At 32.5% G+C, this 57,671-nt stretch carries 53 protein-coding genes and 2 tRNA genes (1 of these 55 running past the window's edge); 25 read left to right on the forward strand and 30 right to left on the reverse strand.

Annotated elements, in window-relative coordinates; translation table 11 throughout:
• Nucleotides 1-760: 760 nt before the first annotated feature.
• Both GCQ56_RS15690 and dnaG read right to left on the reverse strand, forming a co-directional pair.
• Nucleotides 761-1,285: a pyridoxamine 5'-phosphate oxidase family protein gene (locus tag GCQ56_RS15690; RefSeq protein ID WP_152735483.1), complete on the reverse strand. Its 525-nt coding sequence runs from the start codon at nucleotides 1,283-1,285 to the stop codon at nucleotides 761-763.
• Nucleotides 1,286-1,317: 32 nt separating this feature from the next.
• Complete coding sequence (gene dnaG / locus GCQ56_RS15695; RefSeq protein ID WP_152735484.1) at nucleotides 1,318-3,246, reverse strand: DNA primase; 1,929 nt, start codon at nucleotides 3,244-3,246, stop codon at nucleotides 1,318-1,320.
• Between the two features lie 185 nt (nucleotides 3,247-3,431).
• Here dnaG and GCQ56_RS15700 point away from each other — a divergent pair, with 185 nt between their 5' ends.
• The 3 genes from GCQ56_RS15700 to GCQ56_RS15710 are packed head-to-tail and all read left to right on the forward strand — an operon-like array spanning nucleotide 3,432 to nucleotide 5,525.
• Complete coding sequence (locus GCQ56_RS15700) at nucleotides 3,432-4,307, forward strand: hypothetical protein (RefSeq protein ID WP_152735485.1); 876 nt, start codon at nucleotides 3,432-3,434, stop codon at nucleotides 4,305-4,307.
• Between the two features lie 5 nt (nucleotides 4,308-4,312).
• Nucleotides 4,313-5,002, forward strand: a complete 690-nt coding sequence (locus GCQ56_RS15705) for an NAD-dependent deacylase (protein WP_152735486.1) — start codon at nucleotides 4,313-4,315, stop codon at nucleotides 5,000-5,002.
• 4 nt (nucleotides 5,003-5,006) lie between these two features.
• Complete coding sequence (locus tag GCQ56_RS15710) at nucleotides 5,007-5,525, forward strand: hypothetical protein (RefSeq protein ID WP_152735487.1); 519 nt, start codon at nucleotides 5,007-5,009, stop codon at nucleotides 5,523-5,525.
• A gap of 76 nt (nucleotides 5,526-5,601) precedes the next feature.
• On the opposite strand, the gene GCQ56_RS15715 is transcribed toward GCQ56_RS15710, so the two are convergent.
• Nucleotides 5,602-7,899 carry an inorganic phosphate transporter gene (locus GCQ56_RS15715; protein WP_152735488.1) on the reverse strand — a complete coding sequence of 766 codons (2,298 nt, stop codon included), beginning with the start codon at nucleotides 7,897-7,899 and terminating at the stop codon, nucleotides 5,602-5,604.
• Nucleotides 7,900-7,995: 96 nt separating this feature from the next.
• Nucleotides 7,996-8,370: a methylglyoxal synthase gene (locus GCQ56_RS15720; RefSeq protein WP_152735489.1), complete on the reverse strand. Its 375-nt coding sequence runs from the start codon at nucleotides 8,368-8,370 to the stop codon at nucleotides 7,996-7,998.
• 291 nt (nucleotides 8,371-8,661) lie between these two features.
• On the opposite strand from GCQ56_RS15720, the gene GCQ56_RS15725 reads away from it, so the two are divergent.
• Both GCQ56_RS15725 and GCQ56_RS15730 read left to right on the forward strand, forming a co-directional pair.
• Complete coding sequence (locus GCQ56_RS15725) at nucleotides 8,662-9,084, forward strand: SPOR domain-containing protein (RefSeq protein WP_152735490.1); 423 nt, start codon at nucleotides 8,662-8,664, stop codon at nucleotides 9,082-9,084.
• 6 nt (nucleotides 9,085-9,090) lie between these two features.
• Nucleotides 9,091-9,510 (forward strand): SPOR domain-containing protein, encoded by a 420-nt coding sequence (locus GCQ56_RS15730; RefSeq protein WP_152735491.1) that lies wholly within the window; start codon nucleotides 9,091-9,093, stop codon nucleotides 9,508-9,510.
• Nucleotides 9,511-9,512: 2 nt separating this feature from the next.
• Here GCQ56_RS15730 and GCQ56_RS15735 read toward each other — a convergent pair whose 3' ends face one another.
• From GCQ56_RS15735 to asnS, 3 genes are all read right to left on the reverse strand, one after another.
• Complete coding sequence (locus GCQ56_RS15735) at nucleotides 9,513-10,115, reverse strand: hypothetical protein (RefSeq protein ID WP_152735492.1); 603 nt, start codon at nucleotides 10,113-10,115, stop codon at nucleotides 9,513-9,515.
• Nucleotides 10,116-10,238: 123 nt separating this feature from the next.
• Nucleotides 10,239-11,693: an RNA polymerase factor sigma-54 gene (rpoN, locus tag GCQ56_RS15740; protein ID WP_152735493.1), complete on the reverse strand. Its 1,455-nt coding sequence runs from the start codon at nucleotides 11,691-11,693 to the stop codon at nucleotides 10,239-10,241.
• A gap of 231 nt (nucleotides 11,694-11,924) precedes the next feature.
• A complete protein-coding gene (gene asnS / locus GCQ56_RS15745) occupies nucleotides 11,925-13,370 on the reverse strand; it encodes an asparagine--tRNA ligase (protein ID WP_152735494.1) in 1,446 nt (481 codons plus the stop codon).
• Between the two features lie 306 nt (nucleotides 13,371-13,676).
• On the opposite strand from asnS, the gene GCQ56_RS15750 reads away from it, so the two are divergent.
• Nucleotides 13,677-15,335 carry an AMP-binding protein gene (locus GCQ56_RS15750; RefSeq protein WP_152735495.1) on the forward strand — a complete coding sequence of 553 codons (1,659 nt, stop codon included), beginning with the start codon at nucleotides 13,677-13,679 and terminating at the stop codon, nucleotides 15,333-15,335.
• A 28-nt stretch (nucleotides 15,336-15,363) separates the two neighbouring features.
• Here GCQ56_RS15750 and GCQ56_RS15755 read toward each other — a convergent pair whose 3' ends face one another.
• Nucleotides 15,364-16,224 (reverse strand): hypothetical protein, encoded by an 861-nt coding sequence (locus tag GCQ56_RS15755; protein WP_152735496.1) that lies wholly within the window; start codon nucleotides 16,222-16,224, stop codon nucleotides 15,364-15,366.
• A gap of 264 nt (nucleotides 16,225-16,488) precedes the next feature.
• On the opposite strand from GCQ56_RS15755, the gene GCQ56_RS15760 reads away from it, so the two are divergent.
• From GCQ56_RS15760 to GCQ56_RS15780, 5 genes are all read left to right on the forward strand, one after another.
• A complete protein-coding gene (locus GCQ56_RS15760; protein WP_152735497.1) occupies nucleotides 16,489-17,112 on the forward strand; it encodes a TetR/AcrR family transcriptional regulator in 624 nt (207 codons plus the stop codon).
• A gap of 10 nt (nucleotides 17,113-17,122) precedes the next feature.
• Nucleotides 17,123-18,490: a TolC family protein gene (locus GCQ56_RS15765; protein WP_152735498.1), complete on the forward strand. Its 1,368-nt coding sequence runs from the start codon at nucleotides 17,123-17,125 to the stop codon at nucleotides 18,488-18,490.
• 27 nt (nucleotides 18,491-18,517) lie between these two features.
• Nucleotides 18,518-19,639 carry an efflux RND transporter periplasmic adaptor subunit gene (locus GCQ56_RS15770; protein ID WP_152735499.1) on the forward strand — a complete coding sequence of 374 codons (1,122 nt, stop codon included), beginning with the start codon at nucleotides 18,518-18,520 and terminating at the stop codon, nucleotides 19,637-19,639.
• 12 nt (nucleotides 19,640-19,651) lie between these two features.
• The gene (locus tag GCQ56_RS15775; protein ID WP_152735500.1) at nucleotides 19,652-23,089 is read left to right on the forward strand and encodes an efflux RND transporter permease subunit; all 3,438 of its coding nucleotides are present in this window, start codon (nucleotides 19,652-19,654) and stop codon (nucleotides 23,087-23,089) included.
• Nucleotides 23,090-23,473: 384 nt separating this feature from the next.
• Nucleotides 23,474-24,067: a hypothetical protein gene (locus GCQ56_RS15780; RefSeq protein WP_152735501.1), complete on the forward strand. Its 594-nt coding sequence runs from the start codon at nucleotides 23,474-23,476 to the stop codon at nucleotides 24,065-24,067.
• Between the two features lie 24 nt (nucleotides 24,068-24,091).
• Here GCQ56_RS15780 and GCQ56_RS15785 read toward each other — a convergent pair whose 3' ends face one another.
• The 4 genes from GCQ56_RS15785 to GCQ56_RS15800 form a co-directional block, all read right to left on the reverse strand.
• A complete protein-coding gene (locus GCQ56_RS15785) occupies nucleotides 24,092-25,501 on the reverse strand; it encodes a family 16 glycosylhydrolase (protein ID WP_152735502.1) in 1,410 nt (469 codons plus the stop codon).
• Between the two features lie 100 nt (nucleotides 25,502-25,601).
• Nucleotides 25,602-26,426: an energy transducer TonB gene (locus tag GCQ56_RS15790; RefSeq protein WP_152735503.1), complete on the reverse strand. Its 825-nt coding sequence runs from the start codon at nucleotides 26,424-26,426 to the stop codon at nucleotides 25,602-25,604.
• A 161-nt stretch (nucleotides 26,427-26,587) separates the two neighbouring features.
• Nucleotides 26,588-27,055: a toxin-antitoxin system YwqK family antitoxin gene (locus tag GCQ56_RS15795; RefSeq protein WP_152735504.1), complete on the reverse strand. Its 468-nt coding sequence runs from the start codon at nucleotides 27,053-27,055 to the stop codon at nucleotides 26,588-26,590.
• A 10-nt stretch (nucleotides 27,056-27,065) separates the two neighbouring features.
• A complete protein-coding gene (locus GCQ56_RS15800) occupies nucleotides 27,066-27,437 on the reverse strand; it encodes a carboxypeptidase-like regulatory domain-containing protein (protein ID WP_152735505.1) in 372 nt (123 codons plus the stop codon).
• A gap of 389 nt (nucleotides 27,438-27,826) precedes the next feature.
• Between GCQ56_RS15800 and GCQ56_RS15805 the strand changes: the two genes are divergently transcribed.
• Complete coding sequence (locus GCQ56_RS15805; RefSeq protein WP_227006089.1) at nucleotides 27,827-28,378, forward strand: ComF family protein; 552 nt, start codon at nucleotides 27,827-27,829, stop codon at nucleotides 28,376-28,378.
• A gap of 5 nt (nucleotides 28,379-28,383) precedes the next feature.
• On the opposite strand, the gene GCQ56_RS15810 is transcribed toward GCQ56_RS15805, so the two are convergent.
• Nucleotides 28,384-29,088 carry a response regulator transcription factor gene (locus GCQ56_RS15810; protein WP_152735506.1) on the reverse strand — a complete coding sequence of 235 codons (705 nt, stop codon included), beginning with the start codon at nucleotides 29,086-29,088 and terminating at the stop codon, nucleotides 28,384-28,386.
• Nucleotides 29,089-29,113: 25 nt separating this feature from the next.
• A complete protein-coding gene (locus tag GCQ56_RS15815) occupies nucleotides 29,114-30,151 on the reverse strand; it encodes a cell wall metabolism sensor histidine kinase WalK (protein WP_152735507.1) in 1,038 nt (345 codons plus the stop codon).
• A gap of 576 nt (nucleotides 30,152-30,727) precedes the next feature.
• Between GCQ56_RS15815 and GCQ56_RS15820 the strand changes: the two genes are divergently transcribed.
• Together GCQ56_RS15820 and GCQ56_RS15825 are read left to right on the forward strand one after the other, a co-directional pair.
• Nucleotides 30,728-33,472 carry a TonB-dependent receptor gene (locus GCQ56_RS15820; protein WP_152735508.1) on the forward strand — a complete coding sequence of 915 codons (2,745 nt, stop codon included), beginning with the start codon at nucleotides 30,728-30,730 and terminating at the stop codon, nucleotides 33,470-33,472.
• Between the two features lie 40 nt (nucleotides 33,473-33,512).
• Nucleotides 33,513-35,465: a hypothetical protein gene (locus GCQ56_RS15825; protein ID WP_152735509.1), complete on the forward strand. Its 1,953-nt coding sequence runs from the start codon at nucleotides 33,513-33,515 to the stop codon at nucleotides 35,463-35,465.
• Nucleotides 35,466-35,667: 202 nt separating this feature from the next.
• Here the strand turns inward: GCQ56_RS15825 and GCQ56_RS15830 are convergent, their stop codons facing one another.
• The gene (locus GCQ56_RS15830) at nucleotides 35,668-36,057 is read right to left on the reverse strand and encodes a rhodanese-like domain-containing protein (protein ID WP_193323811.1); all 390 of its coding nucleotides are present in this window, start codon (nucleotides 36,055-36,057) and stop codon (nucleotides 35,668-35,670) included.
• A gap of 49 nt (nucleotides 36,058-36,106) precedes the next feature.
• The gene (gene hemW / locus GCQ56_RS15835; RefSeq protein ID WP_152735511.1) at nucleotides 36,107-37,243 is read right to left on the reverse strand and encodes a radical SAM family heme chaperone HemW; all 1,137 of its coding nucleotides are present in this window, start codon (nucleotides 37,241-37,243) and stop codon (nucleotides 36,107-36,109) included.
• Nucleotides 37,244-37,430: 187 nt separating this feature from the next.
• Here hemW and GCQ56_RS15840 point away from each other — a divergent pair, with 187 nt between their 5' ends.
• Complete coding sequence (locus GCQ56_RS15840; protein WP_152735512.1) at nucleotides 37,431-38,150, forward strand: head GIN domain-containing protein; 720 nt, start codon at nucleotides 37,431-37,433, stop codon at nucleotides 38,148-38,150.
• Nucleotides 38,151-38,203: 53 nt separating this feature from the next.
• On the opposite strand, the gene GCQ56_RS15845 is transcribed toward GCQ56_RS15840, so the two are convergent.
• Entirely contained in the window at nucleotides 38,204-42,367 is a 4,164-nt protein-coding gene (locus GCQ56_RS15845) for a phosphodiester glycosidase family protein (RefSeq protein WP_152735513.1), read from the reverse strand.
• Between the two features lie 151 nt (nucleotides 42,368-42,518).
• Here GCQ56_RS15845 and GCQ56_RS15850 point away from each other — a divergent pair, with 151 nt between their 5' ends.
• The gene (locus GCQ56_RS15850) at nucleotides 42,519-42,947 is read left to right on the forward strand and encodes a VanZ family protein (protein ID WP_152735514.1); all 429 of its coding nucleotides are present in this window, start codon (nucleotides 42,519-42,521) and stop codon (nucleotides 42,945-42,947) included.
• Here GCQ56_RS15850 and GCQ56_RS15855 read toward each other — a convergent pair.
• Nucleotides 42,942-43,385: an Rrf2 family transcriptional regulator gene (locus GCQ56_RS15855; protein WP_152735515.1), complete on the reverse strand. Its 444-nt coding sequence runs from the start codon at nucleotides 43,383-43,385 to the stop codon at nucleotides 42,942-42,944. The genes GCQ56_RS15850 and GCQ56_RS15855 overlap by 6 nt on opposite strands.
• Before the next feature lie 134 nt (nucleotides 43,386-43,519).
• Nucleotides 43,520-43,957, reverse strand: a complete 438-nt coding sequence (rpiB, locus tag GCQ56_RS15860) for a ribose 5-phosphate isomerase B (protein ID WP_152735516.1) — start codon at nucleotides 43,955-43,957, stop codon at nucleotides 43,520-43,522.
• Nucleotides 43,958-44,708: 751 nt separating this feature from the next.
• Between rpiB and GCQ56_RS15865 the strand changes: the two genes are divergently transcribed.
• The 3 genes from GCQ56_RS15865 to GCQ56_RS15875 all read left to right on the forward strand — a co-directional run bounded on the left by GCQ56_RS15865 (nucleotide 44,709) and on the right by GCQ56_RS15875 (nucleotide 46,565).
• Nucleotides 44,709-45,092 (forward strand): response regulator, encoded by a 384-nt coding sequence (locus tag GCQ56_RS15865; protein ID WP_152735517.1) that lies wholly within the window; start codon nucleotides 44,709-44,711, stop codon nucleotides 45,090-45,092.
• Between the two features lie 115 nt (nucleotides 45,093-45,207).
• A complete protein-coding gene (ruvB, locus tag GCQ56_RS15870) occupies nucleotides 45,208-46,230 on the forward strand; it encodes a Holliday junction branch migration DNA helicase RuvB (protein WP_152735518.1) in 1,023 nt (340 codons plus the stop codon).
• Nucleotides 46,231-46,235: 5 nt separating this feature from the next.
• A complete protein-coding gene (locus GCQ56_RS15875; RefSeq protein ID WP_152735519.1) occupies nucleotides 46,236-46,565 on the forward strand; it encodes a hypothetical protein in 330 nt (109 codons plus the stop codon).
• Between the two features lie 52 nt (nucleotides 46,566-46,617).
• Here GCQ56_RS15875 and GCQ56_RS15880 read toward each other — a convergent pair whose 3' ends face one another.
• The 6 genes from GCQ56_RS15880 to GCQ56_RS15905 form a co-directional block, all read right to left on the reverse strand.
• Nucleotides 46,618-47,481 (reverse strand): sensor histidine kinase KdpD, encoded by an 864-nt coding sequence (locus tag GCQ56_RS15880; RefSeq protein WP_152735520.1) that lies wholly within the window; start codon nucleotides 47,479-47,481, stop codon nucleotides 46,618-46,620.
• A 114-nt stretch (nucleotides 47,482-47,595) separates the two neighbouring features.
• Nucleotides 47,596-47,688: a bacteriocin gene (locus GCQ56_RS15885; protein ID WP_152735521.1), complete on the reverse strand. Its 93-nt coding sequence runs from the start codon at nucleotides 47,686-47,688 to the stop codon at nucleotides 47,596-47,598.
• A gap of 59 nt (nucleotides 47,689-47,747) precedes the next feature.
• Complete coding sequence (locus tag GCQ56_RS15890) at nucleotides 47,748-47,840, reverse strand: bacteriocin (RefSeq protein WP_152735522.1); 93 nt, start codon at nucleotides 47,838-47,840, stop codon at nucleotides 47,748-47,750.
• 75 nt (nucleotides 47,841-47,915) lie between these two features.
• A complete protein-coding gene (locus GCQ56_RS15895) occupies nucleotides 47,916-48,008 on the reverse strand; it encodes a bacteriocin (protein WP_152735522.1) in 93 nt (30 codons plus the stop codon).
• Nucleotides 48,009-48,083: 75 nt separating this feature from the next.
• Nucleotides 48,084-48,176 (reverse strand): bacteriocin, encoded by a 93-nt coding sequence (locus GCQ56_RS15900; RefSeq protein WP_152735523.1) that lies wholly within the window; start codon nucleotides 48,174-48,176, stop codon nucleotides 48,084-48,086.
• A gap of 74 nt (nucleotides 48,177-48,250) precedes the next feature.
• Nucleotides 48,251-48,343 (reverse strand): bacteriocin class II family protein, encoded by a 93-nt coding sequence (locus GCQ56_RS15905; protein WP_152735524.1) that lies wholly within the window; start codon nucleotides 48,341-48,343, stop codon nucleotides 48,251-48,253.
• Nucleotides 48,344-48,535: 192 nt separating this feature from the next.
• On the opposite strand from GCQ56_RS15905, the gene GCQ56_RS15910 reads away from it, so the two are divergent.
• Nucleotides 48,536-51,370: a CHAT domain-containing tetratricopeptide repeat protein gene (locus tag GCQ56_RS15910; protein ID WP_152735525.1), complete on the forward strand. Its 2,835-nt coding sequence runs from the start codon at nucleotides 48,536-48,538 to the stop codon at nucleotides 51,368-51,370.
• A gap of 194 nt (nucleotides 51,371-51,564) precedes the next feature.
• Here GCQ56_RS15910 and GCQ56_RS15915 read toward each other — a convergent pair whose 3' ends face one another.
• The 4 genes from GCQ56_RS15915 to GCQ56_RS15930 form a co-directional block, all read right to left on the reverse strand.
• Nucleotides 51,565-52,335: a tetratricopeptide repeat protein gene (locus GCQ56_RS15915; RefSeq protein ID WP_152735526.1), complete on the reverse strand. Its 771-nt coding sequence runs from the start codon at nucleotides 52,333-52,335 to the stop codon at nucleotides 51,565-51,567.
• A complete protein-coding gene (locus tag GCQ56_RS15920; RefSeq protein WP_152735527.1) occupies nucleotides 52,307-52,873 on the reverse strand; it encodes an RNA polymerase sigma factor in 567 nt (188 codons plus the stop codon). The genes GCQ56_RS15915 and GCQ56_RS15920 overlap by 29 nt, the downstream gene beginning before the upstream one ends.
• Nucleotides 52,874-53,207: 334 nt before the next feature.
• Nucleotides 53,208-53,282, reverse strand: a tRNA-Val gene (locus tag GCQ56_RS15925).
• A gap of 27 nt (nucleotides 53,283-53,309) precedes the next feature.
• A tRNA-Val gene (locus GCQ56_RS15930) sits at nucleotides 53,310-53,384 on the reverse strand.
• A gap of 141 nt (nucleotides 53,385-53,525) precedes the next feature.
• On the opposite strand from GCQ56_RS15930, the gene GCQ56_RS15935 reads away from it, so the two are divergent.
• The 4 genes from GCQ56_RS15935 to pheS all read left to right on the forward strand — a co-directional run bounded on the left by GCQ56_RS15935 (nucleotide 53,526) and on the right by pheS (nucleotide 56,750).
• Nucleotides 53,526-53,876, forward strand: a complete 351-nt coding sequence (locus tag GCQ56_RS15935) for a hypothetical protein (RefSeq protein WP_152735528.1) — start codon at nucleotides 53,526-53,528, stop codon at nucleotides 53,874-53,876.
• Between the two features lie 18 nt (nucleotides 53,877-53,894).
• Nucleotides 53,895-54,707 (forward strand): peptidylprolyl isomerase, encoded by an 813-nt coding sequence (locus GCQ56_RS20700; RefSeq protein WP_152735529.1) that lies wholly within the window; start codon nucleotides 53,895-53,897, stop codon nucleotides 54,705-54,707.
• A gap of 103 nt (nucleotides 54,708-54,810) precedes the next feature.
• The gene (locus tag GCQ56_RS15945; protein ID WP_152735530.1) at nucleotides 54,811-55,635 is read left to right on the forward strand and encodes a peptidylprolyl isomerase; all 825 of its coding nucleotides are present in this window, start codon (nucleotides 54,811-54,813) and stop codon (nucleotides 55,633-55,635) included.
• A gap of 92 nt (nucleotides 55,636-55,727) precedes the next feature.
• Nucleotides 55,728-56,750 (forward strand): phenylalanine--tRNA ligase subunit alpha, encoded by a 1,023-nt coding sequence (gene pheS, locus GCQ56_RS15950; RefSeq protein WP_152735531.1) that lies wholly within the window; start codon nucleotides 55,728-55,730, stop codon nucleotides 56,748-56,750.
• A 134-nt stretch (nucleotides 56,751-56,884) separates the two neighbouring features.
• Here the strand turns inward: pheS and GCQ56_RS15955 are convergent, their stop codons facing one another.
• The gene (locus GCQ56_RS15955) at nucleotides 56,885-57,304 is read right to left on the reverse strand and encodes an OsmC family protein (RefSeq protein WP_152735532.1); all 420 of its coding nucleotides are present in this window, start codon (nucleotides 57,302-57,304) and stop codon (nucleotides 56,885-56,887) included.
• A 321-nt stretch (nucleotides 57,305-57,625) separates the two neighbouring features.
• Between GCQ56_RS15955 and GCQ56_RS15960 the strand changes: the two genes are divergently transcribed.
• Nucleotides 57,626-57,671 carry the beginning of a Crp/Fnr family transcriptional regulator gene (locus GCQ56_RS15960; RefSeq protein WP_152735533.1) on the forward strand. Its footprint extends 659 nt past the window's final position, so 46 of the gene's 705 nt are visible here — the first part of the coding sequence; its start codon is at nucleotides 57,626-57,628; the stop codon falls past the right edge of the window.

Here is a 57,671-nt window from a genome sequence, read left to right on the forward strand (position 1 = left end):
AAATAATTTTAAAAAAGATTTTTAAACTCAAAACCTAAATCATCACCCCAGAATTTCACTTTTTTCAAACTCCCCTCGCTAGAAGAGCGGCTGCAAAGATAAATAAAATACATCTACAATTGCAAAACTTTTTTGAACTTTTTTTTTGAGATCGAATACTTGTCAAAGCCTTACAAATACTAGTGCTCCACAAGATCTTCTCACTCTAAAAGCGGCTGCAAAGATAAAGAATTTAATTCCTCATTTCCTAATGCAAACCTGAAAAAAATTCAAAAAATTTAAAGCCGAATTTTAATTCCGTTATCGCTAACTTATTTCCTCAAAATTCAAACACTCTACCGTTGTAAAGCGGGTGCAAAGATAACGCAAGTAATTCCACTATTCCTAATCAAATAGTAAAATATTTCTTAAACTAAACCTAACACTCTGGTAACCTGATTGAAAATTTTCGGTAAAAATAAGTCCGGTCGCTATTAATAGCAAACCCGGACTTATTCAATCATTTTCTAACCTAATGAAATGAAACTATGTTCTTATGTCATTTCAAAAATAGAATATAAATGAGTTAAGCATTCTGAAAAACTGTTAATGAAATATAAAAGTAATACTGATTGCTAGCTTGCGTTAAGGATTGAAGCGGTTACCCGACACAATTAACGAAGTAATGAGGAATTGTGTTGAGTCGTAGCGAAAATCCTGACCCGATAGGGAAACGCCCTAAATAAAAAAAGCCTTCTCGAAATGAGAAAGCTTAGATATATTATAAATCTTTTTGAGATTTCTTTTTGTCACGCTCTACTTGCCAAGGGAAATTATTACCGTGAGGAGCTCCGAATTCCTTTGCCGTTAATTCCTCTGGCTTTAATCTATACACCTCAACATTCCTTACCGCTGGCGAGTTGTATGTAAATTTCTTATCGGTGTATTGTCCCATTAATATATTTAAAGCATCCACCTTTTGATCGTAATCGGTGATAAACTCAATCTTACCACGAGCAACCACACTTTTTCCTTTCATACGATAGCTGCATGCTATGTGCACATCCTGATATGCCAATTCGGGCGGAGTACAAAAGGTAATGCAGACTTCAGGCTTAGCCTTCATGCAATCTATTAATTTACCGAAATCGGCACCATGCAAATAGATATATTCATCGTAATATCCAAAATTCATAGGTACTACATAAGGTTTGTTTTCAGCATCGACAACTCCCAGGTTGCAAATATCGCAAGAACGAATTATTTCTTCTATTTGCTCTTTGCCTTCTATAAATACAGTTTTCATTTTTTTTGATATTTTGATATAAGAATTGAGATTTAGAGAATCGTACGGTTTCCCAATTCTTTGGAAATTGCATTTTTAATTTGATCGAGAACCATTTTCTGTTGCATCAGTTCCATCATTTTAGCTGAATCGCCAGTCTCCTGAGCTTTTTGCATTTCCTGAAGAACTTCTTTCATTAAGATTCTCACTTTTTTTCCTTTGTATTCGTTAACCATCTTAGGAACCAAATCCTTTAATTTCTCAAGAATAGATTCGACATAACTCCCATTTTTGGACCATATTTTACTTTCTTCGTAGGGTTCACTTAAGATATCGGCGGCTAACTGACTGACTTTTTCGTTGCTATGATCACGAAAGAACGTTTTAGCATTAAAACTCTCCTTATCCATATTAGATCCGTAAAGATCGAAAACTAATTTATACAATGGATCCACCGATTCCAGCTCATCTTTTTGCAGTTCTGAGATAATAAACGAACCAACCTTAGTAATTAACTCTTGTCCATTTTCATCGGTTTCCTTAAACAGAACCTCTGAATCGAAATTTAAGAGTAAACTTACAAGAGCTCTTTCTTCCGTATCACAAGCATTCGCGAGATCTTTAATTCGGGATTTTTCAAAACTGCCCAGCTCTTTTATTTCTGCTACAGTTCCACTTTCTCTTCTTTTCTTTTCAGTTTTATTCAATTCAGAATACAAAGTTCTTTCATCCACATTTAATATCCTACTGCACTCCTTAATGTACGGAGGTCTTGTTGGAGGAGACATCTTCTCTATAGATCTTAGAATATCAACAATTAAATTTGCTCTTTTTACAGGATCTCCTTTAGCATCATCTAAAAGTAATTTGGCTTTAAAAAGAATAAAATCGCTTTCATTTCTATCAATATAATCAATCAAATCAGAAGCTCCCATAGTTCTAGAGAAGGAATCAGGATCTTCACCTTCTGGTAATAGCAATACTTTTGCGTTCACCTCTTGTTCCAAAATCAGATCGATTCCTCGAAGAGATGCTTTTATTCCTGCAGTATCGCCATCGTATATAATGGTAACATTATTCGTAAAACGCTTTATCAATCGAATTTGATCTGGCGTTAAAGCCGTACCCGAAGAGGCAACCACATTCTCGATTCCTGCCTGATGAAAGGATAAAACATCGGTATAACCTTCAACCAAAAAGCATTTATCGTTTTGAACAATGGACTTTTTTGCCTGAAAAATTCCATAAAGAACTCTACTTTTATGGTATACTTCAGATTCTGGTGAATTTAAATATTTGGCCGCTTTCTTATCATTTTTCAGAATTCTACCACCGAAAGCCAAGACTCTTCCTGCAATTCCATGAATAGGAAAAATAACACGACCTCTAAATCGATCGAGTAAACGATTCTCCTTATCTATACTTAATCCGGTTTTAACCAGATACTCCCTTTTATATCCACTATTGGTAGCCTGTTTCGAAAAAGCTTCCCAATCTTCCAAACAAAATCCAAGTTCGAATTTTTTAATAATATCGTCACGAAATCCTCGTTCTCGCAGATAACTCATCCCAACAGCCATTCCTTGCTGATGCTGATACAGATTGTGAGAAAAAGATTTCTGAGCAAAAGAATTTACAATCATCATACTTTCGCGATCGTTCTTCTGTTTTTCTTGCTCAGGCGATAATTCTTGCTCAACTACATCGATATGATATTTTTTTGCAAGGTATTTTAAAGCTCCTACATAATCGAGATGTTCGTGCTCCATTATAAAGTTCACAGAATTCCCACCTTTTCCACAACCAAAACATTTGTATATGCCTTTAGCTGGAGAAACTGTAAAAGATGGTGTTTTTTCGTTATGGAATGGACACAATCCCAAATAGTTAACGCCGCGTTTTTTAAGAGTCACGAAATCAGATACAACATCGGATATCTCCGATGCATCGAATATTCGTGTTACTGTTGACTGATCAATCATATCAACAAAAATAGGAAACAAGATTGAAAAAGATCGAAAGAATAGTAGAATTTAAAATTTTGATTTTTTACAATATCACAAATCACAAGAAATCACTAGCTCCAAACAATGGAATGACTAACTGGAACGTTAGAATAATGAAAAATTATTGAGTAAATTTAATTAAGCATACACATAGAAAACATATGAAGTCAATTGGAGCAAAATCATACTTCCTAAAAGGAGCTGTAGCAGGAATTCTTTTCTTTTTCATTAGATATCAGGGATATTCGCAAGAATCTCTACCAACAGCCAATGATTATAAGAAGTTTTACAAAACTAAAACTCTTATTGTATTGGAAGATTCTCCTTTTTCAGACTACAATTCTAAAATAAAAAATGCGATCCAAAAGAACTGGAAATTAACGGAATATGATTTTATAAGCAATAAAGAATTTGAACAGAAAAAATTGAATCCGGAATACTCTTTTTTGGTAACTAGCATTGTTACTTTTAATAAAGACAAAACCAAAGCGGAATATAATTTTTTGAGTCTGCTAATGGGAGGAACTGCCACAGACATTACTGATATGACAGATCTATGCTCTATTCCACTTTCATATCTGGATGTTGATGAAGAAAGTTACCTATACAAAATGGAATCATTAACTCGTTTTATTCAAAATCATGTTTCGTTTATTAGCGATTATCCTTCTGTAATTTCAAAAAATATATTGAAGTTCTACAATAAAAACATGGGTGAAATCAAAAACAAAATCTTGTACATCACACAAAAAGATCTTCCTAAGGATGCAAAATCTTTATCGAAAATCAAAAAACTGTATTCGGGCAGGGTTAAGATTGTAAGTTCCGATGAAATAGAAAATGCCATAAGTAATAAAGATCGGGATGTAGTTTTTCTGCACAAAGTTGGACCAGAAAAAACTACTAAAAAGGCAAGGTGTTTTAAGGTTATTATTGGTGCAGATGATGCAAAAATTTACTATTTTGATTATCACATGATTAAAAACAAGCAAACCGATAGCTTCTTAAGCAAGGATTTTAAAAAACTTTTAAACTAGATGTAATGAAGAAACTCGTTGTGTTAAGTGGTGCAGGAATGAGTGCCGAGAGCGGAATTAAAACCTTTCGGGATATGGGAGGATTATGGAATCAGTATGATGTGATGGAAGTTGCCAGCCCAGATGCTTGGAGAAATAATCCTAATTTGGTTCACCAATTTTACAACGAAAGGCGAAAAAAATTATTTGAGAGTAAACCCAACCAGGGACATCAGCTTTTGGCTGAACTTGAAGATCACTTCGATATCCATATTATAACTCAAAATGTAGATGATTTACATGAACGAGCTGGTAGTTCGAAAATTCTTCATCTGCACGGCGAATTGAAAAAAGCCAGAAGTACTGTAGATTCAAGCTTGATATATGAATTGGATAAATGGGAATTGAGCCTAAATGATACTTGTGAAAAGGGATCTCCACTGCGCCCTCATATTGTTTGGTTTGGAGAAAGTGTTCCTGCCATTTTGGAAGCTGCTGAAATTGTCGCACAAGCTGATTTGTTCCTTATAATAGGAACCTCGATGAATGTTTATCCTGCTGCTGGATTAATTGACTATGTTCCCAGCGGAGTTCCTATATATATTATAGATCCAAATCAACCCAAAATTCAATCGAATCGCAATATTACCTTTATTAATGAAATCGCAAGTGTTGGTATGGCAGAACTATACGACATTTTGCAATTAAAATCTTAAGGATATGAAAAGACTATTGCTACCAATATTTACAATTTTCATTCTTGCTTCATGCAGTCATTACGAATCTGCCACTCCTCTTGGACTACCAGAAAAATCAGCAGTTGAAGAATCGTTTCTTGGTGAATGGATACTTTCTGATGAGAAAAAAGAAAATGAAACTTCAGGCTTTTTGAATGTTATGGCTTTTAATCATCACGAATACCTTGTGCAATTGTATGAATTTGCTGACTCATCAGAATATATTGAATCGGTATTAAATTTAAGAATGTTCTCTACACAAATAAAAAAAGACAATTATTTTAATCTTATATTTTTGGGTCCAGATGCAGAATCAAGCTATATGATATACCGATTAAAAGAAATATCAGGTAACAGATATAAATTAATGTATTTGTCGAAAGATAATTTTGAACTCAAATTTGAGAATTCTGAGAGTTTTAAAAAGTATGTTGAAACGAATCAGAAAGAATTCAATAAAGCATTTTTGCCCGAAGGAATATTGAGTAGGAAAATAGATTGAAGATCTATACTTGATGGTAAAACAAAAGCCGATACATATTAGTATCGGCTTTGCTTTTATAAGGTATGCATTAAAATTAATCTTCTGTAGAAATTTCATCATCTGAAGTTTCGTCTTCTCCACTAAACCCTGAAAAATCTCTAGATGCCTTTAATAGATTACCCGCATGCAAGGTTAAATTCTTAGTTTCATTCAGAATTCCTAAATAGAGTACAGAATTTCTAGTACCTACTTTCTCGGCTTTAATTCTACGAATTTGTTCTTTTCTGAACTTGCGAATCGATGTCAACAAGCTTTTCTGCTTAGCAAAAGCTTTCTCTATTTCAGCAACATCATAACTACTCTCTTTTAATATGCGATTGATAGTTCTGAAAAAATCATCCAGTTTAGTTTGGATTGTATTCAGTTCATTAACCTGCTCTGTTATTAAAGTTTTGTGATTATTATCAACATAGTCAAATGCTGGTCCAGCGATAAAACTCATTGAGTGAGCAATCTCACGCAAGTAGTCAATCAATTGAACGTAGAAAGGTCCAGTAGCAATGCTATCGTCGCTTAACTTTTTCATCATCAAAGGAACCTGATCTTTAATCGATTTTGCCTCCTTATCTAACTTACCAGCTTTTTTATTGCATTCTTTCAATTTTGCACGTTCTTCAAAAGCAAGTCCATTAATTATTTTTCCATACAAATTTGGAATCTTAACTGTGATACCTGAAACTGCAAAAGTCAACTGCTCAAAAATTCCACCTTTTATAATAATTGTATCATCTTCCTCGCTTACTTCTTCCTTAGCTTTAGATTTTCTCTTATGGAAAACATGCGAACGAACCACAAAGATTATAGCAAGAGTTAACAATCCAAGAATTGCAAAACCGCCTAACCAATTTATCAGATTTGCAAAAATAAATGCCGCTGTAAAGGCTGAAAAAGCTGTAAAAAACCAACCACCAATAACAGTTAATACACCTGTAATACGATATACAGCAGAATCTCTACCCCAAGCTCTATCTGATAAGGAAGTACCCATAGCCACCATAAATGTAACATAGGTTGTAGATAATGGTAATTTTAATGATGTACCTATAGAAATAAGGATACTTGCTACGGTAAGATTAACTGATGCTCGGATCATATCGAAAGCTGGTTTATCCTTAGGATCAACTCCCGGAATCACAACTTCCTCTGGTTTATTAAATCTATTCGCTATTCCTTGCTGAATAGTAGCTGGCATCATGCGCTTAAAATTGCTATTCGCTGATAATGAACGACGAACCAATAAACGAGCAAAGAATGATGATCCAAATTTTTCATCTCCCTCATTTTGGCTACTCAAGCCAATTTCAGTCTCGGTAACTGTTCTGGCTTTTTTTGAAAACCATAAAGTAACAGTCATCACAACACCTGCAATAATCAACAAGTAAGTTTCTGTTTGTACTTTTGCGCTAAGAATTCCCATGGTCATGCCATAAGGATCTGCGCCCGGATTAGCTGCAAATGCCTGGAACGATTTGAAACCTGCCAATGGCACACCAATAAAGTTAACCAAGTCGTTACCTGCAAAAGCCATAGCTAAGGCAAATGTACCAACCAATACAATTACTCTAAGTATATTTAATCGAACAAACCATACTAACAATTGTAATATCACTGTCCATCCAATAAAACACACTGCAATAATTGTAAAAGTATTCGATTTGATCCATGCAAGAGTATCTTTATCAATAAAAGAAGAACCCTTTGCACCTTTAATTAAAATGAAATACGTAATTGCAGTAATCGCAAATCCTCCAAAAATAGCACCAAAGTATTTAAATGACTTTTCATACTTATAGGTGAAAATTAGTCGGGTAACCCATTGAACAAGCGAACCTGATAAGAACGCAATTACAACACTAAGTAAAATACCCGTTATAATGGCTAGCGCCTTAGCAGAGTTAATGTAATTTCCCAAATCGAGTAAGGATTGATCTGCAGAGTTCATTATTTTAACTACGGCAACCGCAACTGCTGCACCTAACAATTCAAATACAATTGATACTGTAGTTGATGTTGGCAGACCTACGGTATTGTAAAAATCCAACAGTATAATATCTGTTAGCATTACCGCAACAAAAATAATCATGATCTCGGCAAAGTAGAATTGATCGGGATGAAAAATCCCTTTTCGGGCCACTTCCATCATACCGCTTGAAAAGGTTGCTCCAACTAAAATTCCCAAGCTGGCAATAATCATTATCACATAACGAGGGGCAGCTTTAGAACCAAAAGCAGAGTTTAGGAAGTTCACAGCGTCGTTACTAACGCCAACAATAAGATCACTTATGGCTAATGCAAATAGCACCACCACAATTAGTAAGTAAAAGTTCTCCATGTTATTAAGTTCGTAAATTCGAGACAAACATACTAACACATGGAGAAGAAAATGTTTCAGTTTTGTTACGTTTGTGTTAATTTAACGTTAACAATCCTATTTTTCTGATTTATTTAGCTTTACCAAATAATCAGCTGTTGCTACATTTAAAGCCATTGGTACGTTATTCAGAACACAAGTTCTAATCAAGGTTTGAATATCGTGTTCATGCCCATGCGGAGTTTCAGCATCAATTAAAAATATCACTTCATCTACCTTTCCTTCCAGAATTTGTGCAGCTAAAAGAATATCTCCTCCATTAGGACCGTGACCAAAAGGCTCAACTTCCAGATCCAGCACGGAATTTAAAATTTCAGATGTATTTGTAGTTCCGATCAATTTGTGCTTTTTTAATTCGTCCTTATGTCTTTTCACCCAAGCCAACATTACACTTTTCTTCTCATTATGGGCTACCAAAGCAATTGTTTTCATACTCTAAATAATTTTATCAATTAATATTCTATAGTTAATTTGATGGTTTTCGATTCTACTTATGATCTTTATCCAATTTGGAATCATTCATATCAAAAAAAAATATATTATTTACAAGAACATTAGGCCAGTAAAGTAAGAATTTAGTATTTTTCTGATAAGAATATTATCAGCTTCAATAATTACCATAGCTATTTATGTATTTTTTGAAGCTTGTAACAAATAAACAAAGTATTCTTCAAATCAGTAATAAAATTGTAAATTTGTTAATATTATATTAATGTGAAGGCTATGAGTAATCTATCTAAAATTCTTCTTTTGTGTGTTCTGATTGTATCAGTAGGGCTAAGTTCGTGTAAAGAAGAAGCTAAAACTGTAAAGAAGAAAGCGACAACCGAAAAAGTTGCAAAGAAAAAAGAAGTTAAAAAACCTGCAGCTAAGCCTGTAGCAAAAAAGAAATTAGAACCTGTTGTTGAAAAGGTGTCTAATAAATATTTTCTGATAGTTGCCAGTTTCGAAAAGCAATCAAATGCTGATAAGCTTCAAAATAAATTGAAAACAGAAGGATATGTATCAGAAGTTCACAACGCAACTAACGGATTCTATCGTGTTTCCTACAAAGGTTTCTCGAATAGAAAGTTAGCATTCGAAGAATTAAAGAATGTCCGCTCAACAGAAGAGCATAAAGATACTTGGCTTTATATCAAACGATAATTAGGTATGGCAAAATTGATTTATTTACTCATCCCGGTTTTTCTATTACTGATATCCTGTAATGATAAAAAATCGGTAACCACAGTAAACAAAGAAAATGTTGTAGCGCAAACTGCGAAACGACAAGTTCCTGAACTTACTCCACCTCCAGAAAAACCGGAGCCTAAATTAACAAATGAACAAATTGCCCAAAACAGAAAGATATTTGATTACCATATTGTAGCTGCAAGCTACAACTACAAAAAGCAAGCGGATAATTTTAAAAGTAGACTCTACCAAAAAGGATATCCTTCAATTGTTTTAGAAAAAAATGGTAAGTATAGAGTAGTTCTGCAATCTTTCAACAATAAAGAATCGGCTGTAAAAGAATTAAAGCGACTGCGTAAACTGAATAAAAAACCCGACTTGTGGTTGTTACGTCAGTAACCTTACATTAGTAAGAGAGTAGAAAAAATAATAGTAAAACCTAAAACAAAACCTGCATATACCTGAGAAGGAGTGTGCAGGTTTAATTTTAAGCGGGAATAAGCCAACAAACCAGCCATTAAAATTCCTGCAATAAAATACATGCGCAACGAACTTGAGAATAGAATTGAAAAAGCCATTATCATTCCAAGAAAACCACCTATTCCTGCCATGTGAATGCTCACTTTCCATTTTGTAGAAATACCAGCAATAACAGCAATAGAAATAATTGCAGCCAACTGTAAATGAGCTACAACTCTTGTAATTGGGAATTTCATTAGTAAATAAAATCCCAATGCATAAAAAATAATCGACAATGCAAGAGGTATTATTCTTTCTCTTTTGTTATCCAATCCATAATCAGACACTAATTTTTGAGCTTTTAGCAATGGCAATACACTTACCGGCAATAATATTGTTGATATTGCCACAATTAAATAAATTACTCTTATTAGTTGAGGTGGTGTATAATCTAAATAAGTTCCTGAATGAAATACAATAAAGATTGAATAAAGAGGCATCAACATAGGGTGTGCTACTCCAGAAATTATTCTTGAAAGATTCATATTCTTTTATTCTTGGGTCAACCTGATAATTCAGAATTAAGTATCAGTAAGGTTCATACTTATATAAAACAAAGGTGCAAAGATAATTGTCTTTGCACCAAGTTCTTTATTCTTTAACAAAATTTATAGTTCTTTTCTTAAGCGAGCCACCGGAATATTCAATTGCTCTCGGTATTTGGCTACTGTTCTACGGGCAATCTGATATGATTTCTCTTTTAATATTGCAGCCAACTTATCATCAGTTAATGGCTTTTTCTTGTCTTCATTATCAACACATTCCTGCAATATCTTCTTAATTTCTCGTGTAGAAACTTCTTCACCAGAATCGGTTTGCATACCTTCTGAGAAAAAATATTTTAGTGAGAAGATTCCAAAATGCGTTTGGATGTATTTCGAATTGGAAACTCTCGAAATGGTTGATATATCTAAACCAGTGATATCTGCAATATCTTTCAAAATCATTGGCTTTAATTTCTTTTCATCACCTTCCATAAAGTAAGCACGCTGAAAATCGATAATTGCATTCATACTAACCAGCAAAGTATTTTGTCGCTGCTTAATCGCATCGATAAACCATTTTGCAGAATCCAATTTTTGCTTGACAAACATTACCGCATCCTTCTTATCCTTCGATTGATTCTTCTTATTTCCAGAATAATCCTGCAACATTTCCGAATAGGATCGACTAATGTGAAGTTCAGGTACATTTCTAGCATTCAAACTTAAACGAAGGTCACCATCTTCCTCTTCCAGAATAAAATCCGGAATAATGGTTGGCGAAGCTTTTACCATTGGATTGTTAAAAGCCGATCCTGGTTTAGGATTCAACTTTAATATTTCATCAATGGCACATTTAAAATCTTCATCACTCGCATTTACACGCCTCTGTATTTTATCGTAATGCTTTTTCGTAAATTCTTCGAAATGTTTCTTTAAAATTAGTTGAGCCAATTTTACATCTGGGTTGTGCTTTCCTTTTCTTTGTATCTGCAACAACAAACATTCCTGTAAGTCTCGAGCACCAACGCCTGCAGGGTCAAAATCCTGAATTACTCTCAACAGTTCAACCAATTGCTCAAAAGAAGTTTCAACTCCCGTTGAAAATGCCAAATCATCAACAATATTATCGATATCTCTTCTCAAATATCCATCTTCATCGATATTCCCGATAAGATATTCGGTTAAGGCAGCATCTTCAGGAGATAAAATTCGAAGTCCCAATTGTGAAATCAATAATTCATGAAAGGTAGTTCCTCCCGAAAAAGGAATTTCTTCATGTTTATCATCTTTCGAATAATTTTGTGCAGATAATTTATAAGAAGGAACATCTTCATCATTCATGTAATCTTCCAAAGTAAACTCTTCTCTATCAGAATCTGGTTCCGCTGTATCCTCTGTTTGACTACTTTCCTGATATTCTTCTTCGTTTCCTCCTTCTTCGAGAACAGGATTTTCTTCCAACTCCTTCTTAATTCTTTCCTCGAGTTGCAAAGTAGGAAGCTCCAACAACTTTATCACCTGTATTTGTTGAGGTGATAATTTCTGTAATAATTTTTGCTGTAAACTTTGCTTTAACATACGAATTCTGTTCTTTTTTTAAGATGAAGCAAGGTACATAATCTGCGCTGAACTTACAAACATCAAGCCAAAAGTAAAAAAGGAGAAAGTGAAAATGAACAAAAAGAAAACATAAATCTAAAAGCCTTAAGTGCAAATAAAAAAACCGCATCACTTGCGTGACACGGTTTATCAAATATTATAATCATCTCAATATATTCTCATCTGAAAATTGAGATTTAGAATTTCATTTTAAAATTCAGCATTCTTAGGGGTTCTTGGGAAAGGAATTACATCACGAATATTACCCATTCCGGTAACAAATAACATCATTCTTTCAAATCCTAATCCGAAACCAGAGTGAGTAGCCGATCCAAATCTTCTAGTATCTAAATACCAATCCATTTCATCAGCAGGAACTCCCATCTCAGTCATACGAGTTACCAATTTGTCCAAATCTTCCTCACGTTGCGATCCTCCAACAATTTCACCAATTCCTGGGAACAAGATATCCATTGCGGCAACAGTTTTTCCATCATCATTCTGTTTCATATAGAACGACTTGATTTCTTTCGGATAATCAATCAGGATAACTGGTTTCTTAAATTTCTTTTCAACCAAATAACGCTCGTGTTCCGACTGAAGATCAGCTCCCCAACCTTCAATTAGGTATTGGAATTTCTTCTTCTTGTTTGGCTTAGAGTTACGAAGAATCTCAATTGCTTCTGTATAAGTCAAACGAACAAAATCGTCTTCCAATACAAACTTCAATTTCTCTATCAATTCCATTGAACGATCTTCTGCTTTCTTCCCTTTTTCCTCTTCCTGCAATCTCTTGCTTAAGAATTGAAGATCTTCCATGCAGTTATATAAAGCATATTTAATCATATACTTTAAGAATTCTTCAGCCAAATCCATGTTATCAGTAATATCATAGAAAGCCATTTCTGGTTCAATCATCCAGAACTCAGCCAAGTGACGAGTTGTATTTGAATTTTCGGCGCGAAAAGTAGGACCAAAAGTGTAAATCTCACCCAAAGCCATCGCTCCCAATTCACCTTCTAACTGTCCAGAAACCGTAAGGTTTGTCTCTTTTCCGAAGAAATCTTCTTTATAATTAATGCTACCATCTTCGTTTAAAGGTGGATTTTTAGCATCTAATGTTGAAACTCTAAACATTTCGCCTGCACCTTCGGCATCCGAACCTGTAATTAAAGGTGTGTGCATGTAAAAGAATCCTTTTTTATTGAAGAATTCGTGAACAGCATAAGCCATAGCATGACGAATACGAAATACTGCACTAAAGGTATTGGTACGAAAACGCAAGTGTGCTTTCTCTCTTAAAAACTCCAAAGAGTGTTTCTTTGGCTGTAAAGGATATTTTTCAGGGTCCGCAACACCTAAAACTTCAATATTTTTAGCTGCAATCTCAACTGATTGTCCACTACCTTGTGATTCAATCACCTCTCCATCAACAGAAATGGCTGCACCTGTAGTTATTTTTCTTAATTCCTCCTCATTAAAATTAGGAACATCAACAACAATCTGAAGATTTTGAATAGTAGAACCATCATTTAAAGCCACAAAATTAATTTGCTTGTTACCTCGCTTTGTTCTAACCCATCCTTTCACATTCACCGTACTGCCAATTTCACTTGAAACCAACAGATCTTTGATCTTAATTCTTTTCTGTTCCATTTTTATTATTACTTAATGAGATAATAATTGTTATTTGATCTTTAAATCAGACAACAAGGCTACAAAAATATAAAATTGGATTTAATTCTTTACTTATTATCCAGATATTCAGAAAAATTAGTGAACAAAAAGTCAATTTTAATCAAGTCAATTCTCAATTACTTACTTTTTTCAAGAATCTTATAAGGATATTAATTGACTGATTTTCTAGAGCTTTGCCTAATTTTAAACAAAATTGACTTTGTGTAGTTTATGTTTTCTTGTCAAGATTATTATCTTTAACGGTCGCATCAACCTAGTAAATTAATGATTCAAAACAAGTTAGTACAATCGATACAGCAAACAATACAGAAAAACCGAGAACTTCCGGCTTTTACGAATTACCAAAAAGATACAATCACTTACGCTGAAGTTGCCCAACGCATACATTGGATACATCTACTTTTTAAAGAGTTAGGAATAAAAAAAGGAGATAAAGTTGCGGTTATAGGTCGTAACATGAACAATTGGGCAGTTACTTATTTGGGAACTATCACTTATGGAGCTATAATTGTTCCCATTCTTCCTGATTTTAATTCTAGTGATATACATCATATCGTCAATCATTCGGAATCCAAACTTCTTTTTTCCACCGAAAACATCTTTAATAAGATTGATGATAGCAAAATGAAAAAGTTAAAGGGAATTCTTTCTCTTGGCGCATTTGAAGTTCTTTGTTCATCATGCGAAAAGCTGGTTAAAGCTCACAAAGTTGCTAGCGAAAAATCAGAAGCAAGTGCTATTGACATAGATAATTTAAAATATGCAGATCCTAAAGAAGATGATACTGCTGTTTTATCTTATACTTCAGGAACATCAGGTTTCTCGAAAGGTGTAATGCTTTCTTTCAGATGTTTGTATTCTAACGTACAAATAGGATTCGATTATATTGATCTTCGTCCAGAAGATAAGATCGTATCATTTTTACCATTGGCTCATGTATTTGGATGCATGTTCGAATTCTTAACTGAATTTTGTTGTGGCTGCCATGTTGTTTTCTTATCACGAGTTCCAACTCCACAATTAATTACCAAGGCATTTCAGGAGGTAAAACCCCGTTTGATTTGTTTGGTTCCATTAATTATGGAAAAAATATATAAAAAACGAATACTTCCTGTTCTTGAAAGTCGTAGAGTAAAGCTGATGCTTAAAATTCCTTTGTTAGAAAAGAAGATCTACAAAAAAATAAGAACTTCACTGATTGAAACCTTTGGTGGGAATTTTATTGAAGTAATTATTGGTGGTGCAGCACTAAGTAAGGAAGTGGAAGATTTTCTTAAAAAAATTGAATTTCCATTTACTATCGGGTATGGAATGACCGAGTGTGGTCCATTAATTAGCTACAGCCCAAGTAATCAGTTCCAATCTCACTCGTGTGGGAAGGTGGTAGATAGAATGCAGGTAAGAATAGATTCGAAAGATCCATTTAATGTTGTAGGTGAAATTCAGGTGAAAGGAGATAATGTAATGCAAGGTTATTACAAAAATTCTGATGCCACAGCTGAAGCTTTAAGCAAAGATGGTTGGTTAAAAACCGGCGATTTGGGAGTAATCGATCAGGATGATACCATCTATATAAAAGGAAGAAGCAAAAACATGCTTTTAGGTCCATCTGGACAAAATATTTATCCTGAAGAAATTGAAGCCAGATTAAATAACATGCCTTTTATTCAGGAATCAATTGTTACTGATGACAAAGATCACAAGCTAATTGCCTTAATATACCCGGATTATGAATCGTGTGATGCCGAAGGCTTAACAAGAGATGAAATTCAGGCGGCATTGGAAAAAGACAAACAAATAATTAATAAAGATTTTCCTGCCTATATGAAAATTTCAAGAATAATTTTGTTTCCTGAAGAATTTAAGAAAACTCCTAAACGAAATATTAAACGATACTTATACACAAGTTTGTACCACGAGTAAAATGGTAAGCCGGTCTTTTCAGATCGGCTTATTTTTTAAACAAACCATTTTGTAGTTTTGTTCGATGGTTGAGTTTAAAAACCAAATCGATAACAGGTGTTGCTAAAAACTGAGTTCCATAATTGCTATCTAAATAGTACATCTTGTATCCTGCCGATATAGATAAGCGACTGTTTTTATGCCAATGTATTTTCCCTTGACTCTCAACTGCCCATTCTCCATTAAAATCAATATTGTAATAATCAGCATTTATTGAAAAATTGAAATTTCGATACACATTTCCTGCCAACTCCAATCCAGCAAAATACAGTTTCTGATTCTTATAATAAGAAGCCGTTCGATGATATAAAAAGTGATAATCCACTAAAGGAAGGTTATCATCACCCGATTTTAAAGAAAAATCGAAGCCTATACGACCCGTTACTATTAAATCGGGGATGCGAACAAAGCAATCTGCCGGCTGTGGATTCAAAATATGACTTAGTATCAACTCATTTCGAAAAGTGAAGATATAAGGAACATCAGCAGATTCAGAAATCTGATCTTTAAAGCCGCTATTTTGCATCCACTTCAAGCCAAGAGTTGGATAATAAAAAGTATGCTGACTTGATAGTATGGTATTTTTACCTATCCACTGATGTTTAAAACCAATATTAGGCGCAAAAGGAAACAACAGCAATTGCGAATTGATCTCTGTTTTAGGATAGTTACCATATCTGCTTATGGCAAGTGCACTCAAGTGAACTTCGCCCATTGGAACCACTTTAGCTCCTCGTTCGGTCCAGGTACTATAATAATCAATTCTTTCTCCTCCCACTAAAGGAACCTGTCCATATATAAGTGAACATGAAAATATCAATACTAGCAATAAAACAAGTTCTTTCTTCATTTGTAACGCTTTTAATAACTAACACGAAATAAACCATTTTATTATTAGAGATAAAATAATTCTCTTCAAATATTAAAATCGAGATTTAAACGCCATTTACCGATAAAATTAAAACAGTTACCTAATTACCTGATACAATATGTTTTTATCGGTATACTTTTACTATTGGTTGAAAATTCACACTCGCACAAAACTAATGTTAACAAAATTTAACACAGAATTGGAAACTTTTAATACGGTTAAAGTTTCCAAAGTTTTTTCTTCATGTATATTTGCAATATGAATGAGCAAAAGGAAAAGATTTTAATGAACATCTGGGAAATGTTTTTCCAATATGGTATTAAAAGTGTGACGATGGATGATATTGCTTCAAAATTAGGCATATCTAAAAAAACTCTATATCAACACTTTCCAAACAAAAAAGAATTGGTTACTCAAGCATGCGAATGGGAAAGACAAAATCCTGAATTCTCTTTCAATTCAGATGAATTAAAAGAAATGAATGCACTTGATCAATATTTTGAATTCTTCAAATTTGTAAATGAGAGAATTAAGCTACGCTGTGATTCTTTAGATTACGATTTAAAGAAATACTACCCTGAAATATGGAATAATTTCAAACAGGAAAAAATAATTGGCTTTCAAAATGAATTGCTAACCAACCTAAAAAAAGGAGTTAAAGAAGGATTCTATAGATCTGAACTAAACATCGATTTTATAAGTAAAAATCTGGTTAGTTTCTATTTAAACCTATCCATAACAGAATATCAGGTGTTCAACGATGATGAAGTATTTAATGCTGATATGCATCGAGAATTAACCATGTATCATTTACATGGAATTTGTACCAAAGAAGGAATAAAATATTTTAAAAATAAATTTAAATAGATCATTACCAATGAAAAACATCCTACTAATACTGGTGATTTATTTTGGTTTTAGTAATTTGCTATTAGCACAAAACGAGACTAAAATTAATTTCACTTTAACCGAAGCACAAGCATATGCTTTGGAAAACTCATACTCGGTAAAAGGTACCGACTATGACTTACAAGTTGCAAAAAAGAAGGTTTGGGAAACCATTGCTGACGGTTTACCACAAATTGATTTTAATGCAGATTATTCTAATAATTTAAAATTGACTAAATCTCCCCTACCAATTGAATTCGCAAATGTAATTAGAGCTATGAGTGGAGAACCAACCTCTAATGAACCAATGTTCGTTTCGTTTGCTCAGCGATATAGTAGTTCTGCTGGTGTAACAGTCAATCAGAAAATATTTGATGGATCGTATATTGTTGGAACCATGGCAGCAAAAGTATATCTTCAATTATCAAAAGATCAAAAAGAAAAATCGGAGATTGAAATAAAAGATGCGGTTGCTCAAGCTTATTACACTGTGTTGGTAGCTGAAGAAAATTATAAAACCATAAAGGAAAACCTAGATATCAACAAAAAGTTATTGAAAGAAACTGATGCATACTTCCAAAATGGCTTTCGTGAAGAGTTAGATGTTGATCAGATCCGTTTGAATTTAAACAACTCTAAAACTCAATTAGCAGATGCCAAAAGAGCGATTCGTACATCCTTAATAGTTTTAAAATTTACTATGGGGGTTGATGTTGATGATAAAATTGAGTTAACAAATTCATTAAACAACTTAGTTGATCCTTTAAGAACAGAAACACCTGTAATTTCGAGTTATGATGTAAGCAATCATATCGATTATAAAATCATGACAACAAACCTAAAAGCTCAGGATTTATTGATAAAAAATGAGCAGGCTGATTATTTACCAAATATCTCAGCATTTTACACTTATAGTAAGAACGCTAGTGCCGATGATTCAAATATTTTCAAATCAAACGTTCCCTGGTTTAATTCTTCTGTTTTAGGTGTTAAGGTCAGCATGCCAATTTTTTCAGCAGGTAAAAGAAGATCAAAAGTAAAGCAACAAAAAATAGAATATATGGCTTTAGAAAATGATCTTCAGATGACAGAACAAAATCTGAAAAAAGATTTAAGTATTTCGTTTTCTAACTTACTGAATGCGCAAGAAAAATATGAAAACGATCGTGAAGGTTCCGAAATTGCGAAAAGAATTTACGACAGAACAAGAATCAAATTCAATGAAGGTATCTCTACAAGTACCGAACTTTCAGAGAATGAAAAACAATATTTGGATTCACATTCGAACTATATAAACTCAACATTACAGTTATTGAATTCGAAAATAGCATTCCAAAAAGCATTGGGTAAACTATAAATAAAACATCCTACAAAAAATACTAAAATGAAAAAGTTAATCATAGCAGGTATAATTCCACTCTTGTTTGCGTGTTCTGCAAAAGATGCGGAAAAAGATTTGAACAAAGAAGAACAACTTAAAAAATACAAAACTGAATTTGCAGTTTTAAAAAAGAAGATTTCGGCTCTTGAAACTGAAATTAAAAACGAAAGTGGTGACGAGCAAACCATAAATGTTGTAGTTGAGGAATTGAAATCTTCGAAGTTTGAGCATTACATTCAAATTACAGGTAATGTTGAAGCTGATAAAAATATCACTATTACACCAGAAACTGGAGGAAATATCATTTCTATTGATGTCGTTGAAGGACAAAAAGTAAAAAAAGGTGATGTATTAGGAAGACTGAATACTTCTCAAATTCAGCGAACAATTGACGAGGTAAAAACCAATCTTGATTTGTCTACAACTATTTTTGAAAGACAAGAAAGACTTTGGAAGCAAAAAATTGGTTCCGAGATTGAGTATTTACAAACCAAAGCAAATAAGGAATCATTAGAAAGAAACCTTGAAGCATTGCAGGCACAAAAGGATATGGCAATTATTACCGCTCCATTTAATGGTATAGTAGATGAAATTCATCAAAAGAAAGGTGAATTGGCTGGTCCATCTATTCCTTTTGCTCAATTGGTAAATATCGATAAAGTATACGTAGAAGGCGATGTTTCTGAATCTTATCTTAACTATATCAAATCTGGTGCAGTTGTGCTATTGGATTTCCCGGCAATTGGTTTCTCTACATCCGCTCCTATCTATCGTACTTCGAATGTTATTGATCCTGGAAACAGAAGTTTTAAGGTTAGAATTAACCTAAACAATTCAAATCACCAGATCAAACCAAACCTGATTTCTATCATGAAAATCAAAGATTATGAGGTTGATAATGCAATGGTGGTACCTTCAATCCTAATTAAAAAAGATTTTGAAGGAAACTACTTGTACCTGGCGAAAAAGGAAGGAAAACATTTTGTAGCTAAAAAAACCTACATCAATGTATCAAAAACCTACAACAACAAATCAATGGTTGAATCAGGTTTAAACTTAGGAGATAAAATTATTACCGAAGGTTTTGCTCAGGTTGTAAACGGAACGCTTATCAACACCAAATAATTCGAAGAAATTATGGATAATACAAAAGACAATATACTTGCCGAAAATCAGCAACGGCAGTTTAAACCAACCTTCGGAGCTTTAAAGAACAAGAATTCCATTTTTATTCTGACTTTTATTCTGATAGTATTTGGTTGGTTCTCGTACCAAAGTATGCCTAGGGAATATTTCCCTGAAGTTGTGATTCCAAATATCATGGTATCTACTCCTTATCCAGGAAACTCTCCTATTGATATCGAGAATTTGGTGACACGACCAATTGAAAAGGAATTAAAATCATTAAAAGGTGTAAAGAAATTAAGTTCTGCTTCATACGAAGACATGAGTTTAATTGTGGTTGAGTTTAATACGGATATCCCTGTAAAACAAGCTCTGCAAGACACTAAGGATAAGGTTGATAAATCCTTAAGTGAATTGCCTGATGATTTGGATACGGATCCTATAGTTGAAGATGTTGACTTTGCAGATTTCCCAATTCTTAATGTAAACCTTTCGGGTGATTTTGGATTGGATGATTTGAAGGAGTTTGCTGAAGAATTGCAAGACAAATTCGAATCTCTTCCAGAAGTTTCTGAAGCGGATATAAAAGGTATTGATGAAAGAGAAATCAAAATCAACGCCGATTTACATAAAATGGAAGCCAATGGAGTTACTTTTCATGATATCGAACTTGCCATTGGGGATGAAAATGTAACGGTAAGTGCTGGAACTTTAATTACGGATAACACACGAAGAAGTATTCGTACAAGTGCCGATTACACCAACATGCAGCAAATTGAAAATACCATTGTTAAAGTTACAAATGGTAGAGTTGTATATCTTAAAGATGTTGCGGAGGTTGAAGATGGGTATGAGGAACTTTCATCTATATCAAGATTAAACAATCATCCTGTAGTTTCTTTATCAATCACCAAAAAATCAGGTGAAAACCTTTTGGCTGCTACCGATGAAATTTACAATATTATTTCTCAGGAAAAAGAAAATGGTGCACTACCAAGAGGGTTGATAGTTACAGTTACTGATGATACTTCGGAAGATGTAAGAGGACAAGTTGCCGATTTAGAGAATTCCATTATCATGGGGATGCTATTGGTAATTATTGTATTGTACCTGTTTATGGGCTTGAGAAATGCTTTATTTTCAGGTCTAGCAATTCCGATGTCGATGTTAATTTCGTTTATCATCTTAAACCAAATTGGCTATACTGTAAATCAGATGATTCTATTCTCACTGATTTTGGCTCTTGGTATGTTGGTTGATAATGCCATTGTGGTAGTCGAAAATGTTTATCGATTGCACGAAGAAGGTTTATCAAAACTGGAAGCTACTAAAAAAGGTGTAAGTGAAATTGCCGGTCCTATTATTTCATCAACGGCAACAACTCTTGCTGCATTTTTCCCACTATTAATGTGGAGTGGAATTATGGGTGAGTTCATGAAATATCTTCCAATTACTCTGATAATTGTATTGGCATCATCACTATTTGTAGCTTTAATATTAAATCCTGTTTTTACAGCTAGTTTTGTTAAGATTGATGACGTAAATAAAAAAATGAATAAGAAAAAGTTCATCATTATTGCGTCAGCTTTCCTAATTGTTTCTTTGCCATTTTATTTAATGAAGATGTTTGGTGCATTGGAAACCTACTTAATGGCGAATCTACTAGCTACAATTGGAATAATTATACTATTGAATCTGGCAATTTTAAAACCATTTGCACGCTGGTTTCAAACCGTTTTTCTGGTGGTTATGGAAAACAGATATGAAAGAACATTGCGTTTCGCCTTAAAAGGAATTCGTCCATTCCTATTTTTTGCGGGAACATTCCTATTAATGATTGGCTCAATTTCTTTTTACTTTAAAACAAATCCTCTTTTTGTATTTTTCCCGGATAACGATCCAAAGTCGATATATGTAACCATGGAATTGCCTTTAGGAACAGATATTCATAAAACCAACGAAACAACTCAAAAAGTTGAATATATTGTGAACAAAACAATGTATCCATTTATGGGAATCATTCGTTCCATTTCAACCAATGTGGGTTCTGGTAAAGGTGGAATGTTTTCATCAGATCGTGCTGCAAATAAATCATTAACTACCATTTCATTCGTCGAATTTAAAGAACGAAATGGAGTAAGTACTTCTGAAATAATGCAGGAACTCACCAACAATTTTAATGGATTTATTGGCGCTAAAATATTTGTTGAGAAAGATGATCAGGGACCTCCTGTTGGTTATCCAATTAATGTTGAGGTGGCAGGCGATGATTTTGAAAAACTATTAATTCAAGCTAATAGAGTAAAACAAATGCTTGATGAAGATAGAATCGCAGGTGTTGAAGAACTAAAATTAGATTTGGATCAGGGTAAACCTGAAATGCTAATCAATATTGACAGAGATAAGGTTCGTCGTTTTGGTTTGTCAACAAATCAAGTTGCAAGAGCATTAAGAAATTCTCTTTACGGATTGGAAGTTTCCAAATTTAAAGATGGAGAGGATGAGTATGATATCATGTTACGTTTGAATGACAAATACAGATATGATGTTCCTGCACTAATGAATCAAAAAATTAGTGTGATGAGCCCGATAAGTAACCAAATGGTTCAAGTTCCCATTTCATCGGTTGCCAATTACAAATATGGATCGACTTACGAAAGAATCAATCGTATCGAAAATACTCGTGTTGTTACCATTTACTCTAATGTAAAAGAAGGTTTTAATGCTAATATCATCAATACACGAATTCGCGAATTGTTAGCTGATTTTGAAATGCCTAAAGGTTATTCTTACAAACTTACCGGCGAGCAGGAAGAACAGGAAGAAACGCAAGCTTTCCTTACTCAAGCACTATTAATTGCTTTGGCATTAATTACTTTAATCCTTGTATCACAATTCAACTCGGCAATTAAGCCATTAATCATCATGATAACGGTTCTTTTTAGTACCATTGGTGTTTTCCTTGGATTGGGTATTTTCCAAATGCCATTTGTAATTCTAATGACAGGTATTGGAATTATCTCATTAGCTGGAATTGTAGTAAATAACGGTATTGTATTGGTTGATTACATAGATCTTTTAAGAAAAAGAAAGATTGAAGATACAGATATGAGCGAACGTAAATATTTGAGTTCGGCAGAAGAGATTGATTGTATTGCACAAGCAGGTAAAACTCGTTTACGTCCTGTTATGCTTACTGCAATTACAACCGTATTGGGATTATTTCCTCTAGCAGTTGGTATGAATTTCGATTTTACCACCTTACTAAGTGAATTTAATCCTCATTTATCCTTCGGTAGCGATAGTACTGCATTTTGGGGACCTATGTCGTGGACAGTAATTTTTGGATTGACAGTAGCAACGTTCTTAACATTGATTATTGCTCCAGTCATGTTCCGTTTATCAACACAAATTGAGCACAGATTGTACGATTTTTTCTCAAAAAAATAGATTCGTACAAAAAATAAACATCAAAAAGCCGGTTGTAAACCGGCTTTTTCCGTTCGTAGTAATTTTAAAAAAATTGAGGTTATCAACTAAACTAAATGTTTTTGTTGAAAAAAAAATGATGCTTATTCCAAAAGCTTTTACTAAATTGAGTGATCTTTATTGACAGGCTATAATTCCCTGATTGTGCTATTATTAGAGTAATATTTATAAAAAATTAAAATGAAATTTTCGTCCTGAAAAAAGATGTGTTTATCCACAAAAAATGGAGGTAAATAAAATCAGGGATATCGATTTTGGGCAACAACATAATAATTCGTAAATTTTTAATTGTGAGTTTGTTATTTCCAATTAACCAAATTAACCATATTCACTAAACCCTTAACCATGGAAATCATCTCGATCATACTGCAAATATTAATTTTATCTGCTCTGGCATTTATTATTTCTTTTCTGATACAGGAAAAAAGAAACGCATCTGCAAGTTCGGAAGAAACAGCTACAGAATCTGAAGTGAAGGACTCAACCACGAATTCGCTTCCAGCTTCTGACGAAACGCGCGAGGAGTTTCTTCGAATCAATGCATTTTTTATGAAGATTTTGTGTGAAAAGAAAAGCAAGAGCAATTTTAAAAGACTTCAGAAAGAATTTTTGGAGTTGGGAACTCGACTTTACTATTTAGCTTCGGAACTAACCATCCGGAAATTTTTAGAATTTAAATCTCTCAGTTCATTTGTAGAAGGAACAGTACATGAGCATAAAATTGCATTACTTTGGTTCGCCGAGTTTAATGTATTGCTCAGAAAAGATTTAGGTCTTCAGACTTCTCCTGAACTGATAAAAGATTATCTGAACATTATCCTGACATACTGGGATGAAGATGAGATGGAAAAACAAGAATTAGACGATTTAAAAACGCAACTTGCCGACTCTATAGATAATTACTTTAGTGTTTTTAATGTAGGAACCTCATTAAATTAAAAAAGTGCCTTTCGGCACTTTTTTTTATTTTCGTTGGTAACATCTAACCCAATCAATTTCCATTTCTGCATTCAAATCGTTCCTGGCTTCTTTTACTGCTAAACAAAAATTTAAATACATTGGGTCTTGCGGTACTCCTTGATTTTGTTTCTTAATGGTGACATCATTTATTTTCCACTCCAGTTCATTAGCACTCCAATCAAGAGTATAAATAAAATATCCTTTATTTAAATCTACTCCCTTAATTTTGAATTGATTCTTTTGAGGAGCATCTTCACTGCCCCAAAAGTTTCCAGAGTTTAATTTTCCTCCGTTAGCTGTTTTCAGAATATCAATATGCGGAAGACTTTTATCTGCAACCATCCAAAATGAATTTTGAACTTGCGAGTGATTCTTCAACTTTATCTTAGCTTCAAATCTACCATACTTTTGTTTAAATGAGTTTCCTGTATTCAGAACCGCTGAAGTATAATCAAATTGTTCAGGAACAAAACCTAAATTTGATTTCCAGGTTAAGCCTTCCTTCTTTTCTTTACGAGCTTGTAAAGCTGCTGTGGTTCCCGAAACTTTAATATTTTCACCTTCAGTAAACACATGTAAATCATCTTCTAAAGAATATCCCTTATCTAGTAATTTATCTCCCCAATAGTAACGGGTAATCCATTTTGAAGAGTCTAAAGAACCCGAATCAAACTCTTCTGAAAAAGTAAGATCCCACTTTTTAAATTCCTCGAAAGGATTTTTAGCTTTTAATTTAAAGAACTTTACAAACTTATCACTTGATTTTAATTGCTCGTATTCTTTCAGCTTTTGAAAATCATCCGTTTTTTCAAATCGCTTTTTATCCAACAGGAAATTCTTTTCTTTTTGAAATTCTTCCGAGCTAATTTTTTCTTCAAGCTGATAATATGTTTTCAGATCAGAAGAATTATCAAGCTCATTAAAAATTCTAAAAGCTTTCGATTTTTTAAACTTAAAATACTCTTTAATACGAGCAGATGATTTCAATCTTTTATATCCCTTCCACTCTTCAGCTTGCTTCTTTTTACTAAATCCTGATGATTTAACAATCATCTCCAATTCTTCAAATCTCTGTAAGTCTTCAGATTTTTGAACCAACTCATAGGTGCTCAATTCAGAAGAATCTTTTAAACGAAAATAAATTTTGAATTTCTTAGATTTCTGGAAGCGCTTAAATTGTTTTTCATCCTGATACAATTCACTTCTTTTAAAGCTTTTGCTCTCTACACTTTTTCGATTTCTTTTGAATTCATCAGATAAAACATATATCTCTAATTCATTAAAATGCTTCAACTCTTCCGATTTCAAAAACAATTCAAATTCTTCAAAGTCATTTCTAAGTTCGTCTCTCTTTTTCTCAATAGCAACTGTATTAGATGCTCTACGAAGTTTGGATGCTAAAAAAAAGCTCATATTATTTTAATTTCAAGGATAAAAAACGAATGCCCAATTTATACATAATCGGTAAATAATCATAATCCGAATTAGTACGATATAGAGAATGGATAGACGATTATTGTTTTACAAAGTGGTAAGTGATACTTCCAGTCTGTTCAGCTGGACTCGATGTACTTACGTTAAATCTGGTTTTAAATGAGGCTCCAACTGCAGCTTCAAATAAACAGTCATCTTGTACGCCTGATTCCTTTTTTAAAACTCTGGCATCAACAACTTTTCCACTTTGATTTACACTAATTTGCACCACAATTTTACCTTCACCTTCGCATTTAAAAACCGGAATTGGTAAGTAAATCTTATGTCGCCCTTTTAAACTGTAATAAACACTACTCGGACCACTATATTCAATACTTTGCAATGAATCCAGAACTCTCTGTTTTTCTTTGGATTCAGCCAAGCTTATACTATCCAATTTATAGTCATCTGAATTACTTCTTCCATCAGGAGCTTCATCAGATCCATACTCATCCAAATTCTTACGAATTTCGTCTATCATATTCTCAACCTTCTGTTTCGGGTCAGAATTTGATTTTTTAACGTTTTGGTTTACGGCAATTGATCGAAGAAGTTCGTCTACACTCTTAGTTATTTCAAAATTTTTTTCTTCCAGAACTTTTTCAATTTTCTCTTGTTCCTCTTTAAGAATCTGTTCTGCCACTTCAAGAGGAATATCGATGAAAATTTCTGGTTCAATATATTCTCTTCTGGTATTCAATTTAAAGGAAAATAAAATGATAAGAAGTAACATATGAAATGCCAAGGTTCCCATTACACCATATTTATTTCTCTTTAAAAAACCAGAAAACTCAGATACCAAATAAGGACCAAATTCAATTATTCGTTTACCTATAATTTTTAGTATATCTGAAAGTGAGTTCATCGATTAAGCGATAATAAAATTTGATTTTGCAATAATAACGATTCTAATACAAATTTATTAAGAAATAACGGCTATCGTGCATTATCATTGCGAATACTAAAATAAAAAAGCCGCCTAAACTTAATTAAGCGACTTTTGACAACTTTTATTATCTGAATTTACTAAAACTTTCGTTCTTTTATTAAATTACCGCTGGCATCCCAAATGAACCAGGTTCCGACTTTTTTACCTTCCCTGTATTCCATTTCATAGCGCATTACGCCCTTGTCATCCCAAATGTACCATTTGCCATGCTTCTTATTCCGTCTGTAATTGGCTTCGGCAATTTTAATCGATTTATCATTCCATGTAATCCATGTTCCATCCATTAAACCAGATACATAAGATCGAATTTCCTGAGTCTGTTCATCCTCAAAAAAGAGAGTAATCTTACCATTACGCTTTCCCTCTTCCAAATTCATTTCAATCCTTTTGGCTCCACTCTCATAAAACTCGGTGTATGTACCGGTATATAAATCCCCAGATGTATTGTAATATAGTCCTTCAATCTCCTCAATTGACTGCGAGAACGAATGACATGCTACAAGGCACAGTATAAGACTAACTACTACTTTAAAATTATTAATCATTTACTCTTAATTAGTCTTTTTTAAGTACCAAACGGATTACATTATTCACTCCGCTTACATTTACATTCTTTAATTTATTGTCGGTATAAGAAATATAGCTCGACATTACATTGTAGTTACCTGGAACTATATTAGTAATCTTAAAATTTCCATCAAAATCTGTATAAACAGTTTCCTCAGATCCTTCGAAACGAATTGCAACACCAGCTAAAGCTTCACCTGTTTCTGTATCCAAAACAACACCAGTAAGGCTTGTTGTTTCAATTGCTGCAGCTTCCGCCGCCGCCAATTCTCTGTCGCCCTCAGGCGTAACTACTTTTATTGCCTGGCTCTCAAAGCCAATTGCTAGTAGTGCGATAAAAAGAAAAACAAACTTTTTCATTGTCTTAAAATTTTCGGTTTTAGTATTCTTTATCTAACTGATTTAGTATGACATCCAATCGTTTTTTTCATTAAATTAGATATCAACAATTAATTCTCTCATACTAAGAGGTTCTATTTCCTCTTGAGTACATAACAAAAGTAAGACTGTTTAATTTGATACAGATTAGGGAACGCTTATCAAAACCTTAAGTGTCAGTTAACTTTTTATTTAGATAATATTACAAATCTGATAAAGTGAATATCTCAAGAACCAGCGCAATATGGTGGAATGATTTTGTCAATCTATTTTATCCCAAGCTATGTCAGGCATGTGGAAATTACTTGTTCAAAAATGAAATTTCAATTTGCACCAAATGTTTATATGATTTACCCACCACCAATTTTCATTTGGAAAAGAATAACCCAGTTTCTATTCTTTTTTGGGGAAGAGTAAAAATAGAATACGCAGCATCATATTTTACTTTTGCCAAAGGGAGTAAATTTCAGAAACTAATCCACAAATTAAAATATCACAACCAACAAAACATTGGTATTGAATTAGGCAAGCACTTGGGAATTCAATTAAAAAAATCAGATTATTTTAAAGATATTGATTTGGTAGTGCCTGTACCCTTACATCCTAAAAAGAAAAAAATAAGAGGATTTAACCAGGCAGAAGTTGTGGCAGATGGCATTGCAATTAGTATAAAAGTTCCAGTTGAAGCAGAGAATTTATATCGCTCGGTTCATACACAATCTCAAACGAAAAAGAACAAATTGGAACGTTGGCAAAATGTAGATAATATTTTCAAACTAAAGGATATTAATCAATTTGCCAACAAGCACATTCTCCTTGTTGATGATGTTGTAACTACAGGATCAACTTTAGAAGCATGTGCCCAGGCAATTTTGCAAGCTGATAGTGCCAAAGTAAGCATTGCAACATTAGCTTATGCTTAAAATATTTACTCGGCATCAATAAATTTATAACCAACACCTTTAACAGTTTGAATAAATTTATCGCCTATTTTCTCTCTTAATTTTCGAATGTGAACATCAATAGTTCTATCTCCTACAATAATCTTTTCGCCCCAAATGGCAGCATATATTTCATCGCGAGTAAAAACTTTTTGTGGACGAGATACAAGAAGAATCAACAATTCAAATTCCTTCCTTGGCAAGGAAAATTCTTTCCCATTTTGTATGATCAAATATCTTTCTCTATCAATAGATATGTTTCCGATGGTAATTAAGCCATTGGATACACTTGAATTATCACCCGAAATACGACCGGCGCGCTTTAATAAAGCCTTAACACGGCTGATAAAAACTTTTGGTTTTATAGGCTTATTGATATAATCGTCTGCTCCAGCTTCGAAACCCGCAATTTGTGAATAATCTTCACCTCTTGCAGTTAAGAATGAAATCAATACATCCGAAAATTCCGGAAGCGATCTAATCTTTTCACAAGTTTCAATTCCATCCATTTCCGGCATCATTACATCTAGAATGATTAAATGCGGATGAAATTTTTTAGCTTTTTCAATTGCTTCTCTTCCATCAGCTGCAGTCGAAACTTGAAATCCTTCTTTTTTTAGGTTGTAACTTAAAAATTCTAGAATATCAGCTTCATCGTCTACCAATAAAATTTTATAATTGCTATTTTCCATTCGGCTTTGGTTGTTTAGTTTTTTATTATTTTGATTTATCGAGAGCGAAAGTAAAACTAGTACCTTCACCGTAGGTGCTACTTACATTTATACTTTGATTGTGAGCATCGATAATGTGTTTGACAATCGCCAAACCTAATCCCGATCCTCCCATATTTCTTGATCTGCTTTTATCAACCCTAAAAAATCTTTCAAAAATACGAGGTAAATTATCAGTTTCTATACCAATTCCATTATCCCTAATCTCAACAAGAACTTTATTGTCCATACTCATCAATTCAATAGTAGTGGTGCCATGATCTCTACCGTACTTAATTGAATTTACAATTAAATTATTGAGTACCTGAAAAATTTCCTTTTTATCAGCATACACAAATTTAGGTACTGAGCTTGCTGGATTAAATATCAGTTTAATACGATTCTTCTTAGCACGCATTTCCTGCATTTCAATCACTTCATTAATTAAATCGATAATATTAAATCTCTCATATATCAATTTCAACTCACCCGATTCAAGCTTCGAAATCACTTCCAAATCTTTTACTATCGTGATCATTCTATTGATACTTTTCTCGGTTCTTTCCAGATAACTTCTGTTTATTGATTCGTCTTCTAATCCGCCATCAAGAAGAGTTAAAATGTAACCTTGTATGTTAAAAATAGGAGTTTTTAATTCATGCGATACATTTCCAATAAATTCCTTTCTGTATTTTTCCTGCTTTTTTAATTGTGCTACTAAAGATCCTCTATTCTCACTCCACACCTGAACTTCTTTTTCTGCTTCAGCTAAAATGTCATCAGTTTTAACTCTTTCTCCCAATTCCTGATCAATAAGCTGAGTATCATGAATTGTTTTATAAAGCATCCTTACCTTAGAATACAAAAATCGGTTTAACAGATACTTACTTGTTGCATATGTTCCCCATCCTATAAAAACAGCATATAATATTATATACCAATTATTATTTTCGAAGAACAGATCGAGTAAAAAAGCCAGTAGAACCATTCCAACTACAGCCAGACTGGTGAACAAACTCACTTTTGTTGATGATATTAATTTCATATTTGTTTTAATACTTATTCAAAATGTAGAAATCATATCTGCTTAAAGCGATAGAAAACAGTGATTTTTACAATCTTTTTCCGTGCAGCAAATATTTAAATAAAAGTAGGATAATTTCTGAAATAGAAGTTAACTTTTCGTTAATCTTATTGTAATTCAATACATTAAATCTTAATATTTTCTTAACATTTAAGAAATATTTTTAAACCGAACTCACAATCGTTTTAAAATTTGAATACAAATAATTCAATCTATATTTTCAATCATTACACGAAATTTTCAAGGAAAAAATTCTAGTCATTTTTTTGTAATCTTATTGTCATTTTAAAGAAATTCACAATGTGTAAACCTTTATAAATAAAACATCCATGCAAATTTAAATCGTGTAATTCCATAACATATTAATACCTTTTTCATATTATTTTAACATTCGCTTTTACTCTTAACCTACTAGTAACATCAGCCTGTTTTTTGATAATTTTTAATTAAGACTCAATTATCGTTCTACTCACATTACATTCTTAAAATCGCATTGTAATTCGAAAGTAAATATCGTATTGACTTATTAATTAAAAAATGACAAAACAAGCTTTATTAGTTTTAGTACTAACTCTTTTCTCAATCGGTTTGTATGCGCAAAATGGAAGCATTTCGGGAAATGTTAAAGATGGAAAAACCGGAGAAGCATTAATCGGAGCTTCAGTTTATATCGACGGAACAACCATTGGAACGGTAACCGATTTTGACGGTAATTATACTATTCCCAATGTACCGATAGGAACAGTAATTGTAAAATGCTCCTTTATCTCATACGAAACATCGGCTAAAAACAACATTCAAATAAATACAGATAATAGCATGACTGTTGATTTTATAATGGGGGAATCAACCGTTGCTTTAAATGATGTAAAAGTTATTGCGAAAGCCAATAGGGAATCTGAGGTAGTTCTTTTGATTGATCAGAAAAAATCAATTGGCATAAAACAATCCATTGGAGCGCAAGAATTAGCATCTCAAGGTGTTTCGAATGCAGCTACTGCTGCTTCGAAAATATCTGGAGTTACCAAAAACGAAAGTTCAGGAGATGTATATGTAAGAGGCTTAGGAGACAGATATCTATCTACTACAATGAATGGATTACCTATTCCCTCGGATGATGTAGACAAAAAGAACATTGATTTGAAAATGTTCTCAACCGACATAATTAAGAATATTAGCATTAACAAAACCTATTCAGCTGAAAGTTACGCTGACCAAGCTTCCGGAAATGTTGATATTGTTTCTAAAACCTACAGCGATAAAATATCAATTGGTTTATCTACAAAAATCAATACTAATGTTTTAAAAAGTGGAGTGTTCGATAATTTCAAAAGCACACAAAATCATAAAAATTTAAGTCTAGGATTTTACGATCAACCTTACAATACTTTAAATGCAATCAATCTGCAAAGTTGGAATACTGAAACAAGAAATTTCCCAATAGGATATGAATTTTCCATTCTGGCGGGTAAGAAATTTATATTATTCAAGAAAGATTTATCTGTTTTTGCCACTCTTGCGCATGAAAATGAATCGGAATATTCTGATGGTATATTCAAAAAATACAGATCAAATGTTTTAGATGAATCATTTACCGATACCGAAACTTTTAAAACGAAAATCAACACAACTGGATTATTGAATTTGAATTTTGATTTTAATGCAAATCACAATATCAATTTAAATACAATTTGGGTGCATAAAACCTCCGATGAACTTTACGAACAAGGACGAAACGGTGAAGGATATGTGTTCGATCAGGATCCTCAGGAAGAAGGAGCTTTTGTAAGAGATCAAAATTTAAAAGAAACGAATTTATTAATTTCTCAACTATTGGGATCACATGCAATTAATGATCAAAACAAATTAAATTGGGCAATTGCTTATAATAAGGTAAAAGCAGAAGAACCAAACCGAATTCGCAACGAGGTAAATATTCTGGATGAGAATACCATACAATTTGCTCACGTAGGAGATTTCCAACAAAGAAAATCCCAGCAAAATATCGAAGATTCGGAAATAAACGGATACCTGAAGGATGAATTAACATTAATTGATAAAACCGATAATAAATTAAAATTAAACTTTGGTGGCAATTTCAGAATGAAGGAAAGGGATTTTAACTCTCTTTTTATTGGAATAAGAGCAAAAGGTGTTCAGGTAAATTCAGTTGACAATTTAGACCAGGCATTATTAGATCAGAGCCTTTACAATAGCAATACTTTAATTATCAGAGAAAGAAAACCTGATACTTACAATGCCAATTTAGACGTATATTCTGTCTTTTTAAATACAATTTTTCAATTGAATAAACTGTCTGGTACTATTGGTATACGATTCGAAAACAATAAGCTTGACATTGATTGGGATGTTGCCAATTACGTTGGACGAATTGGCAATCTTTCAAATGAGTATGATAACATACTGCCAGCGATCAATTTAAAATATCAGTTAACTGATAAAAGTGCATTGCGTTTTGCAGCAAGTAAAACCATAACTCTACCAGAATTTAAAGAGTTGGCACCTTTCGAATATGTATCACCAACAGGACGCGTTACTAAAGGTAATCCTGATTTAAAAAATTCTGAAAATTACAACCTGGATGTAAAGTGGGAAATGTTTCCAAGCGCAAAGCAATTGTTCTCTGTATCGGCTTTCTATAAAATAATTAACGATCCTATAAATTTGGCTTTATCAAGAGGTTCCTCAGGTAATTTTATTTACCAAAATACAGGTGATAAAGCTGATGTTTATGGTTTTGAGCTGGAAACAAGGTTTTCACTTATTAAACCAGAAAATAGCGAAAAGCCTGAATTAAGTGTGGTTTTAAATGCTACTAAAATATGGTTCAAGCAGGATCTATTGGAAGAATTTCAATACAATAAAAAAACAGAAACCGATCTGCAAGGAGCATCAGATTTTATTTTCAACGGATCCTTAAACTATACTACCAATAAAGAGAAAGAATTTTCCGCAACACTTACAGGAAACTATTCTTCTGATAAAATATTTGCTCTTGGGGCACCAGAAGATAAAACATACAGTGATACCTTCTTCAATAATGAAATTATAGAAAAAGGATTTGTGACTCTTGACCTAACACTAAGTAAAAAATTATCCAATCGATTCTCCATAAAATTTTCAGGAAAGAATTTGTTGAATCCTAAAATTGAACAAACACAAAAAATTCAACCAAGTTCTGGTGAAGCAACAAATGAAATTGTAAAATCTTATAAAAAAGGAATGAACTTAAGTTTAGGACTTAAGATCAGTTTGAATTAGTACACTAAATAACTTTTTATATTCCAAAATTGAAATTGAAATGAAAAAATTAACGATTAAAATCTTAGGGCTTGCAATCTTGGCAATGCCAATTTTCTCAAGCTGCTCAGACGATGATGATGATCCAACTCCAACACCTGTTGAAGGCGTAATTCAATTACTTGAAAGTGGAGAAATGAACGGAACATTAACTGAGAATTATACACTTAAGGCTTCAGTTCAATACGATCTGTCAGGTTCTTTTATTGTACCTGATGGAATGAAACTAAGCATTCCTGCAGGAACTGAAATTGTTGCTAATAATGGTGGAACAGGTGTTTACATTGCTGTATTAATGGGTGGACAAATAGATATCCAAGGTACAGAAAGTAATCCTGTAGTAATGTCTTCGGTAGCTGGTAATGCTGGCGATTGGGGTGGATTAACCATTTGTGGTAAAGCTACAACTACTGCTGGTGCAAATTCGGAAGCTGAAGTAGGTGGATTCATTTATGGAGGAACTGATGATACTGACAATTCTGGAACAATCAAAAACCTTGTTATTACAGGAACAGGAGCCCAAATTAACTCTGAATCTCAATACAATGGAGTTTCTTTTTATGCTGTAGGTTCAGGAACAACAGTACAAAACGTAGCAGTTATTAATGGAGCTGACGATGGTGTTGAATTTTTTGGTGGTACAGTTTCAGTAAGTAACTTATTTTTGCAAAATAACGAAGATGATGCTATTGACTGGACTGAAGGTTGGAGCGGCACAATTACAAATGCTTACGTTGAGCATACCATTCAAGATTTTTCTACAGTTGTTGAAGGTGATAAAGTAAACAACAATCCAAAAATTGTAAATCTTACGGCAGTTTCAACTACTGGCGGAACTGCTTTGCAATTCAAGAAAGAATCTGGTGCAACTATTACAGGCTTATCATTAAGTGGATATGCTAAAAGCATTGATATGAAAGATGATGGTCCGTTAACGAATGTGATTATCGAAAGTGAAAATGCAGATCCTACAAAAAGTTACAATACTGCAGCAACTGTTGATCCTTCGGGATGGACTTGGGTTGATGCTGAACTTGCTGTCGTTGAAGAATTATCGGGAAATGTAACAAGTGATATAACATTAGATGCAACTAAATCATACCGCTTAACAAGCTCGTATATTGTACAAGATGGTGCAAGTTTAACCATTCCTGCCGGCACTAAAATTCATGCAGATGCAGGTGGAACCGAAGTTTATATTGCTGTTTTAATGGGTGGTACAATTAATATAAATGGAACTTCAAGCAATCCTGTTGTGATTTCTTCGGATCAGGGACAACCAGGAGATTGGGGTGGATTAACCATTTGTGGCAAAGCAACAACTACAGCAGGTGCTAATTCGGAAGCTGAAGTCGGTGGTTTTATTTATGGAGGATCAACCAATGATGATAACTCAGGAACAATTGAATACCTTGTAATTAAAGGAACTGGAGCACAGATTAATTCTGAATCACAATACAATGGTGTTTCTCTTTATGCTGTTGGCTCAGGTACTACTATTGAAAATGTTGCCGTATTGAATGGTTCGGATGATGGTATTGAATTTTTCGGAGGAACTGTTTCTGTAAGTAATCTGTATCTTGAAAATAACGAAGATGATTCGGTAGATTGGACTGAAGGATGGAATGGAACTGTAACCAATACATACATTTCTCATACTATTGCAGGTTTCTCAACTGCTTTCGAAGGAGATAAAATTAATAACAATCCAAATTTTATGAATGTAACGGCAATTTCTACTGTTGGTGGAACTGCATTACAATTCAAAAAAGAATCTGGAGCTACTATTACAAATATCTATTTAGAAGGTTACGATAAAAATATAGACATGAAAGATGATGGTGCTTTATCGAATGTTCAAATTGATGGAGTTAATGCTGATGTAAATTCAGCGTACAATTCAGGAACAAAAGTTGATATTTCGAGCTGGACTTGGAGAGAAGCAGAATTATAATCAAAATTCACAACACTTTAAAAAGGCAGATTCTTAAGAATTTGCCTTTTTTATCAAATTGTTCATCCTAGAATAAATTGACACAAAATTGACTTATTTATAAAAATGTGAATCTTTTTCATAAATATAAAATCATATCGAACGAGAAAAAATTCAGTTTATTAGAATTAAAAATGGACTCAAATATTAGTAACAAGAACAACTATTTTTCTATGTTCATTTTTAATTCCTTCCAATAATCCAATCCATCCTCCAGAGAACATACATGAATTTTGTATTTCTCATATATAAATTTGCCGGCAGTTATGCTACGTTCTCCGTATTTACAGTAAAGTAAATAGGTCTTCTTTCCTCCCAATGAGTCGATAATCTGATATAATTTTTCTGATGTATCGGCAAGCAAAGCTCCTTGTATATGTCCTTTCTTAAAATCCTTTTCCAATCGAACATCAATAACAACAGCATTATTATTTAATTTGGCAACTCTGTTAAATTGTTTCGGACTCAAAACCTGAACTGTATCATTTTGAGAATATGAAACTTGCGTTAGGCAAATTAATAATGCAAATATCAAATATTTAAAAAAATTCATAAACCGGGTTTTATTAAGATGATTCCTAATTAAGGAATCAATTGTAATTCTATTCTTCTTCAATCCAGAAAAAATCAGACATAATATCATTTGATACGAAAACACCATCATCACAAAGAATCAGGGAGTTATTCTCTTTGCGAATATGATTGGATTGAATATATTTTTCTGCCTTCTTAACACAATGTTGGTGCAATTGTTCACCAAACAATTCCTTAACCTGATCCAAATTCATTCCCCAGTATGTTCTTAAAGAAGTAAGTACAAAATCATTAAATCTATCGTGAAAACTTAAATTTTCCTTCTCCGAAAAATCTTCCTTTTCATCAATCGCCTTCATATATTTATAATTGTGAGCAATATTCCATTCTCTTTCCTGCAGATTATAGGAATGTGCCGATGGTCCAATGCCCAAATATTGCTTTTGCTGCCAATAACTGGAATTGTGGCGGGAAATAAATCCTTCTTTAGAAAAATTAGATATTTCATAATGGATAAAACCATTCTCACGAGCAGAATCAATCAAATATTTAAATTGTTCAAAACTCTCCTCTTCATCCAATTCTGTTAACTGTCCTTTTTCAAGTTTTTTAGAAAAAACTGTATTCGGATCATACATTAAATGGTAAGAAGAAATATGTTGGATATTTAAATCGTAAACCAAATCTAAATTCTCTTTCCACTTCTCCATACTTAAGCCGGGAACACCGTATATCTGATCAACAGAGATATTATCGAAACCTAAATCCTGCGCTCTGCGAATAGCATTAAATGCCTCTTTTCCAGTATGTCTTCTGTTCATAAGAATTAAATCTTCATCATGAAAAGATTGTATTCCTACACTTAAACGATTAACTGATGACTTTGATAACTTTTCAAGGTAGGATTGATTCAAATCATCAGGATTAGCTTCCATGGTGATCTCTGCATCCGACTCTATATTCCAATATTTTGCTACTTCATCAATTAATAATTCAATTTGTTCTGGTTGATAAACCGAGGGTGTTCCTCCTCCAAAATAAATTGTAGAAACCGATTTCTGATTCAAATAATCCTTCCGCAATTTAAGTTCCTTTTTAAAACAATTCAACATTTCGTTTGTTGCCTGTAGCGATATGCTTTTATGGAACGCACAATAATGACAAAGTTGCTTGCAAAAAGGGATATGAAAATAAACTCCTGACATATTTCTATATTTTTTTGCAAGGTAGAAGCATTTCTCTTATTTTCCACAATTATCATCCTAAGAAATATAGAATGCAATCATCAGAATATTTATGATGCAACAATTAATATAGATTCTCGTCTTTAAGGCAGACAACAATATTAATCAACCAAAGTCTCGAAAAGTTACTTTGTTAAAATATTATCATATGAAAAATTTCAAAAAACTAATTACTCCTGCTCTTATTCTTTTTTTCAGTTTTATGATCTCTATTCCTGTTTATGCTGATGGGATAAAAGGGAATGGAAATGTAAAATCTGAAGATCGAGAAGTAAGTAATTTTGATGCGATAAAAATTAATGGAGCTTATACCATTTATCTTTCCCAAGATGATGATTACAGTCTTAGAATAGTAGCAGATGAAAATCTTTTAGATATAATCACCAGCAAAGTGAAAAATAATGTTTTGTATATTTCTAACGAAAAATCAATTTACAAATCAAAAGAATTGAAACTATACATCGGTTTTAAGCACTTGAGTAAAATAAAAGCCAATGGTGCTATTTCATTAAAAAGTGACCAGATTCTGCGATTTGATAAAATTGATATAGAAATAAATGGTGCGTCCTCGGCGGATCTGGAATTATCGGCTAATCGTTTATCAATAGATAACAGCGGTGCTTCTACAATTAAGCTTGCTGGTAAATGTGAAGAAGTTGATATTGATATTTCGGGTGCTGGAAGTGTAAATGCAATTGCATTAAAAGCGAAAAAAGGAACAATAGACATAAGTGGTGTTGGTAGTGGAAAAGTATTCGTTGAAGAAGAATTACGAGTAAGTATTTCGGGTATTGGTTCTGTAAAATACAAAGGTGATCCACGAGTTACCAGTGATATTTCCTTTCTGGGAAGTTTAAAAAAATACTAAAATAATATCTATAGATAGTTAGGCTGATTTCAATAAGAAATCAGCCTTTTTTATTATTCCTCTTTTTTATATCCAATAATAACATTTGAAACAGCTCTTGGCTCGGGAGGAAGAGAAAAAATATTTCTTTCGTAATTCGAATTGTATGGCGAAATATTCAATGTTTTTCCATTAACCACTATAGTTGAACTGCCTCCTGGATCAAAACCCATCGCTTTTTTAATCTTGTATTTTTCTAAAATACCAGCCATATCAAAATGAGTTGCACCTACCGATTCTCTAATTCTACCATTAACGGTTAAAACGAACAAATCTCCTTTATCATCTATTCCAACTGCAATTTTTGGTCCTCTCATATCTGTAAAATCCAAACGCGCAGCCTGTGTTTTTATCGAATTTGCTTTCTTCCAACCTTCCGTTATCATATCCAAACATTGAGTGCCATTATCTAATAACATTGGTCCTGCCTCTACTGCATGCAATACATCATCTAAACCTTTTACAAATATTTTTAAAGCATCACCTAAATTCGCAATTGGTTTTTCAATTACTGATTTTGGAATGCACAAAGTCAAGCCCACAGGAATTTGTTGAATTGAATTTTTATCTTCAATTATCTCCTTAATCGTAGTTCCAGCCAATCGGTATATAATACAATTTGTGGCAACTATTTCTTGATGATCATACATTAAATCGAAATAGGAAACTTGATTCGGATTCCAATTGTTGTAATTTTTAGCTTCAAATTGAATTAAACGATTTTCTAGTTCAACATCGATTCCTGTACTACAATTCACTCTTGAAATATCCAATTTACCTGATTTGTAAATAAGTAAAGCTGGCTTATTAAAAAGCGGCGCACTTAAAGTTTTTCCATTTGATATTAATAATCCTAGAGGAGATCCAATGTATGATTCAGGTAAGCCTAATTTTCCCACTAATTCAGGATTTAAAATGTATCCACCATTCCAGGAAATTTTAGCTTTTACACAATTTTCACTTTCAAAATCCTTTACAAAATCGGTTACTCGTTTAGTTTTTATAGAGCTTAATGCTGCAAAATTCCATGCTTTTATATCATCACTCACATTTGCCTTAGCCAAAATACCATTCCACGGAAAACCATCATTGTATTTACCTGTAACATTAGCATACTCCACATCAGATTTTATTGCATCTTTTGCTAATAGTTTATCTAAAACCTCTTTTAAAGGCGAACCATTTAATTCTGCATCCTCTTTTATTATTCTGTAAACTTCTTTCTCTCCCAATTTATCACAGAGAGATTTAAACTGATCGGAATGCAATAACAAAGAAAAATCTTTTGAAGTTTGAACTGGAGTTGGATAAGCTATTGTAGTTCGAACACCGGCAGGTACGAATTGAATGTAACCTGTATTATTCGGTATTCCCATTATATTTGCTGCCAATTCGGTTGTTACCTTACCAATATGAAAACGGTCGATATTTAAAATATCAGTCATGAAGGCAGCATTTCTTCTATTCGAAATTAAATATCCTTCCTTCTCCATTATTAAGCGTAGAATAGATAAAGGCTTCTCTCCCATTTGTGGTATATGAATTCCCACTGTTAAAGAATTTATCGACACAATTTGAAGGATATTTTCCTCATACAAAAGTTTCAATTCCTGATCGAAACCAGATTCAAAGAATTTTCTTATATCCGTTGCAGTTGTCCAATTTGTTAGAGCTTTATCGGGAGCAAAAACATAAACTTTGGCTAAGTTTTTACTTTTAATATCATTGATAGAAACAGGTTCGTGCATTTCTATACCTAACCTATTCTTTATTGAGTTTAAGATAAAATACTCCAACTCATATTTAATATATTTCCCAGGAAAATATGCCATTGGAACATTCAAATTCATTCTTTTAAACAAAAATTCTCTATCGTCGATAGAAATCACCGATGATGATGTTAGCTGAGAAAGTGCTAAATTTTTATCTAAAAAGAATCTCGAGCTTCCACTTACCTTTCTTCCAATACCTGGTGGAAGAAGTTTTGATTTTAAAAGGTTAACCATTCCAGACAATTCCTGATGTGTATAATCGTGAAATGGATAGTAATTTTTATTACGATGACGATAAGTAAATGAATGATCATGTCTGATATCAATTTCACCTTTTCGAACTGAAAATATATTATCAATAGCATTGTAAAATTCATGAATCATTTCCATACTCATTTTATCAGTATCGGGATGATCGGTAATTTGTTTTTTAGCAAAATAGAACGTTCCTCCTCTAATTTTTTGTTCTTCACTTCTAAAAAAACTTGGGTCTATTAAAGATTTTAAATAAAGCATAAATCCCAATCGACTGTAACCAGGCAAATAATGACGATTTTCAGTTTTCAAAAGTGCTTTAACATCATCATTAATGTAATTAGCTTTATCCCGATAACTTTCGAACGCATCGCTTACAAGTTTTAAACTTTTCGAATTTGGTTTTAACTGATAGTAAAGTTTCTTAACTATTCTATCTATACCTAAATTCAGCGAAGCTATACTATATCTATTTTCTAATACTCTTTTATTATGTGTCACACTTCGATGATGGATATGAGGAAAAAACACTTTTTCTATTACCTCATTCACATGTGAATCTAAAATAGTTCTTCCTCTAAACTCAATCACTTGTAGTCTATCCTTTTCTGGTAAATGCTCGCCAATTACCTCCGCATAAACATTCTCTGGTTGATATCTTCTGCAAAAAATTGGTACTCCTGCAGCTGCAGCTTCAAGAATAGGTAAACCTCTACCTTCCGTTTTCGATGGTAATAATATTAAAGAAGATATGCTGTACAGTTCTGGTATTCCTATCGGACTCTCAAATTGATTTTTAAACCTTTCTTTATCTGCTTCACTAAAAAGAAAACCCAAATACACTCTTTTTCTAAACTCTCTATCTATACTATTTAGTAATGCTTGAAAACGTTTTAATAATTTTTGAAAATATGCGTACTGTCCCAAAGGAATTGGTCCTGTTATTAAAACAGTTATTTTAAAATCAGAAGATTCTCTAATTTTATCTTTTAAACTATCAACTTTAAGCATTTTTTGAATCAAGTCGAAGCCCAATTCAATTCTCTTTCTTGATATAACACGAGTTGGCTGAAGGAAAATAATATTCTCGGATAAGAATTTATGCATTGCTTTGGTCTTATATCCAATATAAATGGGTTCTGGATTTTTTCTATCAACCAATTTGTAGTCTAAAACATCCTTTACCGAGTAACTAATGAGAGCTTCATCGTGATAACGACTAAGCATTTTTTCCATTTGATACATGGACTCAATTTGTTTTCTTTTGTTGATATTTGAATATTCCGAGCTATCTACGGCCGTTCCAATTTCAGTTACATTTGCAGGGTTGTGTCCTTTGATATTGATTAAATATTCCGATTGTTTTCTATTTATATTAACATTCATCCAGGAACGAGACTCCCATGGAAATAGAACATCTAATTGTGAAAAAAATTCTCCCAAATGAGAATTCAAAAAGAAGAAATCTCTAGGACCTTTTTTTAATCCTTTTACCTCTTTTTCAACTTCAGAATTTCCGCCTTCCCAATAAAAATCATGATTATTATTTATTACCGGAATTCCCATAAATTCCGATACAAGAACACATGCCAAAGCACTTGATACATTACCAGGATTAGAACAAACATTAATCAAATACAAAAGTCCAATATTATTATCTTCTATGTATTTTGATAGTTTACTACAAATAAGTAACACCTGATTCCAAAATTTTAGAATCAAATCATTGTATTCTTTACTGCCTCTTTCCAGTTTTGTAAAAAAGAAATCTTTATACAAATCCCAATCGTCGAAAGATTGCATTTCTTCAATGGTAAAAATATTAGCATTTGAGCCAATTATCTTTGAGGCTTCAGGATAAAACTTTCCTGCTATATAATGTATTGGTAAATGATCACCAAAATTTCCTCTAAAAGATTTGGCATACTTTTCCACCTCAATGCTCACACCATCTATCGAAAAATAGAAGGTTATAAAAGCCATTCCCTTATTTACTAAATCACTTTTAAAATTTGAAAAAGATTCAGAAAATTCAACAACTGGAATTGGTTTACTCTCTTTAAAACGATCAATAAAAAGACCTAAATCGAACCAGGTATTTATTTTTTCTTCACCTAGTAATTTCATCATCTCAGCTGCTGACATTTTCATATCTCACTTTTTTATTTAACAAAATTTCAAATACAATTTAATTTACGAAATTCTGATAAGTTGATCAAAAACGTCTCGCTGAAATCATTAACTAAAAAGAAACTTGATAACTTAAATTAGCTTTTTAACTTTGCTATAAACAAAATTTAAAATGAGATTTAAACCTTTTTGGAGAAATATAATTTGGGCAGCTATAATATTTATACTTTGTGCGGTTCCTGGCGATGAATTGCCAAAAACAAATGCAATTCAAATTCCTCATTTCGATAAAATCGTTCATTATGGAATGTTCTTTATTATGGGCATTTTTCTAATGGCTGAATTTAGAATTCAAACCAAATTAAAAAGAGTTACTATTCTGATTATCTCCATACTACTTATTGGAATTTATGGGGGTGCTATTGAATTTTTGCAACAAAATTATTTTGTAAACCGGAGTGGTGATTATATGGATTTACTTGCAGATATTCTTGGTGGTATTACTGCAATAATTTTATATCCTTGGCTTAAAAAACAAAAAGACCTGCTATTAGATAGCAAGCCTTTTAATAAAATATCTTTTCTAAAGAAAATATTATAAACTGATGTATTCATCAGAACTTTCCATTTCTGAAATTAATTGTCCTATTGTTTTACCTTTAAATAGGTCATAAATTTGCTGTCTGATACTTCCAAACTGATTATGAACCGGACAAGGAGGTTGTTTACTAGAACCTGATTTGCACGGACGCATGCCAATCAAACAATTTTCAAACATATCCAAACCATCCACAATTTCAACAATATTCATTAAGGTAATTTCCGTAGGTTCTTTCCCCATACCAAAACCACCATGAGGTCCCTTTGTTGAAGTAAGTAATTTTTGTCTAGCAAGGCTTTGTAGAATTTTGCCTAAGAAGGGAGTTGGAATCTCTAATTCTTCAGAGATCTTTTTAATTCCAATTTTTTTTCCATCCTTTGCATTTATCGACAAATAAATCACTGAACGAATTGCATATTTACAAGTATTCGATAACATCTTTAATATTTAATTTTACTCTCACATTTATCTAACAATCAGGACAAATATAGTAATTATTACTACTAATTACGCATCTTTTATTCTTTAATTCCTTATTTATTATGATTCTGTTTATAGTCTGTAACAGGCTATTATAAAGGAATTTTGTCAATTCTTTTTTGATGTCTTCCTCCTTCAAATTCTGTTTTAAGAAAGATATCTGCTATTTCCTCAGCTTCATCATATGAAATAAATCTTGCCGGAATACCACATACGTTTGCATTATTATGCGTACGAGCCAATTCAGCAATTTCAGAAGTCCAGCATAAAGCAGCTCTTACTTTTTGATGCTTATTTGCAGTCATTGTAATTCCATTACCACTTCCACAAATTGTAAACCCAAAATCAAACTCGTTATCATTAACAGCCAATGCCAACGGATGAGCCGTATCTGGATAATCCATACTTTCTTCAGAATTTGTCCCAAAATCTTTTACTTCATATCCTTTTTCAGATAGAAATTCGACTAGTTTATTCTTGTATTGAAAACCTGCATGATCACATGCTATTGCAACTTTAATCTTTTTCATTTTGTATTTTTTCGGAAACTGATTAGCATTAAATGTTTGTTATTCTACTAATATTTTGACTTACAAAACTAGTAATTTTAATTGGTGGTTGAGTAAAAATCTCTTAATGATCGATAAATTAAAACTACAATTATATTTCACTCTTATCAACGAATCTCAATAGATATGATTTGCTTATTATCAGTATATTATAATGACAATTCTAGGTTATAAACAGAATTGTTCACATTTAGTTAACATACTGTTGATTTTTCCTTATTAAATTTTCCAATCTTTTATTTGCTTAAAAGAAAAACCTATTTGTATAGGAAAATATTACAGCCTAAACAATTTTATTTTTCACCTATCAATTCTATTCTTTAAACGAGTTTTCAACAACATGTTAATATAAATTAAGGGTGTTTTTATCACAATCTCCACTTACCAACAACTTGTTAATAAGGTTTAAATTCATCTAATAATCAAACTCCCTAAATTAACAATGCTTGTTAATATCCTGTTATTAGACTCATTCTTGAATCAATTACAACTAATTTTGAAATCTCTTACCAACACTATTAACAGGATATATTAATAATCTTATTTTTTAGAAATTTAAAAAAAGGAAATAATAATAGTAGAGGTGTTAATAACAAGAATGAGAAGCCAAAATTTAATATTTACCTATTGATTGGAATAGTTAAGAAGATTACCTTTATTTTGTAATGATTTTGTTATCTTGCATGCTATTGAAAAATCCACACCTATAAACATGAGTTGGGAAACAAAAAACTATTCTATCCTTTTAGTTGAAGACAATAAGTTAAATCAAACTGTCGTAAAATTTACACTTAAACGATTTGGTTATTTAATTGATGTTGCCAATAATGGAATTGAAGCTGTAGAGAAATATAGAGAAGGTGAATACGATTTTATTTTAATGGATATCATGATGCCTGAAATGGATGGTATAGAAGCCACAAAATGTATTCGAGATTACGAGGATGGAAGAATGCATATTCCAATTATAGCTCTCACAGCCGATATAATGATCGCTAACGAAGAAAAATGTCTGGAGAGTGGTATGGATGCTCATTTATCAAAGCCTTTCGAAATAGAGAGCTTATTCAAGGTTCTTGAAAAATTAGATTTGTAAAAATCGATATAAAATTCCTAGTGTTTTAATGCTGCCGATATTTATATAATGTCGGCTTATTTATTTTTGTGTAACTTTTGATGCAAATAATAAAATTCAATTATAATTTTGCCGAATGGATGATAACCTGGATATAAGAAGTCATAGTTTTTCTGACAAGGAAAATGAATTTGATAATAAATTGAGACCTCTTCAATTTTCAGATTTTCGTGGACAAAAGAAAATTGTTGAAAATCTTAATATTTTTGTTGAAGCTGCAAAAATGAGAGAAGAAGCTCTCGATCATGTTTTGCTTCATGGACCTCCTGGTTTAGGTAAAACTACTTTGTCGAATATTTTGGCAAATGAATTAGGTGTGGGTCTTAAAATTACTTCAGGTCCTGTTTTGGATAAGCCAGGAGATCTTGCCGGCTTATTAACTAATTTGGAAGAGAACGATGTTCTGTTTATTGATGAAATTCATCGTTTAAGTCCAATTGTAGAGGAGTATTTATATTCAGCTATGGAAGACTTCAAAATTGATATAATGATTGATAAGGGACCCGCTGCGCGCTCAATTCAATTAGAGTTAAATTCGTTTACTTTGATTGGAGCTACAACCAGATCCGGATTATTGACATCACCTTTACGAGCACGTTTTGGAATTAACTGCCATTTAGAATACTACGATTTACCAGTTTTAACAAAAATTGTTGAACGAAGTGCTGGAATTTTAAATGTAGAAATAACTCATGAAGCAGCAGGAGAAATAGCTTCAAGAAGTAGAGGAACTCCTAGAATTGTTAATGCCTTATTGCGCAGAGTTCGTGACTTTGCTCAGGTAAAAGGAAATGGTTCTATCGATCTGGAAATTACCAGATTTTCCTTAGAAGCTTTGAATATTGATAAACATGGATTAGATGAAATGGATAATCGTATTTTAAATACTGTTATTGATAAATTTAATGGAGGTCCGGTTGGAATTTCTACAATTGCAACTGCAGTTGGTGAAGATAGTGGAACTATTGAAGAAGTTTATGAGCCATTTTTAATAAAAGAAGGTTTTATTAAACGAACTCCAAGAGGGAGAGAGGTAACTCCATTAGCTTATTCTCATCTTGGAAAAGATAATTTTAAAGATCCGGAATTGTTATTTTAAAAAGAATGAAGAGATTACTACCCATATTATACACACTAGCAACTGTTTTAATTATTGTTGGAGCATTGTTTATTCTTCAATCCGAAACCCATGGAATAATTCTTCTAACTGGTGGTTTAGTGTTAAATATGATTTATAGAGTTTTTGCATTAAATTGGAATAGTGTTAAAGAATTTAAGTTAAATTCACTATTAAAGATTTTAGGGATATTAATTATGGCTTTTGCCTGTGCATTAATTTTTACAGATTCCGATCAAAAGTTTAACTTTTTAATTCTTTCGGTACTATTAGATTTAGTACTTAATTTTAAAGAAATATCATTTCGTACAAAATAGAAAAAGGAGCTTGTGACCAGCAAGCTCCTTTCTAACATCCCTAGTAATTTTCCTAAATAGCAATATTCTTTCTAGTATTAGACAAAGAATATATTTCGTTTATATTTTGTTTTAAAATAGCTTCAATTTTCTCTTTTAGTACAATATTCGATTCCGAGAATTTTAATGGAATTGTGAAGTAAAAAATTGATCCTTCACCAATATTGGAATCTATATACAATTTACCTCCTAATAAGTTGATAATCTCTTTACATAAACTCAATCCTAAACCAGCTCCTGAATGGACCCTTGTGTATGAATTATCAACCTGGGTAAATTTCTTAAATATTTTGTCTTGTTGCTCTTTACTAATTCCAGGACCATTATCTTTTACGTAGAATAAGATATTGTGTCTGTCCTGTATAGCACAACCAAAATCGATTTCTCCTTTTTCTGTAAATTTCACTGCATTATCCAATAGATAGGATAAAACTTTAGTTAGTTTTTCAAAATCAGTGAATATTTTATTTTCGCGTAAATCTTCAGTAAAATTTAAAACTATATTTTTCTGAGATTGATATATTTTTTGCCCGAAAACGGAATATAATTTTAATAACATTTCATGAATCTCCAATTCGGATTCATTGTATTCCAAGGCACCACTTTCTAATTGCGAAAGTTCCAGGATTCGATTAAACAAATCCAAAAGTTCTTTACTGCTCGATGTCAGTATTCTTGTAAATTCAGTTCGCTCGTCCTTTGAAAGAGAATCGTCTCGCAATAATTCTGATGCACCTACAATGGCATTCATTGGGGTACGAATTTCATGCGACATGTTGGCAAGAAAAGCATCTTTTAATTGCTCGGATTTTTTTACCTGAGCTTGTGCCTCTTTCAACTGTTTCTGCAATTCTTTATATGTAGGACGTTTCTCCATGCAAATGAATTTAGTCTCTATAATAGAGTTTCGTTTGGCTTTTGGTCTACACTACTAAACCTTAACCATTTCATCTTAACGATGATTATAAGAAAATATGTTTATGGGAATTTTTTAAACAAGACAGTCATCTAAAATCGACTTGTCTTGCATACCACCTGTGGTATGATTTAATTCTTGAATGTTTAATTCTTCGAATGTGTTCATTTTAAATTGGATGAGAATAGTAAATATAAATAATACTTTTTACATCCACAAAAATTTAATTAAACAAGACAATCGTCAAGAATAGATTTGTCAGACATACCACCTTTAATGTTTTTTAAATCTTCTGTGCTTACTACTTCAAAATTTTTCATTGCTATTTTTTTTAGGTCAATTACTACTGGGAATTACTTTTTGGAAAATATTGGATTACTATAGGGCAAGGTCAATTAAACCAGGCAATCGTCAAGAATAGATTTATCAGACATACCACCTTTAATGTTTTTCAAATCTTCTGTGCTTACTACTTCGAAATTTTTCATTGCTATTTTTTTTAGGTCAATTACTACTAGGAATTACTTTTTGAAAAATATTGGATTACTATGGGTCACGGTCACTTAAACAAGGCAATCGTCAAGAATAGATTTATCAGACATACCACCTTTAATGTTTTTCAAATCTTCTGTGTTTACTACTTCGAAATTTTTCATTGCTATTTTTTTAGGTCAATTACTACTAGGAATTACTTATTGAAAAATATTGGATTACTATGGGTTACGGTCACTTAAACAAGGCAATCATCAAGAATAGATTTATCAGACATACCACCTTTAATGTTTTTTAAATCTTCTGTGTTTAATACTTCGAAATTTTTCATTGCTATTTGGTCTTTTTTACTTTTATTGGAAACAATTACACCCCTTTATTCCCGTTTTCGGAAAAAGGTAACCCTCGGTAAGCAACTTTTTTTAAAAAAAATTGAAAAAAACTCTATATATTTAAATCCTTTAAGGAAAAGGTGCGTATATAAAGCATTGTTTCTAAGAAGATTAAGAAAAACTACCTAAGCGTGAAAAATATTTTAAAAAAAATTCTGCTTTTTTCTCTTTTACTTGTTTTCCTGTCTGGTGAAAACTTGAATTTAGCACACAATTCAATTCTGTTTTCAGTATCTGAAGTAAAAACGAATCCGGATTCCTTGTTGGTTCAACAATTTGATAGAGCCTTTCAATTCTTGAGAAAAGGAGATTTTCAATATGCGGAGCAATCATTTCGTAATGCTACAAATACCATAGAAAATGGAATAGTAAATAATAAAATTTTGGTATACAGAACCTACGTTAATTTCGGAGTGTTATTAGGAAGAATTGGGAAGAGCCAGGAAGCTCTTAAATATTATAATCTATCAGAACAATTTACTATTGACAATTTTGGAGTAAATTCACAAAAATTAGTACCTCTATATGTGAATATGGGAAATATATTCGCTGAAGCGGAGGATTTATTTAAAGCGCAAACTTATTACGAGAAAGCCTTAAATTTGATTGGAAATGCAAAATCTAGATTTCTACCTAAAATTCATAATAATCTAGGTACCGTTTATTATAAAAAGAGGCAATATAATTTGGCCTTACAATCGTATAAAGAATCTTTACGACTAAAAGAGCTTGCTAAAACTGGAGATAAGTTTTCCTCACTAAATGGTATTGCTAATTGCTATAAGAGAAGTGGCAATTTTAATGAAGCTGAGTTGTTTTATTCGAAAAGTATATACGAAATTAAAAGAATTGGGGGTGATAACTCATATCAATTGGGAGATGTGTACTTGAATTATGCTGTATTTCAAAATGAAAGTAAAAATTACAATAAAGTTTTACCTTATCTTACTTTAGCTTATAAAGTATACTCAAGTAATTATGGATTAAAACATCCGGACACTGCACATTGTTTATTTAATTTTGGGGATTGGTATCATGATACGAATAAAAAGTATGATATAGCTTTAGAGTATTATCAAAAAGCGATTGTTTCTGAATTGGATAATTTTCAGGATAGTAGTATTTATATTAATCCTAATCTGAATGAAATAGAGCCTCAATTATCAATACTTCAAATACTTAAAGGTAAAGCGCGAGCTTTAAAATCTTTATATTCCACTAGCAACAAGATAAGTGATTTAGATTTTGGTCTTCAAACTTATGATTTATGTTTGAACATTATTGATAAAATAAGAATCGGTTATCAGGATGAAGAGAGTAAGTTTTATCTTTCTAAAAATGAGAAGGACACCTATACGGTTGCTATTGAAATTGCGGTTGAGTTATTTCAGCTAACTGGAGATGTGAGTTATAAAGAGAAAGCTTTTAAGTATGCAGAAAGATCTAAGGCAGCAAGTTTAATGTCTTCGCTAAATGATGTAAATGCGAAGAATTTTGGTGGTATTCCTCAAGAACTTCAAGATGAAGAAATTCAATTGAGAAAGGACATTGCTTCTTATCGTGAAAAGATTTATGAAGAACGTAAAAAGGCAAGTCCCGATCGAAAGAAAATATCCGATTGGCAAGGAGTTTTGTTTGATTTAAACGAAAAATACAATCAAATGGTACTTCGTTTTGAGGAAGATTACCCTGAATACTATGCTCTTAAATACGATAACCATACCATTGATATAGAAGAACTACAGTCAAGACTGGAAGATAATGATGTCTTAATTGAATATTCAATTTCAGATTCAGCTTTATTTACCTTTACAATTACCTCTAGTTCTTTTGAAGTAACTAGACAAAATCTAGATAAAGATAGTTTTGAGTCGCATTTGGAAGAAGTTAGAAACTGCCTGAAAACTAATGATTTTGCAGAAAAAAGTGCTGATTATTACAAACGATATACTAAATCAGCTTTTCACTTGTATAAAGAATTGTTTCAAAATCAACCTAATAATCTGGATAATAAAAATTTAATGATTGTTCCAGATGGAAAAATGGCTTACATTCCTTTTGGAGTGTTGTTAAAAAATGAGGCTGATTCTACCAGAATGAATTATAGAGGATTGGATTATTTAATTAAAAGTAACACCATAACTTATCACAATTCGGCAACACTTGGTTTCTCTATAGAATCTGCAGGATTTAGTTTCTCATCAAATAAATCAGTTCTTGCTTTTGCACCATCTTACGAAGATGTAAATGATTCTATTCTTTATGCGGAAAGAGCATATAGAGATAAATTGTATCCTTTACCTGGTGTTAAGGAAGAGGTAAATAATATTTCTAAGGTTATTCCTGGAGATCTTTATGTTGATGATTTCGCTACTGAAAGGAATTTTAAAGATCATGCTAGTGATTACGATGTGTTACACCTTGCGATGCATACAATTATTGATGATGAAAATCCAATGTACTCTAAACTTGTTTTTACACAAGTTGAAGATACTACTCAGGATGGACTTTTAAATACGCATGAAATTTATAATATGAATTTTAACGCCAGAATGGTTGTTTTAAGTGCATGTAACACAGGAGATGGTAAATTAATGAAGGGTGAAGGGGTAATGAGTTTGGCCCGAGGATTCTTTTATGCTGGTTGTCCAAGTATCATTATGACATTATGGACTGTAGAAGATCAAACTGGATCGAATTTAATGACCAATTTTTATAATTTCCTTTCTCAGGGATTAAAAAAAGATGAAGCTTTGCGTCAAGCTAAACTGGAATATTTGAAAACAGCTGATCCTTTAAAATCTCATCCATATTTCTGGTCTGGATATGTAACGATGGGAGATGTAGAACCATTATATGATTTTAATTTAAAATCTAATATTGCCTATATGGCTTTTGGTTCTTTAGGATTAATATTTCTATTAATAGCATTTAGACGTTTTAGAGCAAAAAAGATGACAGCTTAGTGTAGAGCATTAAAAAATATTAATAAAGCCGTTAAACGAGAAATTTAACGGCTTTATTATTTTATGTCTTTGTAAGCTCTTATTAATATTGCTAAAGATTATCTAGCGTAAAATGATATATCTTTTTTTAATAGAACAAGAAAGCCGTTCAATCTGATTGAACGGCTTTATATATGTGGTAATGAATGAATGATTTATTCCAGTCTACTAAGAATTTCCTGTGCTTTACTTTTGTAGAAGCTATTTCCTTTGGCAATAGTATTAAATTGCTTAATGGCTTTATCTCTATCATTAGTCATTAAGTAACAAAACCCTAAATACCATTCAGATTGCTCTATAAACAGGTTATTCTTATGTCGAATTACTCTGGTAAAGTTCTTATTTGCTTTATGATATTCGTTAATTTCCAAATTAGAAATACCTGAATAAAAATTACTCGTTATATTCGTACTGTCTTTATCTAAGATTTGCTTAAATAGATCCAAAGCAGTCCGATAATCTTTCGATTCGTAACTTTTTAAAGCAGTCACCAGCATGTTATCGATACCCATATCTGTCGAACGATTATTTATAACAATTTTATACGGTTTGTAATAATTGCTATAAACCTTTTCGTTAGAATAGGTGCTCTTGTTATTTGCTAGAAACATCAAACTACCAATACCAATGAATAGAGCAAGAGATGCTGCTACAATATTCCATTTGGTTAAGTATTTGAATTTTCTCTTTTTATCTTCATTCGGAGGAGTTTCAATAGCCTCAAGTTTACTTCTTAAGTCCATTACATCTTGTTCCATTATGGCTTCATCTACCTCCTTGTGCAGATCCAGTTCCATTTGAAGATCTGAATCGTTGAGAAGATCTTTCTCGAATTCCTTCAGTTGGTCGTTAGACAATTCACCGTCCAGGAAATCCTCAATACGGTCAAAATTCATTTCATCCATCATATACTTCTTTAAATTCATTATCACTTTTAATACTCTCAATCAGCATTTGTTTACACTGATATTTTCTCTTTTTAGCATACTTTTCACTCTTATAACCCATAACTTCGGCTATTTCTTTTAGTGAAATCTTATCCAATGCGAGTTGAAGTACCTTTTTACAATCTGCTCCAAGGTTTTGGAAATGTTTTTGATATAGTCTGTACTTCTCCGTTTGGTCATAAGTAGGAGAGGCTTCGTCTAATCTATTATCCAAAATACCATCGGAATTAACCTCATTGCTATTTTTCTTTTTCTCAAGTTGCTTCAACCATAAAAGTCTGCAAATGGAATAGATGTATGTTTTAAAATTACAATTAAGAACCAAGGGTTCTTTTTTCATTTTACGATAGATTACAATAATAGCTTCTTGAAAAAGATCGCGTGCATCCTCCTCGTTCCCATTATTGTTTTCTATAAAATTGCGAATACTCGGAAAGAATTTTTTGTAGATGTAATTTAATACATCATTATTACTCATACTTATTCCTTCAAGTATCGCCTCCGTAGTGTAATCCATATTTTCTATCCCTTTATTCCCTTTATAATAAAAAGGTAACCCTCAAAAAGTGTTTTTTTTTGAAAAAACATCAATTTAAACTGTAAAAAGCTGTAAATGAGCGTAATAAATTTAGGTGTTTTTTTAGTGATATATGTGAATTTTGAATGAAATAATACATGTATTAACATAAACTAAAGCAATATACTATATTTCTTTAAAAATGTTTAGGCAAAATGAATAATTTTTTTTGATGAATAGTTTAATATTAGATGTAAGTGTATATATTAATACGGGGAAGGTAAATGTAGTTTAAATAAAAAATCCGATCTTCATTTGAAGATCGGATTTTTTGTGGGCGATATAGGATTCGAACCTATGACCCCTTGGGTGTAAACCAAGTGCTCTGAACCAACTGAGCTAATCGCCCTTTTATTGGGAATTTTTTTGCTTTTTGTGGGCGATATAGGATTCGAACCTATGACCCCTTGGGTGTAAACCAAGTGCTCTGAACCAACTGAGCTAATCGCCCTTGCCCTTAAAAGCGATGCAAATATAAGATGGAATATTTTTACCTGCAAGTATAATTTTAAAAAAAATGAAAAAAATATTTTCTAGATGGCACTAAATTGGCGGAAAGATGTAATTTTAGCAGTCATAAAAAATTGATACTATGGAGAATAATTTAGAAAGTGATTGGAACAAATTATTATATAAAATTTCTGAAGATTTTAATGTAGATGCTGATTTGAATGGTACACTTTTATTAATTGGCATTCAGGAAAGAGGTTTGGGCTTTAAGGAGACTTATTCTAAGCAAGACAAAATGGATCACATAAATTTAGCTACTTGTACTCTTCTAATAAAATGGAATTATTACGAGGTTGTAGGCTACGATGAAAACAAATGGACTATTTTTAAGAAGAACAAACTGGTTCCTCCTTTTTCCAAAGAAAAAGAGGATTTATTGCTTAAATCTTCTATTGTAGAATATTTTAAGGAAAATGGATATTTTGAAAATTAAAACTGTAAATACATACTCATGAAAAAATTACTCTACCTTTTAGTTCTACTTGCTTTTGTTTCTTGTAAGCAAAAATTGGAATTGGGAATAAACAACCGTATTGTTGAAATTGAAACTGAATATGGTACCATGAAATTGAAGCTTTATGATGAAACTCCTGGACATCGTGATAATTTCATAAAGTTGGCACATGCTGATTATTTCGATGGAACCTTATTTCATAGAGTCATAGATGGTTTTATGATTCAGGGAGGAGATCCTGATTCTAAAGGGGCAAAGGCTGGGCAAAGGCTAGGAGAAGGTGGACCGGGTTACCAAATTCCGGCGGAATTTAATGCTAAGCTTATGCATAAGCGTGGGGTAATTGCAGCAGCACGAGAAGGTGATGATGTTAATCCTGAAAAAAAGTCAGCTGGTTCTCAGTTCTATTTGGCGCAGGGAAGAGTTTATACAGAAGGTGCTTTAGATACCTTAATTCTAAAAATTAATGGCAAGCTAAAAACAGATATTTACAATAAAATCCAAAAGGAGAATGCTGTAAAGATCATGGAATATCAATCGGCAGGACAAATGGAAAAAATGACTGCATTGATTGATAAAATCCAAATTGAGGTTGATTCTGTATTTAATATCAGTAAGAAAACCTTGAATAATGAGCAAATAAAAGCCTATACTACAGTTGGAGGAATTCCTCATTTAGATGGTGGTTATACTGTTTTTGGAGAGGTGATTGAAGGAATTGAATTAATAGATAGTATTGCTAAAGTGAAGAAAGATGAATTCGATCGTCCACTTGAGGATGTATCAATGAAAATTAACATTCTGCAATAGTAAAGAATTAAATATAGAAGGAAGCTCTGCATTTTAGCAGGGCTTTTTTTGTTATAAAATTAGCATCGTTTATCTTAGTTCAGATTTTTAAAATTGAAATTTCATGAGGATTAAAAATATACTATTGGTTCTACTTCTAATAGGCTTTACTTGTAATAAGAGTTATTCTCAGACGACAAATTCTATCATCTTAATAGAAACCAATTTGGGAAATATGAAATTGATGCTTTACAAGGAAACACCTAAGCACAGACAGAATTTTCTACAATTAATTGAGAATAAACATTTCGATGGGACTTTGTTTTATCGTGTAATTAAAGGTTTTGTGGCTCAAGGTGGTTCACAGGATTCGAGAAATGCACCTGCCGGTAAAACAATTGGATATGGAGATGCAAATAGATCTATACAATCAGAATTTAATACTAAATACTTTCATAAAAAGGGAGCGATTGCTTCTCCACGCCAGCCCGATAAAGTAAATCTTTTTAAAGAATCAGATGTATCACAATTTTACATTGCACACGGTCGGGTTTTTACAGAAGAGGAATTAAATGCAATGGAGAAGAAGATTAATGGTCCAATACGAAAAAAAATAGTTAAAAGACATTTAACCAAAAGTAAAAGAGCTGTTTTGGATTCTTTAAAAAAGGCAAAAGCAGTGGACGAGTTTCGTACTATTGCAAAAAAAATAAAAGAAGATATTGAGTTTGATTACAACAGTTCAAGAGAACGCTTGGAGTTTACTCCTGAACAAAGAAAGGCATTTACGACTGTTGGAGGTGTGCCGCATTTAGATAACAATTACACGGTATTTGGTGAAATTATTAGCGGTTTAGATGTGTTAGATAAAATTGCCAATCTTAAAACCGACGCGAACGACAGACCCTATACCGATGTGAAAATGAAAGTTAAAATTTTAAAGTATTAAGAGCTTTTGCTATTTAGCCATTCGCTTTTGATTGTTGAGGAAAAAGTTTTTGTAACTTTGCCGACCATTGCAATAAATAAAGAAGTTATATCATGCTTGACAAAATAAATAATCTACTTGAAGAGCTGAACGGATTTTCGGCTACAACACTTGAAGAGGTTGAACAGTTCAGAATTAAGCACCTTAGTAAAAAAGGTAGCATTGCTTCGCTGTTTGCTGATTTTAAAACTGTGCCGAATGAAGAGAAAAAGGCAGTTGGGAAAGCTTTAAACGAGCTTAAAACTGCTGCTATGGATAAGGTAAATGCTTTAAAAGAAAGTTTTACCGGTGCAGAATTCGTAAAATCAGGTTTGGATTTGACTTTGTCTGGTGATCCTGTAAAGTTAGGTTCTCGTCATCCATTATCGTTGGTGAGAAACGAGATTACCGAGATTTTTGCACGCCTAGGATTTACAATTTCCGAAGGACCAGAGATTGAAGATGACTGGCACAATTTCTCAGCATTAAATTTCCCTGAAGAACATCCAGCTCGTGATATGCAGGATACTTTCTTTATTGAGAAAGAGCCAGATGTAATTTTACGTACACATACTTCATCGGTGCAGGTACACGATTTACAGGAAATGGAGTTGCCAATTCGTTGTTTAACTCCAGGTAGAGTATTTCGTAACGAAGCTATTTCGGCTCGAGCTCACTGTATCTTCCACCAAATTGAAGCACTTTATGTTGATGAGAAAGTTTCATTTGCAGACTTGAAGCAGACCTTAACTTATTTCGCTAAAGAATTCTTTGGAGAGAAAACAGAGATTCGTTTGCGTCCATCTTATTTCCCATTTACTGAGCCATCGGCAGAAGTTGATGTTACCTGTTCGCTTTGTGGAGGTAAAGGATGTAACGTTTGTAAAGGAACCGGTTGGCTTGAGATTTTGGGTTGTGGAATGGTTGATCCAAATGTATTGGAATTAAACGGTATCGATAGCAAAAAATATTCGGGATTTGCATTGGGAATGGGAATTGAACGTATTACCATGTTAAAATATGGTATTAAAGATTTGCGTTTGTTCTTCGAGAATGATATCCGTTTCCTTGAGCAATTTACTGCTGGAGGGTTTTAATAAGGATTATTTATACAACCATTATAAAAGATGCTGTCCTTACGGATGGCATTTTTTAGTTAAGAAAATACCAATAATCAAATCCCAAATCCCAATATGTAACATTTTTGGAATTCGAGATTTGGATTTTACTTTTACTCTTCGTGATAAATAATTTCGGAGGTAACCGGAATAACTTGCTTATAAAGCGCACTAACACCACAATATTCTTCTTCGGATAATTTTACGGCACGTTCTATTTTCTTTTTAGGAAGATCTTTGCCAAAAAATTCGTAAACAACGTGCATATTCTTGTAATAAGTTGGTTGACTTTCAGTTAATTCTCCATGAACTGCGACCTTAATATCACGAACTTCCACTCTCATTTTTTTGAGAATCATTGCCATATCAATTCCTGTGCAACCCGCCAGAGCAGTTAACATTAGTTTTTTTGGACGGAAACCTTTATCGTCACCACCAATATCAGTACCGGCATCAGTTATTATTTTGTGTCCATCCATATCTGCCTCGTAGGCTAGATTATCTAACCACGACATCTCTACAGTGTGTTTCATATTTATTAAAGTGTTTTAAATGTAAAGTTACAAGTAGCAAGTTATACGACCTGATAATATATTCCTAACTTATTTTTTAATCCTATTTCTGTTTATCTATAAAAATAAAAGTTTAATTTGAAACCAACTTAGCAAAAGCTATTGGAGAAGTAAAACTTAAATTAGTATATTTAGAGCTAATTCTAAACTAGGTGAGCTTAGAATTAGCAACAAACAAACACAGCAAAACGTCCACCTTTATTTTGTGGATTTTAAGCACATTATTTGATGTATTTAGTATAGCATAGTATTTCTAATTAGTGATTTCAGATTAAGTTGAAAATGAAGCAAAATTTAATTCTTCCTAATTGCAATCAATTAGCAGATA

Source organism: Marinifilum sp. N1E240 (assembly GCF_009295825.1).
GTDB classification, from domain to species: Bacteria; Bacteroidota; Bacteroidia; order Bacteroidales; family Marinifilaceae; genus Marinifilum_A; species Marinifilum_A sediminis.

Coding starts and splice junctions, on each gene's coding strand:
- GCQ56_RS15690 (WP_152735483.1), bottom strand. CDS start 1,285: ATGAAAACTGTATTTATAGAAGGCAAAGAGCAAATAGAAGAAATAATT.
- dnaG (WP_152735484.1), bottom strand. CDS start 3,246: ATGATTGATCAGTCAACAGTAACACGAATATTCGATGCATCGGAGATA.
- GCQ56_RS15700 (WP_152735485.1), top strand. CDS start 3,432: ATGAAGTCAATTGGAGCAAAATCATACTTCCTAAAAGGAGCTGTAGCA.
- GCQ56_RS15705 (WP_152735486.1), top strand. CDS start 4,313: ATGAAGAAACTCGTTGTGTTAAGTGGTGCAGGAATGAGTGCCGAGAGC.
- GCQ56_RS15710 (WP_152735487.1), top strand. CDS start 5,007: ATGAAAAGACTATTGCTACCAATATTTACAATTTTCATTCTTGCTTCA.
- GCQ56_RS15715 (WP_152735488.1), bottom strand. CDS start 7,899: ATGGAGAACTTTTACTTACTAATTGTGGTGGTGCTATTTGCATTAGCC.
- GCQ56_RS15720 (WP_152735489.1), bottom strand. CDS start 8,370: ATGAAAACAATTGCTTTGGTAGCCCATAATGAGAAGAAAAGTGTAATG.
- GCQ56_RS15725 (WP_152735490.1), top strand. CDS start 8,662: ATGAGTAATCTATCTAAAATTCTTCTTTTGTGTGTTCTGATTGTATCA.
- GCQ56_RS15730 (WP_152735491.1), top strand. CDS start 9,091: ATGGCAAAATTGATTTATTTACTCATCCCGGTTTTTCTATTACTGATA.
- GCQ56_RS15735 (WP_152735492.1), bottom strand. CDS start 10,115: ATGAATCTTTCAAGAATAATTTCTGGAGTAGCACACCCTATGTTGATG.
- rpoN (WP_152735493.1), bottom strand. CDS start 11,693: ATGTTAAAGCAAAGTTTACAGCAAAAATTATTACAGAAATTATCACCT.
- asnS (WP_152735494.1), bottom strand. CDS start 13,370: ATGGAACAGAAAAGAATTAAGATCAAAGATCTGTTGGTTTCAAGTGAA.
- GCQ56_RS15750 (WP_152735495.1), top strand. CDS start 13,677: ATGATTCAAAACAAGTTAGTACAATCGATACAGCAAACAATACAGAAA.
- GCQ56_RS15755 (WP_152735496.1), bottom strand. CDS start 16,224: ATGAAGAAAGAACTTGTTTTATTGCTAGTATTGATATTTTCATGTTCA.
- GCQ56_RS15760 (WP_152735497.1), top strand. CDS start 16,489: ATGTATATTTGCAATATGAATGAGCAAAAGGAAAAGATTTTAATGAAC.
- GCQ56_RS15765 (WP_152735498.1), top strand. CDS start 17,123: ATGAAAAACATCCTACTAATACTGGTGATTTATTTTGGTTTTAGTAAT.
- GCQ56_RS15770 (WP_152735499.1), top strand. CDS start 18,518: ATGAAAAAGTTAATCATAGCAGGTATAATTCCACTCTTGTTTGCGTGT.
- GCQ56_RS15775 (WP_152735500.1), top strand. CDS start 19,652: ATGGATAATACAAAAGACAATATACTTGCCGAAAATCAGCAACGGCAG.
- GCQ56_RS15780 (WP_152735501.1), top strand. CDS start 23,474: ATGGAAATCATCTCGATCATACTGCAAATATTAATTTTATCTGCTCTG.
- GCQ56_RS15785 (WP_152735502.1), bottom strand. CDS start 25,501: ATGAGCTTTTTTTTAGCATCCAAACTTCGTAGAGCATCTAATACAGTT.
- GCQ56_RS15790 (WP_152735503.1), bottom strand. CDS start 26,426: ATGAACTCACTTTCAGATATACTAAAAATTATAGGTAAACGAATAATT.
- GCQ56_RS15795 (WP_152735504.1), bottom strand. CDS start 27,055: ATGATTAATAATTTTAAAGTAGTAGTTAGTCTTATACTGTGCCTTGTA.
- GCQ56_RS15800 (WP_152735505.1), bottom strand. CDS start 27,437: ATGAAAAAGTTTGTTTTTCTTTTTATCGCACTACTAGCAATTGGCTTT.
- GCQ56_RS15810 (WP_152735506.1), bottom strand. CDS start 29,088: ATGGAAAATAGCAATTATAAAATTTTATTGGTAGACGATGAAGCTGAT.
- GCQ56_RS15815 (WP_152735507.1), bottom strand. CDS start 30,151: ATGAAATTAATATCATCAACAAAAGTGAGTTTGTTCACCAGTCTGGCT.
- GCQ56_RS15820 (WP_152735508.1), top strand. CDS start 30,728: ATGACAAAACAAGCTTTATTAGTTTTAGTACTAACTCTTTTCTCAATC.
- GCQ56_RS15825 (WP_152735509.1), top strand. CDS start 33,513: ATGAAAAAATTAACGATTAAAATCTTAGGGCTTGCAATCTTGGCAATG.
- GCQ56_RS15830 (WP_193323811.1), bottom strand. CDS start 36,057: ATGAATTTTTTTAAATATTTGATATTTGCATTATTAATTTGCCTAACG.
- hemW (WP_152735511.1), bottom strand. CDS start 37,243: ATGTCAGGAGTTTATTTTCATATCCCTTTTTGCAAGCAACTTTGTCAT.
- GCQ56_RS15840 (WP_152735512.1), top strand. CDS start 37,431: ATGAAAAATTTCAAAAAACTAATTACTCCTGCTCTTATTCTTTTTTTC.
- GCQ56_RS15845 (WP_152735513.1), bottom strand. CDS start 42,367: ATGAAAATGTCAGCAGCTGAGATGATGAAATTACTAGGTGAAGAAAAA.
- GCQ56_RS15850 (WP_152735514.1), top strand. CDS start 42,519: ATGAGATTTAAACCTTTTTGGAGAAATATAATTTGGGCAGCTATAATA.
- GCQ56_RS15855 (WP_152735515.1), bottom strand. CDS start 43,385: ATGTTATCGAATACTTGTAAATATGCAATTCGTTCAGTGATTTATTTG.
- rpiB (WP_152735516.1), bottom strand. CDS start 43,957: ATGAAAAAGATTAAAGTTGCAATAGCATGTGATCATGCAGGTTTTCAA.
- GCQ56_RS15865 (WP_152735517.1), top strand. CDS start 44,709: ATGAGTTGGGAAACAAAAAACTATTCTATCCTTTTAGTTGAAGACAAT.
- ruvB (WP_152735518.1), top strand. CDS start 45,208: ATGGATGATAACCTGGATATAAGAAGTCATAGTTTTTCTGACAAGGAA.
- GCQ56_RS15875 (WP_152735519.1), top strand. CDS start 46,236: ATGAAGAGATTACTACCCATATTATACACACTAGCAACTGTTTTAATT.
- GCQ56_RS15880 (WP_152735520.1), bottom strand. CDS start 47,481: ATGGAGAAACGTCCTACATATAAAGAATTGCAGAAACAGTTGAAAGAG.
- GCQ56_RS15885 (WP_152735521.1), bottom strand. CDS start 47,688: ATGAACACATTCGAAGAATTAAACATTCAAGAATTAAATCATACCACA.
- GCQ56_RS15890 (WP_152735522.1), bottom strand. CDS start 47,840: ATGAAAAATTTTGAAGTAGTAAGCACAGAAGATTTAAAAAACATTAAA.
- GCQ56_RS15895 (WP_152735522.1), bottom strand. CDS start 48,008: ATGAAAAATTTCGAAGTAGTAAGCACAGAAGATTTGAAAAACATTAAA.
- GCQ56_RS15900 (WP_152735523.1), bottom strand. CDS start 48,176: ATGAAAAATTTCGAAGTAGTAAACACAGAAGATTTGAAAAACATTAAA.
- GCQ56_RS15905 (WP_152735524.1), bottom strand. CDS start 48,343: ATGAAAAATTTCGAAGTATTAAACACAGAAGATTTAAAAAACATTAAA.
- GCQ56_RS15915 (WP_152735526.1), bottom strand. CDS start 52,335: ATGAATTTAAAGAAGTATATGATGGATGAAATGAATTTTGACCGTATT.
- GCQ56_RS15920 (WP_152735527.1), bottom strand. CDS start 52,873: ATGGATTACACTACGGAGGCGATACTTGAAGGAATAAGTATGAGTAAT.
- GCQ56_RS15935 (WP_152735528.1), top strand. CDS start 53,526: ATGGAGAATAATTTAGAAAGTGATTGGAACAAATTATTATATAAAATT.
- GCQ56_RS20700 (WP_152735529.1), top strand. CDS start 53,895: ATGAAAAAATTACTCTACCTTTTAGTTCTACTTGCTTTTGTTTCTTGT.
- GCQ56_RS15945 (WP_152735530.1), top strand. CDS start 54,811: ATGAGGATTAAAAATATACTATTGGTTCTACTTCTAATAGGCTTTACT.
- pheS (WP_152735531.1), top strand. CDS start 55,728: ATGCTTGACAAAATAAATAATCTACTTGAAGAGCTGAACGGATTTTCG.
- GCQ56_RS15955 (WP_152735532.1), bottom strand. CDS start 57,304: ATGAAACACACTGTAGAGATGTCGTGGTTAGATAATCTAGCCTACGAG.